Origin of the sequence: Citrobacter freundii complex sp. 2024EL-00216 (genome assembly GCF_043945515.1) — a bacterium.
Lineage (GTDB): Bacteria > Pseudomonadota > Gammaproteobacteria > Enterobacterales > Enterobacteriaceae > Citrobacter > Citrobacter portucalensis.
The window spans coordinates 397,652-455,322 of sequence record NZ_JBIMRA010000001.1 but is presented as its reverse complement, the minus strand read 5'-3'; the positions used below and the strand labels follow the sequence as shown (position 1 = coordinate 455,322).

Annotated in this window: 55 protein-coding genes (2 of these 55 running past the window's edge); 23 read left to right on the top strand and 32 right to left on the bottom strand. The window is 52.1% G+C overall.

Features of this window, described 5'->3' with window-relative positions; genetic code table 11:
* The 3 genes in view from fepC to fepD are tightly spaced (each overlapping or abutting the next) and all read right to left on the bottom strand, a layout consistent with a single transcriptional unit that may run on beyond the window.
* A protein-coding gene (gene fepC / locus ACHHZ7_RS02300) for an iron-enterobactin ABC transporter ATP-binding protein (protein ID WP_060682601.1) crosses the window boundary here: on the bottom strand, positions 1–374 show its 5' end (the start). Its footprint begins 424 nt before the window's first position; the window shows 374 of its 798 coding nt (coding positions 1–374); the start codon lies at positions 372–374; its stop codon lies beyond the left edge, outside the window.
* Positions 371–1,363, bottom strand: a complete 993-nt coding sequence (gene fepG / locus ACHHZ7_RS02295) for an iron-enterobactin ABC transporter permease (protein ID WP_008784056.1) — start codon at positions 1,361–1,363, stop codon at positions 371–373. The genes fepC and fepG overlap by 4 nt, the downstream gene beginning before the upstream one ends.
* Entirely contained in the window at positions 1,360–2,367 is a 1,008-nt protein-coding gene (fepD, locus tag ACHHZ7_RS02290; protein WP_003831192.1) for a Fe(3+)-siderophore ABC transporter permease, read from the bottom strand. The genes fepG and fepD overlap by 4 nt, the downstream gene beginning before the upstream one ends.
* Before the next feature lie 109 nt (positions 2,368–2,476).
* Here fepD and entS point away from each other — a divergent pair, with 109 nt between their 5' ends.
* Positions 2,477–3,712 carry an enterobactin transporter EntS gene (gene entS, locus ACHHZ7_RS02285; protein WP_003831193.1) on the top strand — a complete coding sequence of 412 codons (1,236 nt, stop codon included), beginning with the start codon at positions 2,477–2,479 and terminating at the stop codon, positions 3,710–3,712.
* 60 nt (positions 3,713–3,772) lie between these two features.
* Here the strand turns inward: entS and fepB are convergent, their stop codons facing one another.
* Positions 3,773–4,729 (bottom strand): Fe2+-enterobactin ABC transporter substrate-binding protein, encoded by a 957-nt coding sequence (gene fepB / locus ACHHZ7_RS02280; protein WP_032942658.1) that lies wholly within the window; start codon positions 4,727–4,729, stop codon positions 3,773–3,775.
* A gap of 187 nt (positions 4,730–4,916) precedes the next feature.
* Between fepB and entC the strand changes: the two genes are divergently transcribed.
* From entC to entH, 5 genes are read left to right on the top strand one after another with little or no spacing between them, the layout of a single operon-like run.
* On the top strand, positions 4,917–6,092 hold the full coding sequence (gene entC / locus ACHHZ7_RS02275; protein WP_060682600.1) for an isochorismate synthase EntC: 1,176 nt from the start codon (positions 4,917–4,919) through the stop codon (positions 6,090–6,092).
* Between the two features lie 31 nt (positions 6,093–6,123).
* Positions 6,124–7,734 carry a (2,3-dihydroxybenzoyl)adenylate synthase EntE gene (gene entE / locus ACHHZ7_RS02270; protein ID WP_395148557.1) on the top strand — a complete coding sequence of 537 codons (1,611 nt, stop codon included), beginning with the start codon at positions 6,124–6,126 and terminating at the stop codon, positions 7,732–7,734.
* 13 nt (positions 7,735–7,747) lie between these two features.
* Positions 7,748–8,605, top strand: a complete 858-nt coding sequence (locus ACHHZ7_RS02265; RefSeq protein WP_060682598.1) for an isochorismatase — start codon at positions 7,748–7,750, stop codon at positions 8,603–8,605.
* Positions 8,605–9,360: a 2,3-dihydro-2,3-dihydroxybenzoate dehydrogenase EntA gene (gene entA / locus ACHHZ7_RS02260; RefSeq protein WP_060682597.1), complete on the top strand. Its 756-nt coding sequence runs from the start codon at positions 8,605–8,607 to the stop codon at positions 9,358–9,360. Before ACHHZ7_RS02265 ends, entA begins: the two co-directional genes overlap by 1 nt.
* Before the next feature lie 2 nt (positions 9,361–9,362).
* Positions 9,363–9,776, top strand: coding sequence for a proofreading thioesterase EntH (gene entH, locus ACHHZ7_RS02255; protein ID WP_060682596.1), 414 nt, complete (start codon positions 9,363–9,365; stop codon positions 9,774–9,776).
* Positions 9,777–9,814: 38 nt separating this feature from the next.
* On the opposite strand, the gene ACHHZ7_RS02250 is transcribed toward entH, so the two are convergent.
* Positions 9,815–14,260, bottom strand: a complete 4,446-nt coding sequence (locus tag ACHHZ7_RS02250) for an autotransporter outer membrane beta-barrel domain-containing protein (protein WP_284300440.1) — start codon at positions 14,258–14,260, stop codon at positions 9,815–9,817.
* A gap of 498 nt (positions 14,261–14,758) precedes the next feature.
* Here ACHHZ7_RS02250 and cstA point away from each other — a divergent pair, with 498 nt between their 5' ends.
* Complete coding sequence (gene cstA, locus ACHHZ7_RS02245; protein ID WP_008784063.1) at positions 14,759–16,864, top strand: pyruvate/proton symporter CstA; 2,106 nt, start codon at positions 14,759–14,761, stop codon at positions 16,862–16,864.
* 63 nt (positions 16,865–16,927) lie between these two features.
* Positions 16,928–17,125 (top strand): YbdD/YjiX family protein, encoded by a 198-nt coding sequence (locus tag ACHHZ7_RS02240; RefSeq protein ID WP_003022064.1) that lies wholly within the window; start codon positions 16,928–16,930, stop codon positions 17,123–17,125.
* A 98-nt stretch (positions 17,126–17,223) separates the two neighbouring features.
* Here ACHHZ7_RS02240 and ACHHZ7_RS02235 read toward each other — a convergent pair whose 3' ends face one another.
* Positions 17,224–18,312, bottom strand: a complete 1,089-nt coding sequence (locus ACHHZ7_RS02235; protein WP_060682594.1) for an oxidoreductase — start codon at positions 18,310–18,312, stop codon at positions 17,224–17,226.
* Between the two features lie 132 nt (positions 18,313–18,444).
* Here ACHHZ7_RS02235 and ACHHZ7_RS02230 point away from each other — a divergent pair, with 132 nt between their 5' ends.
* Positions 18,445–19,605, top strand: a complete 1,161-nt coding sequence (locus ACHHZ7_RS02230; protein ID WP_060682593.1) for a pyridoxal phosphate-dependent aminotransferase — start codon at positions 18,445–18,447, stop codon at positions 19,603–19,605.
* Here ACHHZ7_RS02230 and ACHHZ7_RS02225 read toward each other — a convergent pair whose 3' ends face one another.
* The 4 genes from ACHHZ7_RS02225 to dsbG form a co-directional block, all read right to left on the bottom strand.
* Positions 19,606–20,223 (bottom strand): ParB/RepB/Spo0J family partition protein, encoded by a 618-nt coding sequence (locus ACHHZ7_RS02225; RefSeq protein ID WP_032942666.1) that lies wholly within the window; start codon positions 20,221–20,223, stop codon positions 19,606–19,608.
* Positions 20,208–21,431, bottom strand: a complete 1,224-nt coding sequence (locus tag ACHHZ7_RS02220) for a phosphoadenosine phosphosulfate reductase (RefSeq protein WP_060682592.1) — start codon at positions 21,429–21,431, stop codon at positions 20,208–20,210. The genes ACHHZ7_RS02225 and ACHHZ7_RS02220 overlap by 16 nt, the downstream gene beginning before the upstream one ends.
* A 165-nt stretch (positions 21,432–21,596) precedes the next feature.
* Positions 21,597–22,499, bottom strand: a complete 903-nt coding sequence (locus ACHHZ7_RS02215; RefSeq protein ID WP_060682591.1) for a LysR family transcriptional regulator — start codon at positions 22,497–22,499, stop codon at positions 21,597–21,599.
* A 203-nt stretch (positions 22,500–22,702) separates the two neighbouring features.
* Positions 22,703–23,449 carry a thiol:disulfide interchange protein DsbG gene (dsbG, locus tag ACHHZ7_RS02210; protein WP_060682590.1) on the bottom strand — a complete coding sequence of 249 codons (747 nt, stop codon included), beginning with the start codon at positions 23,447–23,449 and terminating at the stop codon, positions 22,703–22,705.
* Between the two features lie 374 nt (positions 23,450–23,823).
* On the opposite strand from dsbG, the gene ahpC reads away from it, so the two are divergent.
* The 6 genes from ahpC to ACHHZ7_RS02180 all read left to right on the top strand — a co-directional run bounded on the left by ahpC (position 23,824) and on the right by ACHHZ7_RS02180 (position 30,473).
* Positions 23,824–24,387, top strand: a complete 564-nt coding sequence (gene ahpC, locus ACHHZ7_RS02205; protein ID WP_002894394.1) for an alkyl hydroperoxide reductase subunit C — start codon at positions 23,824–23,826, stop codon at positions 24,385–24,387.
* A 154-nt stretch (positions 24,388–24,541) separates the two neighbouring features.
* Complete coding sequence (ahpF, locus tag ACHHZ7_RS02200) at positions 24,542–26,107, top strand: alkyl hydroperoxide reductase subunit F (protein WP_020996553.1); 1,566 nt, start codon at positions 24,542–24,544, stop codon at positions 26,105–26,107.
* 223 nt (positions 26,108–26,330) lie between these two features.
* Positions 26,331–26,885 (top strand): molecular chaperone, encoded by a 555-nt coding sequence (locus ACHHZ7_RS02195; RefSeq protein WP_008784072.1) that lies wholly within the window; start codon positions 26,331–26,333, stop codon positions 26,883–26,885.
* Positions 26,882–29,152 carry a molybdopterin-dependent oxidoreductase gene (locus ACHHZ7_RS02190; RefSeq protein ID WP_060682589.1) on the top strand — a complete coding sequence of 757 codons (2,271 nt, stop codon included), beginning with the start codon at positions 26,882–26,884 and terminating at the stop codon, positions 29,150–29,152. The genes ACHHZ7_RS02195 and ACHHZ7_RS02190 overlap by 4 nt, the downstream gene beginning before the upstream one ends.
* Positions 29,149–29,706, top strand: coding sequence for a 4Fe-4S dicluster domain-containing protein (locus ACHHZ7_RS02185; RefSeq protein WP_008784074.1), 558 nt, complete (start codon positions 29,149–29,151; stop codon positions 29,704–29,706). The genes ACHHZ7_RS02190 and ACHHZ7_RS02185 overlap by 4 nt, the downstream gene beginning before the upstream one ends.
* Positions 29,706–30,473, top strand: coding sequence for a DmsC/YnfH family molybdoenzyme membrane anchor subunit (locus ACHHZ7_RS02180; protein ID WP_060682587.1), 768 nt, complete (start codon positions 29,706–29,708; stop codon positions 30,471–30,473). The genes ACHHZ7_RS02185 and ACHHZ7_RS02180 overlap by 1 nt, the downstream gene beginning before the upstream one ends.
* 69 nt (positions 30,474–30,542) lie before the next feature.
* Here the strand turns inward: ACHHZ7_RS02180 and uspG are convergent, their stop codons facing one another.
* Together uspG and rnk are read right to left on the bottom strand one after the other, a co-directional pair.
* Positions 30,543–30,971, bottom strand: coding sequence for a universal stress protein UspG (gene uspG, locus ACHHZ7_RS02175; RefSeq protein ID WP_003022101.1), 429 nt, complete (start codon positions 30,969–30,971; stop codon positions 30,543–30,545).
* A gap of 183 nt (positions 30,972–31,154) precedes the next feature.
* A complete protein-coding gene (gene rnk / locus ACHHZ7_RS02170; protein ID WP_003831264.1) occupies positions 31,155–31,565 on the bottom strand; it encodes a nucleoside diphosphate kinase regulator in 411 nt (136 codons plus the stop codon).
* A 275-nt stretch (positions 31,566–31,840) separates the two neighbouring features.
* Between rnk and ACHHZ7_RS02165 the strand changes: the two genes are divergently transcribed.
* On the top strand, positions 31,841–32,671 hold the full coding sequence (locus ACHHZ7_RS02165; RefSeq protein ID WP_048235896.1) for an alpha/beta fold hydrolase: 831 nt from the start codon (positions 31,841–31,843) through the stop codon (positions 32,669–32,671).
* Between the two features lie 96 nt (positions 32,672–32,767).
* Positions 32,768–33,391, top strand: coding sequence for a flavin reductase family protein (locus ACHHZ7_RS02160; protein WP_060682586.1), 624 nt, complete (start codon positions 32,768–32,770; stop codon positions 33,389–33,391).
* Positions 33,392–33,432: 41 nt separating this feature from the next.
* On the opposite strand, the gene rna is transcribed toward ACHHZ7_RS02160, so the two are convergent.
* From rna to citC, 8 genes are all read right to left on the bottom strand, one after another.
* A complete protein-coding gene (gene rna / locus ACHHZ7_RS02155; RefSeq protein ID WP_048236469.1) occupies positions 33,433–34,239 on the bottom strand; it encodes a ribonuclease I in 807 nt (268 codons plus the stop codon).
* A 110-nt stretch (positions 34,240–34,349) separates the two neighbouring features.
* Positions 34,350–35,813, bottom strand: a complete 1,464-nt coding sequence (citT, locus tag ACHHZ7_RS02150) for a citrate/succinate antiporter CitT (RefSeq protein ID WP_003831271.1) — start codon at positions 35,811–35,813, stop codon at positions 34,350–34,352.
* Positions 35,814–35,838: 25 nt separating this feature from the next.
* A complete protein-coding gene (gene citG, locus ACHHZ7_RS02145) occupies positions 35,839–36,744 on the bottom strand; it encodes a triphosphoribosyl-dephospho-CoA synthase CitG (RefSeq protein WP_003831272.1) in 906 nt (301 codons plus the stop codon).
* Positions 36,713–37,267, bottom strand: coding sequence for a citrate lyase holo-[acyl-carrier protein] synthase (citX, locus tag ACHHZ7_RS02140; RefSeq protein WP_395148549.1), 555 nt, complete (start codon positions 37,265–37,267; stop codon positions 36,713–36,715). The genes citG and citX overlap by 32 nt, the downstream gene beginning before the upstream one ends.
* Before the next feature lie 3 nt (positions 37,268–37,270).
* Positions 37,271–38,803 carry a citrate lyase subunit alpha gene (citF, locus tag ACHHZ7_RS02135; RefSeq protein ID WP_060682585.1) on the bottom strand — a complete coding sequence of 511 codons (1,533 nt, stop codon included), beginning with the start codon at positions 38,801–38,803 and terminating at the stop codon, positions 37,271–37,273.
* A 9-nt stretch (positions 38,804–38,812) separates the two neighbouring features.
* Complete coding sequence (locus ACHHZ7_RS02130) at positions 38,813–39,721, bottom strand: aldolase/citrate lyase family protein (RefSeq protein ID WP_003831275.1); 909 nt, start codon at positions 39,719–39,721, stop codon at positions 38,813–38,815.
* On the bottom strand, positions 39,718–40,014 hold the full coding sequence (gene citD / locus ACHHZ7_RS02125; protein WP_003022125.1) for a citrate lyase acyl carrier protein: 297 nt from the start codon (positions 40,012–40,014) through the stop codon (positions 39,718–39,720). Before citD ends, ACHHZ7_RS02130 begins: the two co-directional genes overlap by 4 nt.
* Positions 40,011–41,087, bottom strand: a complete 1,077-nt coding sequence (gene citC / locus ACHHZ7_RS02120; protein WP_003831277.1) for a [citrate (pro-3S)-lyase] ligase — start codon at positions 41,085–41,087, stop codon at positions 40,011–40,013. The genes citD and citC overlap by 4 nt, the downstream gene beginning before the upstream one ends.
* Before the next feature lie 392 nt (positions 41,088–41,479).
* On the opposite strand from citC, the gene dpiB reads away from it, so the two are divergent.
* Together dpiB and dpiA are read left to right on the top strand one after the other, a co-directional pair.
* The gene (dpiB, locus tag ACHHZ7_RS02115) at positions 41,480–43,141 is read left to right on the top strand and encodes a sensor histidine kinase DpiB (RefSeq protein ID WP_060682584.1); all 1,662 of its coding nucleotides are present in this window, start codon (positions 41,480–41,482) and stop codon (positions 43,139–43,141) included.
* Positions 43,110–43,790: a two-component response regulator DpiA gene (gene dpiA, locus ACHHZ7_RS02110; RefSeq protein WP_003831279.1), complete on the top strand. Its 681-nt coding sequence runs from the start codon at positions 43,110–43,112 to the stop codon at positions 43,788–43,790. The genes dpiB and dpiA overlap by 32 nt, the downstream gene beginning before the upstream one ends.
* A gap of 116 nt (positions 43,791–43,906) precedes the next feature.
* Here the strand turns inward: dpiA and dcuC are convergent, their stop codons facing one another.
* Positions 43,907–45,292, bottom strand: a complete 1,386-nt coding sequence (gene dcuC / locus ACHHZ7_RS02105; protein ID WP_003022136.1) for an anaerobic C4-dicarboxylate transporter DcuC — start codon at positions 45,290–45,292, stop codon at positions 43,907–43,909.
* Between the two features lie 462 nt (positions 45,293–45,754).
* Between dcuC and pagP the strand changes: the two genes are divergently transcribed.
* Complete coding sequence (gene pagP / locus ACHHZ7_RS02100; protein WP_003831280.1) at positions 45,755–46,318, top strand: lipid IV(A) palmitoyltransferase PagP; 564 nt, start codon at positions 45,755–45,757, stop codon at positions 46,316–46,318.
* A 189-nt stretch (positions 46,319–46,507) separates the two neighbouring features.
* On the top strand, positions 46,508–46,717 hold the full coding sequence (cspE, locus tag ACHHZ7_RS02095; protein WP_000034825.1) for a transcription antiterminator/RNA stability regulator CspE: 210 nt from the start codon (positions 46,508–46,510) through the stop codon (positions 46,715–46,717).
* 52 nt (positions 46,718–46,769) lie between these two features.
* Here cspE and crcB read toward each other — a convergent pair whose 3' ends face one another.
* Positions 46,770–47,153, bottom strand: a complete 384-nt coding sequence (gene crcB, locus ACHHZ7_RS02090; RefSeq protein ID WP_003831281.1) for a fluoride efflux transporter CrcB — start codon at positions 47,151–47,153, stop codon at positions 46,770–46,772.
* A 90-nt stretch (positions 47,154–47,243) separates the two neighbouring features.
* Between crcB and ACHHZ7_RS02085 the strand changes: the two genes are divergently transcribed.
* Together ACHHZ7_RS02085 and tatE are read left to right on the top strand one after the other, a co-directional pair.
* Positions 47,244–48,032 carry a deaminated glutathione amidase gene (locus ACHHZ7_RS02085; RefSeq protein WP_060682583.1) on the top strand — a complete coding sequence of 263 codons (789 nt, stop codon included), beginning with the start codon at positions 47,244–47,246 and terminating at the stop codon, positions 48,030–48,032.
* A 128-nt stretch (positions 48,033–48,160) separates the two neighbouring features.
* Positions 48,161–48,364 (top strand): twin-arginine translocase subunit TatE, encoded by a 204-nt coding sequence (gene tatE, locus ACHHZ7_RS02080; protein WP_003022699.1) that lies wholly within the window; start codon positions 48,161–48,163, stop codon positions 48,362–48,364.
* Between the two features lie 98 nt (positions 48,365–48,462).
* Here the strand turns inward: tatE and lipA are convergent, their stop codons facing one another.
* The 10 genes from lipA to ACHHZ7_RS02030 all read right to left on the bottom strand — a co-directional run.
* Positions 48,463–49,428, bottom strand: coding sequence for a lipoyl synthase (lipA, locus tag ACHHZ7_RS02075; protein WP_060682582.1), 966 nt, complete (start codon positions 49,426–49,428; stop codon positions 48,463–48,465).
* 206 nt (positions 49,429–49,634) lie between these two features.
* Entirely contained in the window at positions 49,635–50,276 is a 642-nt protein-coding gene (lipB, locus tag ACHHZ7_RS02070; RefSeq protein WP_003831286.1) for a lipoyl(octanoyl) transferase LipB, read from the bottom strand.
* A gap of 114 nt (positions 50,277–50,390) precedes the next feature.
* A complete protein-coding gene (gene ybeD, locus ACHHZ7_RS02065) occupies positions 50,391–50,654 on the bottom strand; it encodes a DUF493 family protein YbeD (RefSeq protein WP_003022706.1) in 264 nt (87 codons plus the stop codon).
* 106 nt (positions 50,655–50,760) lie between these two features.
* Positions 50,761–51,972: a D-alanyl-D-alanine carboxypeptidase DacA gene (dacA, locus tag ACHHZ7_RS02060; protein ID WP_003022711.1), complete on the bottom strand. Its 1,212-nt coding sequence runs from the start codon at positions 51,970–51,972 to the stop codon at positions 50,761–50,763.
* A 142-nt stretch (positions 51,973–52,114) separates the two neighbouring features.
* On the bottom strand, positions 52,115–53,224 hold the full coding sequence (rlpA, locus tag ACHHZ7_RS02055; RefSeq protein WP_032942683.1) for an endolytic peptidoglycan transglycosylase RlpA: 1,110 nt from the start codon (positions 53,222–53,224) through the stop codon (positions 52,115–52,117).
* A 10-nt stretch (positions 53,225–53,234) separates the two neighbouring features.
* Entirely contained in the window at positions 53,235–54,347 is a 1,113-nt protein-coding gene (gene mrdB, locus ACHHZ7_RS02050) for a peptidoglycan glycosyltransferase MrdB (protein WP_003022718.1), read from the bottom strand.
* A 2-nt stretch (positions 54,348–54,349) separates the two neighbouring features.
* Positions 54,350–56,251: a peptidoglycan DD-transpeptidase MrdA gene (gene mrdA / locus ACHHZ7_RS02045; RefSeq protein WP_003831292.1), complete on the bottom strand. Its 1,902-nt coding sequence runs from the start codon at positions 56,249–56,251 to the stop codon at positions 54,350–54,352.
* 30 nt (positions 56,252–56,281) lie between these two features.
* Positions 56,282–56,749, bottom strand: coding sequence for a 23S rRNA (pseudouridine(1915)-N(3))-methyltransferase RlmH (gene rlmH / locus ACHHZ7_RS02040; protein ID WP_003022725.1), 468 nt, complete (start codon positions 56,747–56,749; stop codon positions 56,282–56,284).
* Between the two features lie 3 nt (positions 56,750–56,752).
* Complete coding sequence (gene rsfS, locus ACHHZ7_RS02035; protein ID WP_003022728.1) at positions 56,753–57,070, bottom strand: ribosome silencing factor; 318 nt, start codon at positions 57,068–57,070, stop codon at positions 56,753–56,755.
* Between the two features lie 254 nt (positions 57,071–57,324).
* Positions 57,325–57,671 carry the 3' portion of an adenosylcobalamin/alpha-ribazole phosphatase gene (locus tag ACHHZ7_RS02030; RefSeq protein ID WP_060682581.1) on the bottom strand. It continues 265 nt past the right edge of the window, so the window shows 347 of its 612 coding nt (coding positions 266–612); its start codon lies off the right edge, out of view — the gene reads right to left on this strand; its stop codon occupies positions 57,325–57,327.

Sequence of the window (57,671 nt, the reverse complement as noted above, 5' to 3'; positions counted from 1 at the left end):
GAGACCGCAATTTCATCCTCTTGCCGCCAGCGGGTAAACAGCGGCTGGTGTGGGTAGCGTCCGCGGGCAACCAGCTCCTGTACCGTAATATCTCCCGGCGTGGTGGCGTTTTGCGCCAGCAAACCTATTCTGCGGGCGACTTCTTTGCTGGCATAGTGCTGAATATGCTCGCCATCAAGCCAGACCTTGCCGTGCGCGGGCGTCATCAGACGACTCAGCGTGCGCAGTAGCGTTGATTTCCCGCAGCCGTTTGGCCCGATAATCGCGGTGAAATGGCCGTCGGGAATCGATACATTGAGGTTTTCCGCCACGGTAAACTTGCCATAACCCAGCGTTAACTGGTCGCCACGCAAACGGGCTACTGATTCGATCATTTTTTGCGGGACTCCTGAATTAACAAGACGATAAGATAAATACCGCCGAGGCTTACGGTGACAACGCCCACCGGAAGCTGATAAGGCATAAACAGCTGTTGGGCGCATAAATCCGCCATCAGCAACAGCAACGCGCCGCACAGCGCCGACAGGGTTAATCCCCAGCGCGATGTACCGCTTATACGTCGCGCGATATGCGGCGCGACTAGAGCAATAAACGAGATAGGACCGGCCAGCGCGGTGGCGGCAGCGGTCAGTACTACCGCAACCAGCATCATCATTAGACGTGAACGCTCAACGCTGACGCCAAGCGCACAGGCGCTGTCATCACCCATTTCCAGTAAACGCATCCGGCGTACCAGCAGCGCGGCGCACACCAGCATGATGATAATCAGCGGGGCAGAAGGCCAGGTTTTGGCCCAGGTCAGGCCATTGAGCGATCCGGCGTTCCACAGCCCGGCCGTCAGCGCGGTTTCTAATGATGCTTTCAGCAGCAGCCAGGTGTTGAACGCCACCAGCATGGCGCGAATGCCTATACCAATAATAATCAGCCGGAAGGTGTCGATCCCATTGCGCCAGGCGAGCGCCCAGACCACCAGAGAGGTCAGGATCCCACCCAGCATGGCCGCCAGCGCGATAGCGGTGAGATGCTGTCCGAACAGCACCATTGCCACCAGCACACCGCTCCAGGCTCCGGTATTGAAACCCATCACATCCGGGCTACCCAGCGGGTTACGCATCAGTGACTGAAATATTGCGCCGCTCACACCGAGAGCCGCGCCAATCAATAGCGCCATGAGCACGCGTGGCAAACGCCATTCGGTTACCACCAGCGTAATACTGCGCGGCGCATCGCCGAGCAAGGCGGCAATAATTTGCTGGGTTTCCAGCGTAACAACGCCGCTACGCAGGCTCCACAAACCAATGACGAGACAACCTGCAACCAGCAGCAGGCTGCTGATTATCAGGCGGCGGGAGAGGTGCATCATGCGCCACCTCCGCGCGATTTACGGCGTACCAGAAAGATAAGCACCGGTGCACCGATAAACGCACTGACTACCGACACGCGCAGCTCGCCGGGGACAATCAGGCGACCGATTATATCGGCAATCAGTAACAGAGAAGGCGTTGCCAGTAGGGTTACGGGCAGTGACCAGCGGTGATCCGCCCCCACCAGCCAGCGCGCCATGTGCGGCATCATCAGGCCGATAAAGGCGATAGGACCAACAATCGCGGTCGCACTGCCGCACAGTACGGTAATAACCAGCAGGCCAATAAATTGCGTGCGAGCGACTTTACTGCCAAGCGCGGTAGCGGTGTCGCTGCCGAGACTCAGGCTATTCAGAGCGCGACTGAGGAACAGTGCGACAGCCGCGGCAATCAGTACTGGTACCAGCACAACTTTCAGCGTTTGCAGGCTGCGGATATCCAGTGAGCCGGCTTGCCAGAAACGCAGCTGATCGTAAACGTCCGGGTTGAGCAGGGCGATGCCGGTGGATAATCCTTCCAGCACCGCGCCCAGCGCGACGCCCGCCAGGGTCAGACGTACCGGGCTTAACTGCCCGCCGCCCTGACTACCGGTAAAAGCTACGATCAGCGATGCAGCCAGCGCACCGCAAAAGGCCATCAGCAGCTGTTCTTGCGCAGAGGAAAAGCCGAACAGCGCGGCCCCCAGCACAATAGCGAAGCTGGCGCCGGAGTTGACACCCAGAATGCCGGGATCGGCGAGAGGGTTACGCGTGAGCGTTTGCATTAGTGCGCCAGCCAGGCCCAGCGCACCACCGGCGAGCAGCCCCGCCAGAGTGCGCGGCAAGCGCGCGTCCAGCACGATGGTGCAATCAGCACTTTGACAACTGCCGGTGAGCGCATCCAGCACCACGGAGGCAGGTAGCGACTTGGCGCCAATAACCAGACTTAATACCGTGGTGAGAACAAGTAATAACAATAGTCCGGGCACGGCGAAGGCGCGTGTCGCGGAAACAGAGCATGACATATCAACTTCCCTGATAATGATAGTAATTATCGTTATCGATCTTATTTGGATATGTTAGCATGTGCAGCCATCGAATGGATATTGAAAAAGTACCTGGTAAGGCTCTGTAATGAATCGACAATCCTGGCTGCTCAATCTCAGCCTGTTAAAGACCCACCCAGCATTTCGCGCTGTCTTCCTCGCCCGTTTTATTTCCATTGTCTCTCTGGGGCTACTCGGCGTGGCGGTTCCGGTACAGATCCAGATGATGACCCAGTCGACCTGGCAGGTGGGTTTGTCGGTGACGTTGACCGGTAGCGCAATGTTTATTGGCCTGATGGTGGGCGGAGTGCTGGCCGACCGCTATGAGCGTAAAAAAGTGATCCTGCTGGCGCGTGGAACCTGTGGTATTGGCTTTATTGGCCTGTGTCTGAATGCGCTGCTGCCCGAACCGTCGTTGCTGGCGATTTATCTGCTTGGCTTATGGGATGGTTTCTTTGCCTCTCTGGGCGTGACCGCATTGCTGGCTGCGACGCCAGCGCTGGTTGGGCGCGAGAATTTGATGCAGGCCGGGGCGATTACCATGCTGACGGTGCGTCTGGGATCGGTAATTTCACCGATGCTTGGCGGGGTGCTGCTCGCGACTGGCGGCGTGGCCTGGAACTACGGACTGGCGGCGGCGGGAACCTTCATTACCTTACTACCGCTGCTGAGCCTTCCTGCGTTGCCGCCTCCGCCGCAGCCGCGCGAGCATCCGCTGAAATCGCTGCTGGCAGCATTTCGCTTTCTGCTTGCCAGCCCGCTGATTGGCGGCATTGCGCTGCTCGGTGGTCTGTTAACCATGGCGAGCGCCGTGCGTGTGCTATATCCGGCATTGGCGATTAACTGGCACATGTCGAGTGCGCAAATTGGCCTGCTGTATGCGGCTATTCCGCTGGGGGCAGCCGTGGGCGCATTGACCAGCGGACAACTGGCGCACAGCGTTCGTCCGGGACTGATTATGCTGGCATCGACCGTGGCTTCATTTCTGGCTATCGGCCTGTTTGGCTTGATGCCCGTCTGGCAGCTTGGTGTGGTTTGTCTGGCGCTGTTTGGCTGGTTGAGTGCGGTCAGCTCTTTGTTGCAGTACACCCTGTTACAGACGCAGACGCCGGAAGCGATGCTCGGACGAATTAACGGTTTGTGGACGGCGCAAAACGTCACCGGCGATGCGATTGGCGCGGCGTTGTTAGGTGGTCTGGGCGCGATGATGACGCCGGTTGCTTCGGCAAGCGTGAGTGGATTTGGACTGGTGATTGTCGGTCTGTTACTGCTGCTGCTGTTGGGAGAAGTGCGCCGATTCCGGCAGGTCCCCGTGAATGTCTGATCGCGTTGTGCTCTACGGTTGTAGGCCGGATAAGGCGTTAGCCGCATCCGGCGCTGAACATTAAAACAGAGCCGACAGACGTTGCAGCAGCAGCGTGGCGCTGTAGTAGTCGAGACGGAAGGTTTCCGTACCCAGGGCGTAAACGCGTTTATTCTGCACGGCTGGCAGATGCGCCAGAAGCGGATTGGCGTAAATAGCGTCGGCATCTTTGCTGTCGCCTGCAAACAGGAACAGCGCTTCGCCGTTCAGGCCTGCCGCCAGGTTCTCACCGCCAAGCTGGATGATATCGTGGCGTTTGCCCTGACTCTGGCTGGTGTGCAAGTTGGCAGGCAGCGTTGCCAGCGTGAACCCTAACTGCTCCATCAGCTTGCCTTGCGCTGACTCAGGCGTCCACAGGTTGGCGCTGTGCGCCGCGGCGGTATATACCAGCGCGCTGACCGGCTGTGGTGGCAGGGTAATATGTTGCTTAACCGCCTGAAGTTGCTTATCAAACTCGGCAATTCGCGCAGTTGCCTGTTGCTCCTGACCGGTAATTTCACCTAACTGGGTCAGCAGCGACTGCCAGCTTTTATCGTCGTAATTAATGATGAGCGTTGGCGCAATGGTGGACAGCTGATCGTATAGCGCGAGGGCAGAATCTCCCCCGGTGGCGCTTACCAGAATCAGATCCGGCATTTGAGCTGCAACGGCTTCGGCGCTCGGTTCGCCGATATACAGGCGGCTCAGTTTGCGTTCTTTTGCTACTTCGCTCCACTGACGTAAAAAGCCCTGCGCATCGCCGATGCGATTGTTCGGCGTAGTGGCACCGCTGGCAATGACTGGGGCATCAATCGCCAGCAGCGAGCCGGTGAGGGTCACGCTGGTGGAGACAATTCGCTGCGGCTTATGCTCAAGCGTATGCGTACCGCGGCTGTCAGTAACCTGACGCGGCCAGTCGGCGGCGTGACCTGAAGAAATTCCTGAAAGAGATAAACCTGCCAGTAAGAGCACGGTGCGGCAAAAAGAGGGGAGACTCACGAATCGGCTTCCTGTTATCAGTATGAGTAATGCTTCTCATTTTCATTGTTAGCGAGCAAGGATGCAAGCCAAAGTCGCACATTGTGCTACCACAAGAGTTGACATACCGCCGCTTTACTTTTAGGTTAGCGACCGAAAATATAAATGATAATCATTATTAGAGCCTTTATCATTTTTGGAGGATGATATGGATACGTCACTGGCCGAGGAAAAAACGCAGACTATGCCGACGCTCGCTCCCGACAGTTTTTTCTTTATGTCGCCGTACCGTAGTTTTACGACGTCAGGATGCTTCGCCCGCTATGCGGAACCGGCAATTGATGGCGATTCGCCAGACAGCCCTTTCCAACAGAAAATGAACGCACTGTTTGCTGATGCCAAATCGCAGGGCATCGCGAACCCTGTCATGGTCGGGGCGATTCCCTTTGATACCCGCCAGCCATCATCGCTGTTTATTCCCCAATCATGGCAGAGCTTCTCTCGTACGGCGAAGCAGCAATCATCACGTTACTTTACCGCGCATCAGTCGCTGAACGTCGTTGAACGTAAATCGATCCCGGAACAGGACTTTTTTGAAGATATGGTCGCCCGGGCGGCTGCGCTGACGTCCACTCCGGAAGTCGACAAAGTGGTGTTGTCACGCCTGATCGATATCACCGCCGATGCCAACATTGACAGCGGTGCGCTGCTGGAGCGTCTGGTGGCGCAAAATCCAGCGAGCTACAACTTCCATGTACCGATTGAAGACGGCGGCGTATTGATTGGTGCCAGTCCGGAACTGCTACTGCGCAAAGAAGGCGATCGTTTCAGTTCTCTGCCGCTGGCGGGCTCTGCACGTCGCCAGCCTGATGATGTGCTGGATCGCGAAGCAGGGATCCGCCTGCTGGCGTCTGAGAAGGACCGCCATGAGCACGAACTGGTGACGCAGGCGATGAAAACGGTATTGCGCGATCGCAGCCGTGAACTGCAACTGCCTTCTTCTCCGCAGCTGGTTACCACGCCGACGCTCTGGCACCTCGGCACACCGTTTGAAGGTAAAGCCAACCCGCAGGAAAACGCCCTGACGCTGGCGTGCCTGCTGCATCCGACGCCTGCGCTAAGCGGCTTCCCACATCAGGTTGCGCGCAAGCTTATCGCCAAGCTGGAGCCGTTCGATCGCGAATTGTTCGGCGGTATTGTCGGCTGGTGTGATGCCGAAGGTAACGGTGAGTGGGTGGTGACGATCCGCTGTGCGAAGCTGCTGCGCAATCAGGTACGTTTCTTTGCCGGAGCAGGAATTGTTCCAGCCTCTTCCCCGGTTGCGGAATGGCGTGAAACGGGGGCCAAGCTCTCCACGATGTTGAATGTTTTTGGACTGCATTAAGAGCCTTGTGGACTGGCTTTAAGGAGCAATAATGAGTATTCCTTTCACCCGCTGGCCGGAAGAGTTTGCCCGCAGGTATCGTGAAAAAGGTTACTGGCAGGATTTGCCGCTGACCGACATTCTGACCCGTCACGCCGACAGCGACCATACGGAGATTATTGATGGTGAATGCCATCTGAGCTATCGCCAGCTGAATCAGGCCGCTGACAATCTTGCCTGCAGTTTGCGTCGCCAGGGGATCAAACCTGGCGAAACCGCGCTGGTACAACTGGGCAATGTGGCTGAGCTGTACATCACCTTCTTTGCGCTGCTCAAGCTGGGCGTGGCTCCAGTGCTGGCGCTGTTCAGCCATCAGCGTAACGAACTCAACGCCTATGCCAAACAGATTGAGCCGGCACTGCTGATTGCCGATCGCCAGCATACGCTGTTTAGCGGCGACGATTTTCTTAACGCTTTTGTGGCCGAACACAATTCAGTGCGCGTGGTGTTACTGCGTAACGATGAAGGTGAACACAATCTGCAAACGGCGATAAACCAGCCTGCGACAGATTTTTCCGCCACGCCATCGCCTGCTGATGAGGTGGCGTACTTCCAGCTTTCTGGCGGGACGACCGGGACGCCAAAGCTGATTCCTCGCACTCATAACGATTACTACTACAGCGTGCGTCGCAGCAATGAGATTTGCCGCTTCACCGGGGAAACGCGTTATTTATGCGCAATCCCGGCGGCGCATAACTACGCCATGAGTTCGCCAGGCGCGCTGGGCGTATTCCTGGCTGGCGGCACCGTGGTGCTGGCGGCTGACCCGAGTGCCACTCTGTGTTTCCCGCTGATTGAACAGCATCAGGTTAACGTCACGGCGCTGGTGCCACCTGCGGTGAGCCTGTGGTTGCAGGCGATTGCGGAGTGGGGCAGTAATGCGCAACTGGCTTCGCTGAAACTGCTTCAGGTCGGTGGCGCGAGACTTTCCGCCACGCTTGCGGCACGTATTCCGGCCGAAATTGGCTGCCAGTTGCAGCAGGTCTTCGGCATGGCGGAAGGGCTGGTGAACTATACCCGTCTGGACGACAGTCCTGAGCGCATCATCAATACCCAGGGGCGCCCGATGTGTCCCGATGATGAAGTCTGGGTAGCAGACGCTGACGGTAACCCTTTAGCCCAGGGAGAGACCGGACGCCTGATGACGCGTGGTCCGTACACCTTCCGCGGTTATTTCAAAAGTCCTGAGCATAATGCCAGCGCCTTTGACGCCAACGGCTTTTACTGTTCCGGCGATCTGATCGCTATCGATCCGGATGGTTACATCACCGTTCAGGGGCGTGAAAAGGATCAGATCAATCGCGGCGGGGAGAAGATCGCCGCTGAAGAGATTGAAAACTTGCTGCTGCGCCATCCAATGGTGATCCATGCCGCGCTGGTCAGTATGGAAGACGAACTGATGGGTGAGAAAAGCTGTGCCTGGCTGGTGGTGAAAGAGCCGCTGCGCGCGGTGCAGGTGCGCCGTTTTCTACGCGAACAGGGCATAGCGGAATTCAAATTACCCGATCGTGTTGAGTGCGTTGAGTCATTACCGCTGACTCCAGTGGGGAAGGTAGATAAAAAACAATTACGTCAGTGGCTGGCATCACGTTCACTGGCCTGAAGGAGAAATAGAAATGGCAATTCCTAAACTGCAGGCTTATGCGCTACCAACGGCGCTTGATGTTCCGGTGAACAAAGTCGACTGGGCATTTGACCCTGAACGCGCCGCGCTGTTGATCCACGACATGCAGGATTATTTTATCGGCTTTTGGGGCGATAACTGCCCGATGATGGAGCAGGTCGTCGCGAACATCGCCGCGCTGCGCCAGTACTGCAAAGAGCATAACATTCCGGTGTATTACACCGCTCAGCCGAAAGAACAGAGTGATGAAGACCGCGCTCTGCTCAATGATATGTGGGGACCGGGCCTGACGCGTTCCCCGGAACAACAAAAGATCGTTGAGGCGCTGGCGCCGGATGAAGCGGATACCATTCTGGTGAAATGGCGTTATAGCGCATTTCATCGTTCCCCGCTGGAACAGATGCTCAAGGAAACCGGGCGTAATCAACTGATCATTACCGGGGTGTATGCGCATATCGGCTGTATGACCACCGCAACGGACGCCTTCATGCGTGACATCAAGCCGTTTATGGTTGCCGATGCGCTGGCGGACTTTAGCCGTGACGAACACCTGATGTCGCTGAAATACGTGGCGGGACGTTCCGGGCGTGTGGTTATGACCCAGGAATTATTGCCGACACCGGTCCCGACCAGTAAAGATGCGTTGCGCAGCGTTATTCTGCCGTTGCTGGATGAGTCTGAAGAGCCGATGGATGACGAAAACCTGATCGACTACGGGCTGGATTCCGTGCGCATGATGGCGCTGGCGGCGCGCTGGCGTAAGGTTCATGGTGACATTGATTTCGTGATGCTGGCGAAAAAACCGACCATTGACGTATGGTGGGCGCTGCTCTCCCGCGAGGTGAAGTAATGGCTGGATTTGATTTTGCCGGGAAAACCGTCTGGGTAACCGGCGCGGGTAAAGGGATTGGCTACACCACGGCGTTGGCATTTGCGAATGCTGGCGCTGAGGTGACAGGATTCGATCGCGAATTTCCTCAGGATAACTACCCGTTTGCGACCGAAGTGCTGGATGTGGCAAATGCCGGACAGGTAGCTGAGGTGTGCCAGCGCGTCCTCAAAGCGCGCGAGCGTTTGGATATTTTGGTCAATGCCGCAGGTATTTTGCGTATGGGGGCCACCGATGCGCTGAGCGCAGAGGAGTGGCAGCAGACGTTTGCGGTTAACGTTGGTGGGGCGTTCAATCTGTTTCAGCAGACGATGGCGCAGTTTCGTCGCCAGCAGGGCGGGGCGATCGTGACCGTCGCGTCGGATGCGGCGCACACGCCGCGTATCGGCATGAGTGCTTACGGCGCGTCAAAAGCCGCGTTGAAAAGTCTGGCGCTGACCGTCGGACTTGAACTGGCGGGCAGCGGTGTGCGCTGTAATGTGGTGTCGCCAGGCTCGACCGACACCGATATGCAGCGCACGCTGTGGGTTAGCGATGACGCGGAGCAACAGCGCATTCGTGGATTTGGCGAGCAGTTTAAACTCGGGATTCCGCTGGGGAAAATCGCCCGGCCGCAAGAGATCACCAACACTATTTTATTCCTCGCTTCCGATCTGGCCAGCCACATTACGTTACAGGATATCGTGGTGGACGGCGGTTCCACGCTGGGGGCATGACGATGATCTGGAAGCGTCATTTAACGCTGGATGAACTCAATGCCACCAGTCAGAACACGATGGTGGCGCATTTAGGCATAGTCTATACCCGGCTGGGTGATGATGTGCTGGAAGCCGAAATGCCGGTGGATAGCCGCACGCATCAGCCATTTGGCCTGCTGCACGGCGGCGCATCCGCGGCCCTGGCGGAAACGCTGGGTTCAATGGCGGGTTATCTGATGACCCGCGACGGGCAGTGCGTGGTAGGGACGGAACTCAACGCCACGCATCATCGGGCGGTATCGCAAGGGAAAGTGCGCGGTGTCTGCCAGCCGCTGCACCTCGGGCGTCAGAGCCAAAGCTGGGAAATCGTTATCTTTGATGAACAGGGACGACGCTGTTGCACCTGTCGTTTAGGCACTGCAGTGATGGGGTGAAGATAAGCGCGTCGTTTAGACGCGCTTCGTGACACCAGTTACCAGCTATAGCGCAGATTAAAACTCCCGTTGAGATCGCGGTAGTCGTTATTACCTTTCTGACCCGCCGCCTGGACGCTGACGTTCCACTGGCTATTGAGATTCGCCTGAATTCCCACTTTTAGCTCGCTGCGATCGGCAGGAAGATCCTGTTTTACCGTTGCGTTATCAAATGATACGGCCAGATCGTCGGTGGAGTGTAGCCAGTTAATCTCTGCGAATGGCCGGACGGTTGCATCGACGAATGAAAGCTGGCTATCAATTCGCAGACCAAGACGTGTGGTCCAGCTATCGCCATTTTGCCCGTCTATGCGTGTACCATTTGTCTCAACGCTATCTGCCTCGTAGCGTTGCCAGATAACCTGCGCCTGTGGCGTCAGGCTTACTGTGTTAGCGCTGCTCAAGTTAATGTTGTAGCGGTAACCGCTTTCCAGCGAAATCGCGTGAGCCAGGGAGTCGTAATGCGTTGAACCGGCATTGCCATTCTCGACGCTGTTATTGTAGAAGCCATACTGATACCACGTATCAACATACCAGCCGCGATGTTGCCGGGCATCAGAGAACCAGGTGGCATACGCGCCAAGATTGTAACCGTCGATATCGCCTGTGGCTGTAAACTGACTGCCATCCGCGCCGCGATTTCCGGTGCTGTCGGTACTGCCGTCAAGGTAACTGGCCATCAGGCCAAACGTGATGCTTTGTTGTTCATCGCGCCAGATAGCAATATCGCTGCCAAGCTGAAACTGGGTGTAATCGCTGTCCATGTCGATATTGCCATTTACAGCCGATGTGTCCGTTTTTCCGCCTCTAATTCGCGCCCAGACGCTTCCTTCGGCCGAGCGGTACTGGCTCCCTTCACGATCGAATAGCGTTTGCATCTGCAGGTTACGCGCCAGCCATTGGTTGCCCAAATAGGCGCCGATGTCGGCGCGATATTGTGGATTCGATGGGGTTACGTCGCTGCCGCTGTCGTCAGGGTCGACAGGTGTCACGTCGCTGCCGCCGTCATCAGGATCAACCGGTGTCACGTCGCTGCCGCCGTCATCAGGATCAACCGGTGTCACGTCGCTGCCGCCATCGTCAGGATCAACTGGCGTCACGTCGCTGCCGCCGTCGTCAGGGTCGACAGGTGTCACGTCGCTGCCGCCGTCATCAGGATCAACTGGCGTCACGTCGCTGTCGTCAGGATCGATCGGAGTGACGTCATCATCCGGGTCGTCGGGTGTTTCTGCTTTGGAACGCAAATACCAGCTTTCGTTATCTTCATACAGACGATACTCATACAGGCCGATTTGAATCTGATTGCCAAGAGAAAATGCGTCATCCGATGATATCCCTCCGACGTCGACAATCTCGATACCTTGATCGGTATATGCACCCACGCCATCCACATTATTGATGTAGAGCGTGGTGCTGCCGTTAACATTACCCGAGACAATGAGCTGGTCGGTTGGTGAATTATCATCGCCTAAACTGGCGTTAAGTGAGAGCTGACCGCCGTTGCCCGTGTAGTCGCCGTTGATGATTAACGCATTCCCGGGAGTCGTGCTACTGCTGCGGATTACACCTTGATTGGTTACGTTACCATTAACGATAAACTGGCTATCTGGCGTTGTACGATCACCAAAGCTTAGCAGGCCGACGGTGTTCACAGCACCGTTGATTACCCCGTTACCGCCGAGAGTGGCTCCAGCTTCAACATCGATGCTCTGCTTGCTCCCTTCAGAGCCAATAGCGCCAGAACTAGTCAACCACAGCGTTCCCTGCTGAATGTCTGTGATTCCGCTCCAGGTATTCTTTGCGGTAAGGGTGAGCGTGCCGTCTCCTTTTTTGGTCAGACTTTTACCGTCCCATCCCGTGGTGGCGTTGGGTGAGGTATCTGCAAGCAACCCATTGACGGTAAATGTCTGGCCCGCGTTCAGGGTGAACGTACCGTGTGCAGGCGTAGAGACCGCGGCGGAGTCTCCGGCGTACCAACTGAGCCCCACGCCCAATTCATATTGGGTATTATCAAGGGCATTAACCTGACCAGAAATCGCGATATAGTCGGGCAGGGTATCCGGATCGGTTGAGATCGAAGCGAAATCGCTCACGATTGCGGAGTTGGCATCAATTAGCGTAACCGTGTCGATGTCTGCCAGTTGATTGTCTGAGGTCAGCGCGTTGAGATCCAGCGCATTACCCGAATTGCTGATGTGTAGATCGCCGCCAGGATTAACCTGTCCGCCGGTAATTAGCGGGTTAGCGGACTGACTGGCCAGCGCCGCGGCGCTTAAATCGACGCTGAGAATACTGCTTTCTTTCAGCGTGACCTCATCAGCATGCACAGTGCTGTAAGTTCCGGCTGTGTGGTCTGCCGCCAGCTCAAGGGTTCCTGCGTTGGTCAGCGTCGTGAGCGTGGAATCATCGGTAACCCGCCACTGGCTCTGCTCGGCAAGGTTAAGATTGAGGATTGAATCAATCCCCTGAGCGTTGAAGCTTTCATTAACCGAGGTTGCTCCGGCGAAATAAGAACCCGCGTCCATATTGAGGTTGATATATCCCCAGCCGCTGTTAACGATGTCGCCGGTTATGGTCATTTTTCCTGAGCCACTTACCGTCCCGCCAGGTAGAACATTCCCGCCCGAGGAAACTTTCGGGTTCCAGATGGCAACGCCGCCGTCGGCGATGATGGTGGTATCGCCCGTCAGATTCACGATACCGCCTTCTTGCACCACCACGCCGTAACCACTGCCGTTAGCGCCGGTCATATCAATGGTCAGATTCTCACCATTGATGATGCCTGCATGGGTAAAATCCCCATCGCCGATGGCCCAAAGACCGTAAGGATTTTTACCGCTCATGATGATATCCGTATTGGATATATTGATCGTCGCGCCACTGTATTGGGCTGATGCGCCATAGCCGTTAACCGCGTAGATAGTGTTTCGCTGCTCTGCGGAACCGTTGAAATTTATGGTTGTCGGTGCGCTGTAAGGGGTGTTGGCCACAATACCGTTGGTCGTGTGGCCTGTGGAATTTCTTCCATCAATGCTGCTGCCTTCACCAATGTTGGCGACGGCGGCATGCATGCTGCTCATTAGTGTAAGAGCGGTGGACTGCGCGGTCGTGACGGTCAGATTTCTGGCATTGAATTCACTGTATCCTCGGCCGGTCAGGTAAATTGTTGATGCAGTCCCGTTTGCGCTAATGGCGCTGTCTGACCCTAAATCAACCACGCCGCCTTCTATTCGAAGCCCTTCCGTCTTCTGGCCGGTGACGTCAATGGTGAGGTGGTTGGCCTTTACTGTTCCGATGGCATCATCTTTACTGGTTGCCGAATAATCCTCAACAATCATCCCGTATCCTTCGGAGAAACCGTGCACGGTGATGGTGGAATCATTGCCAAAATCCACGTTGCCGCTGATGTCCGCGCCTGTACCGTTTGCGCGCTCGTTAGAGGTTGTGGAAAGGGTGATATCAAGGTTATCTGCCGTAAAATAACTTTGTGAACCAGAAACAAGTCCATATGCCGTACCTCCAGGCGTTGAGAGCGTAATTGCGCTGTTCTTGCCCAGATTAATTTGGCTGTATTGCCCCTCCTGGATACCATAAATCGTGGTGCCTGTTCCTGTCTCTGATACGGTGAAATCAATGTTCAGCCCGTTCGCGTTAACCTGGGTGTTTTTTCCAAGATAGAGCGCGCTGCCGCCGGCTGTGCCGCTGGTTAATTCTATGCGGCTGTCATCCCCAAAATTGAGCGTGGTACCATTTGCCCAGTATGTGTCGATACCTACAGCCTTACCGGTTGCATCGGTGTTAACCTGGATTAATCCAGCGTTCATGGTTAACGTATTATTGTCGTCATAGAAATAGACACCCGTCGCATTACCATTTTGGGATTCGGTGATAATTTTACTCTTGTTGCCGAAGTTCAGCGTGGTGTTTTCTGTATGAACGTTAATTCCGTAAGCATCTTTTTTACTGATGGTGTTAATTGATATATTCTCGGCGTCTATATTTGTGCCTGGACTGGTGTTGTTAATATAAAGACCTGTGGTTGATGCTGCTTTCGCCGTTCCTGTGTCTGTAACGTTAATCTGTGTACCGGTACCTAAATTATTATTGGCGCTGTTATCAAGTTTTACCCCAATAGAACCACTATCACCGGTAACGTTAATGGTGGTTTTACCATTAATCTGTACGCCTTGCCCCCCTGAGGACAGACTTTCGATACCCGTGGTTCCATCGACAGATGTCACGGTATCGCCATCATTTAAGTTGATAGTTTCACCGCTAAGCGGGCCGTAGTCGCTGGCATGAACGCAGTTTGCCATTAATCCAACTGCCGATAACACCAGGCCTGCGACGGTTGCGCGAACCCGTTGATCGCCCTGCGAGAGTTCTGACGTCACCACAAACATATTTCTCGCGATATTCCAGACGATGCGATAGCATTTATTCATAATTTATATCCTTATACGGCCATCCTGAACAACCTGGCGCTGAAAATTCTGCTGAATTAATTTTATTTTTTTTATATGGGGTATTTTGTCATTAAAACTGGTGCTGCAGGTATATTCTTTGTTTTGAAATTGGTGATTAAGGTGAAATAAAGCACTTACTGCATACAAAATCAGGATGGTCTGAATCTCTAAGAGCCATAACCGTTAAGCTGAGAAAGTTAGGTTAATATTGTTAATTAATATCCTTATTAATAATAAAAATATTAAGTGGCACGCTCAGCATCATGCTGAGAGGAGAATTGGATAAAACATAGAGGTGTTGACACATACTGCGCAATTTTTTCAGTTGTCTCTGCGTTGATAGTGATCAAGTTAACAATACAATGTAAAAAATCAGTGATATATCTGCTTTGCATGGTTGTCAGGTTGTTAAATTCAGAAAAGATGTTATAGAAACAAAATGTAACATCTCTCTGGATCGGACAACGGATAACAACTATGAACAAATCAGGGAAGTACCTCGTCTGGACAGTGCTCTCCGTTATGGGAGCATTTGCCCTCGGCTATATCGCATTAAATCGTGGTGAACAGATCAACGCGTTGTGGATAGTCGTGGCGTCGGTCTGTGTCTACCTTATCGCTTACCGTTTCTACGGCCTGTACATCGCGAAAAATGTACTGGCGCTTGACCCGACGCGTATGACGCCAGCCGTGCGCCATAACGACGGTCTGGATTATGTTCCCACCGATAAAAAAGTGCTGTTTGGTCACCATTTTGCGGCAATTGCCGGAGCGGGTCCGTTAGTTGGACCGGTGCTGGCGGCGCAAATGGGCTATCTGCCGGGGATGATCTGGCTGCTCGCCGGGGTGGTACTGGCGGGTGCGGTGCAGGACTTCATGGTGCTGTTTGTTTCTACCCGTCGCGATGGTCGTTCCCTTGGCGAACTGGTGAAAGAAGAGATGGGCCCAACGGCGGGCGTTATTGCGCTGGTGGCCTGTTTTATGATCATGGTGATTATTCTCGCAGTACTGGCGATGATCGTCGTGAAAGCGCTGACCCACAGTCCGTGGGGAACCTACACCGTAGCGTTCACCATCCCGCTGGCGATCTTCATGGGGATTTACCTGCGCTATCTGCGCCCGGGCCGCATTGGCGAAGTGTCGGTCATCGGTCTGGTGTTCCTGGTGTTTGCCATTATTTCCGGCGGCTGGGTGGCTGAAAGCCCGACCTGGGCACCGTACTTTGACTTTACCGGCGTACAGCTGACGTGGATGCTGGTGGGCTACGGTTTTGTTGCCGCCGTCCTGCCTGTGTGGCTGCTGCTGGCCCCGCGTGATTACCTCTCTACCTTCCTGAAAATCGGCACCATTGTTGGTCTGGCGGTAGGGATTCTGATCATGCGTCCGACGCTGACCATGCCTGCGCTGACCAAGTTTGTTGACGGTACTGGCCCGGTCTGGACCGGTAACTTGTTCCCGTTCCTGTTTATTACCATTGCCTGTGGTGCGGTTTCTGGCTTCCATGCGCTGATCTCCTCCGGCACCACGCCGAAGATGCTGGCAAATGAAGGGCAGGCCTGCTTTATCGGCTACGGCGGAATGCTGATGGAATCCTTTGTCGCCATTATGGCGCTGGTTTCCGCGTGCATCATCGATCCGGGCGTGTACTTTGCAATGAACAGCCCGATGGCGGTGCTGGCTCCTGCGGGCACGGTTGACGTAGTGGCTTCTGCGGCACAGGTAGTCAGCAGTTGGGGCTTTGCCATTACGCCAGACACCCTGCATCAAATCGCCAATGAAGTGGGTGAGCAATCCATCATCTCCCGCGCAGGTGGTGCGCCGACGCTGGCCGTCGGGATGGCGTACATTCTGCACGGCGCGCTGGGTGGCATGATGGATGTGGCGTTCTGGTATCACTTCGCCATTCTGTTTGAAGCATTGTTTATTCTGACGGCGGTAGATGCCGGTACACGCGCCGCGCGCTTTATGCTGCAGGACTTGCTGGGCGTGGTATCACCGAGCCTGAAACGTACCGATTCGCTGCCTGCAAACCTGCTGGCTACAGCGCTGTGCGTGCTGGCCTGGGGTTACTTCTTACACCAGGGCGTGGTGGATCCTCTGGGTGGTATCAATACCCTGTGGCCGCTGTTTGGTATCGCTAACCAGATGCTGGCCGGTATGGCGTTGATGCTCTGTGCTGTGGTGCTGTTCAAGATGAAACGCCAGCGCTACGCGTGGGTGGCACTGGTCCCAACCGCCTGGCTGCTGATTTGTACCCTGACCGCTGGCTGGCAGAAAGCGTTTAGCCCGGATGCGAAAATCGGCTTCCTGGCTATCGCCAACAAGTTCCAGGCGATGATCGACAGCGGTAACATTCCGGCGCAGTACACCCAGTCGCAGCTGACGCAACTGGTGTTTAACAACCGCCTGGATGCGGGTCTTACCATCTTCTTCATGGTCGTCGTTGTGGTGCTGGGTCTGTTCTCCATCAAAACTGCGCTGGCAGCATTGAAAGAGGACAAACCAACTTCGAAAGAGACACCGTACGAGCCGATGCCTGAGAATGTCGAAGAGATCGTGGCGCAGGCGAAAGGCGCGCACTAATATTCTCTTAACCAACGAGCCCTCTCCTGAACGGGGAGGGCGTTTGTACGACAGGGAAACACTATGTTTGAAACACTCGCCAAAGCCGGGAAGTATTTAGGTCAAACCGCCCGATTAATGATAGGTGTGCCGGATTACGACAACTATGTTGAACATATGCGCGTCACGCATCCGGACCAGACGCCAATGACCTACGAAGAATTTTTCCGTGAGCGCCAGGATGCACGATATGGCGGGAAAGGTGGCGCGAAGTGCTGTTGATTTTTTGCCGGATGGCGTTGATGCTTATCCGGCCTACCACAATGCTCTGACCGTAGGCCTGATAAGGCGAAGCCACCATCAGGCAACCCGCACCATAATCACACCGTAAACGACTCTACCTTTTCGAATGCTGCGCGCAGTGTCTCCGGCGTTAACGTTACCGGCAGGGCGTGAATGGACTCCACCGGGCGCAGAGTGTGCGCAATCACTTTGTCGATTTCGGCGCGGTTATTGATGTTCACTTCCAGTTGAGCTAATCGGGTTGGCAGGTTGAATCGCTGATAAGCGGTAATTAACTGCGCCAGCACGTCATCTTGTCCCAGCAGCGCGCTCTGCACCAGGATGCCGTACGCCACTTTGGTGCCATGTAAAAACTTCTCGGTTTGTGGGAGGACGGTCAGGCCATTGTGAACAGAATGCGCCGCCGCCACGCGGGTGTAGCGCTCACCCAGACCACCAACCATGCCGCCTCCGGCAATAATCGCATCCACCACATCGCAAAAAGTGCGGCTTAGCGTGCCTTGTTGTTTGTCTGCCAGCGCCTGCTCGCTGCTTTCCAGCAGGACGTCGCGGATTGTCTGCGCGGCTTGAATACCCAGACGTACTGTCAATGGCAGTGTTTCCGGCTGAGGTGCGAGCACGACGGCTTCATACCACTTTGCCAGCGTGTCGCCGATCCCCGCCAGTAAGTATTCTTCTGGCGCATTGAGAACGATCCCGGGTTCGACCAGCACGAGGAAGTTCGCGTCAGGGAAAATTTCGAAATGTAGTGCCTGGCCCGCATCGTTATACCAGACAGAGAGCGGTGTCCAGGCAGCGCAGGTCGCCGCGATAGTAGGAATACCGACAAACGGCAGATCCAGACGACGGGCCAATGCTTTAGCGGTGTCGAGTAATGTACCGCCACCCACGCCAATCACCACACTGCGATCCTCTCCCGACTCTTTTGCCAGTTGAGCAACATCGGTTTCGCTGCAATGTCCCGTAAACAGCAGGCGTTTAGCTTCGGCAAGATGAAAAGCCTCTGGCAGGTAAGGGCTGGCCGCATCGATGGCGCGTTCACCATAAACCCACACGGCGCTTGAAAGTTGGTCGGCAGAAAAAAAATCGTTCAGTCTCGACAGGCTGCCAGGATGGGAAAAATAGTTGGCTGGGCCGGTGACGACGCGAATTTCGGTATTACTCATGATGTGTTGTCCTTTTGGCTGTCCTGTCCAGGCAGGTTATTTTTATATAGACGTCTGAACGTCTTGATTGCCAAATACTAGCATCGTGCTATAGTGGCTTCAACCACAACATCACACGCTGGGATAACAATAATGAGTAATAACCCGCTGATTCCGCAAAGCAAACTGCCTAATCTGGGCACCACTATCTTCACGCAAATGAGTGCGCTGGCGCAGCAGCATCAGGCCATTAACCTCTCGCAGGGGTTTCCTGATTTTGACGGTCCACTCTTTTTGCAAGAGCGTCTGGCGTATCACGTCGCGCATGGCGCAAACCAGTATGCGCCGATGACCGGCGTGCAGCCGCTGCGCGAAGCCATCGCGGATAAAACGGCAGACCTGTACGGCTATAAACCTGACGCGAATAGTGAAGTGACCATCACGGCGGGGGCCACAGAAGCATTATATGCCGCGATCACTGCGCTGGTGCGCCCTGGTGATGAGGTGATTTGTTTCGACCCGAGCTACGACAGCTATGCGCCCGCGGTTGAATTATCCGGCGGTGTGGTTAAACGTATCGCCCTGCAACCACCGTCTTTTCGCGTCGACTGGCAGGCGTTTGGTGCCTTACTCAGCGACCGTACCCGATTGGTTATCCTGAACACGCCACATAATCCTTCTGCCACCGTGTGGCATCACGCCGATTTTGACGCGCTGTGGCAGGCGATTAAAGAACGCGAGATCTTTGTCATCAGCGACGAAGTTTATGAGCATATCTGTTTCGCCAAACAGGGGCATGCCAGCGTGCTGGCACATTCAGAGCTGCGGGAACGCGCTGTTGCCGTTTCATCGTTTGGTAAGACCTACCATATGACCGGCTGGAAGGTCGGATACTGCGTTGCGCCAGCCGCCATTAGCGCTGAGCTACGAAAAGTGCACCAGTATCTGACGTTTTCCGTCAACACGCCGGCTCAGCTCGCACTGGCGGATATGCTACGAGAAGATCCGGCACACTATCGCGAACTGCCCGCGTTTTATCAGAAAAAACGCGACGTGTTAGTGAACGCGCTGCGTGACAGCCGACTGGAAATTCTGCCGTGTGAAGGCACATACTTTTTACTGGTCGATTACCGCGCCGTTTCCTCGCTTAACGACGTGGAGTTTTGCCAGTGGCTGACCACTGAAGTGGGCGTTGCGGCAATTCCGCTGTCGGTGTTCTGCGCCGATCCTTTCCCGCATAAACTGATTCGCCTCTGTTTTGCCAAGCAAGAATCGACGCTGTTAGCGGCAGCCGAGCATCTGGTTTCGTTGTAGCTATTTCACAGTCCAGGCTTTGGAGAATCGACGGTCAGCAAACAACGCTTGCAGGCCGTTGATTTGCTTCAGGCGTAACACCTCGTCGCTGTCCATACCAAGATCCTTGCCAATTCTTTCTTCACTCCAGCCCAGTTGCGATAGCTCGCGGACAATCTCGGACATGGCGTGGATTTGATGACGCCCGCGGGCGCGGTTGTGGCGAATGGTTGCCGCCATACGCTCATGGCGTTCGCGTTCTAAACAGGCAACCGGCAGATATCCTTTCAGCCTGGGCCTCAGTGAGGCTTTGGCTTTACCTAACTCGTGGCGGTGGAAACCGTCGACAATTTCGTACTCTTCAGCCGTTGAGTGAACCACTACAATGGGCTGCGTAAACCCGTCAGCTTCGAGGGACTTCAGCAGCAGCTTTTTCTCCGGTGGCGCAACGTTATTGGGGTTGTAGTCATTGGGTGAAATATGATCATTTTTAACCCAAAGTACGCAATCTACGGGCTCCTCGCGAAAGGGACTGACGCTGTGTATTGCCTTTCTGAATTCATTTATGGCTTCAATTCTCTCTGGTTCTGATAAACCAGAAAGAAAGCCGAGGAGTTCCTGAGTTAATCGCTGTTGCATAAGAGTCCCCATTCCTGGCGTTTTGTTTTCATGCGCTCATTGTAGCGTTGATAGTTTTTGGGTTTCGTTGGACTAAATGAGAGAGCCCGGCACCAATAGTCGTTATTCAGCAGGACCTTACAGATACGCCGCCACGACGGAATATCCACTGAACCAATATCTCTTTCCTGGGTTTGTGGGATATTCTCCATGCCTTTTTTCTTATACCACTGTAAATAGACGGCGATTTTATTGCGGTAATGTTCAGCGGTCGTTTCCGGCATACTCTTCAATAACAGCATGGCGTATTCCTGCCAGCTTAAATGTTCGGGTTTTAATATTTTGCGGTGACCGTAAAAATGGTTGTCCTGACCAGCATATATCCCGCCACTTTTTACCCCGCTGACGCGGGAGCACATCATTGCCCAGCGTTCAGGTTCAATAACATGGTAAAGCCACAGCCCCTGGCGTTGTTCTGGTCCAAAGGGTTCGCAGATACGCATGTATCGCGTGGGAACCCCCGCCTGATACATCAGGTTGTACAGGGGATTACACGGGAGCATTGACTTCGCAAACCACGTCCAGATGTCAGCAGTTTTCCAGTCATAAATCGGATAAATATACCAGGTATGCCCGCCGGGGGCGCTGGTGGTCCAGGGTTTGTCATCGGCAAAACGCTGTTTTTTCGAGTTCGCAATGGCGACAAAACGATTATATGACTCATCAGCGCGGATCCCGACCATCATGGCGGCTGGTCGTTTCTGCGAAAACCATTCAGCGAACTCACGAACAAATTGCTCGAAAGTCATACCGGGTTGATAGAAAGAGAAAAACTCAGGATCGGTAATGGCATCTGCGGGCGGTTGGCGCACCCATTGAGTATCCGGTTCCCAGCATTGCCATTCAGGCTGAAATTGTGACAGTGAATTTTGCGTCGTCAGCGGCAATGCAACCCAATAAAATTCTTCGATGACATCGGAATAATTCTCGCGTAGCGCCTGGACATAGTCGATAGTGCAGGAAAACTGAGCCTCCCAGTCGATAAATAAGACGTTTATTTTTTTCTGTAACTGGCGGGCAATGGCGGCAGTCAGATGTAACATCAACCCCGAATCTTTACCCCCAGAGAAAGAAACGCAGACACGCGGTAGAGTTTCAAGCGTCCAGGTAATGCGTTCCTGTGCTGCTTGCAGAACATTTTTATCCAACGGTATTTTATAAACAGACATATCAAATCCATATCGAATTTTTATTATTTGCAGCCATAATAAATGTCCGTAATAGGATAAGCTTTTTCTTGCGGCATGCAATATTTAAATATATTCATTATTTGCATGCCACATTGTCATTGTATGTTTTATGTGAATTATGATGTGCTTTTAATCATGTTACCATTAACTATCTAAGGATAGTTTGTTTATGTATTCTGCGAAGGCTTTATGATTCAATGATGCGCGGTTATACATTATGAATAATTTTATTTTTGGTAATTCAAAATCGGTTTTAATTTCTTTAAATTTCAATGCTGGTTGATAAAGTTCATAAATTTGTTTGGGGAGAAAACCAATAATATCCGTACTGGCGATAACGTTAGCAATCGAGAGTAAGGAATCGCTACTAAAACCTACTTTATGGAATGCCATCGATTCGCTTGCACGGGAACGATAATCTTTAATACCCTGATCTTCAGAGGAAAAATATGTAAATTGCTCTTGTTGGATTTGTTCGAGTGTGCTCGTTTCATTTATTCTGGGATGGTTGCCACTGCACACTAAAACACAGTCAATAGTCTTGAAATGAGTACATACAATAGAACGATTGTGAACTGGCGTTGTTGTAATCACCAGATCGGCTTTACGATAGGCAAGGATGTTTTCGGCCGTTTCTGCTGACATTAATATATCATGATGCTCAATTTCAATATCTGAATTTTCTCTGAGGCTATTAATTAAAGATGTCACATTCAGGTTGGTTGTAATTTGTGGGCTGTAGATGACGAATTTATTTTTCAGGCTGGAACCGTGCATGATATTGATGGTTTGTTCCAGATTATTGAGATTTTTTTCAAGGTGAAGATGAAGGTTTACCCCTGTGACCGTAGGCGTAATGCCTTTGCCTGAGCGAATAAACAAGGGGTCGTTAAACTGTGTACGCAGTCGCTGTAATGACTGGCTGACGGCTGAAGGGGTGATATACAGTGTTGCCGCAGCTTTACTGATGCTCAAATGTTGATAAATACATTCAAAAATTACCAACAGGTTAAGATCGAATTTTTTGAGGTCATAGAGGTTAGCCATGCATACCTTCCTGTGATGGTAATGTATAGGATAATTCAATTGTTGAATAATTTAAATTCTAATCATTCTTAGAGTTTATGTTTATGGCTTAATGAATAATTAACTTAAACTAAAATAACACAGATTGCTTGATGGTTACGATAAAAATACATTTTAAAGAGTGATTGAAATGAGAACCATAACAATCACTCATTCTGTTACCTTTATTTATTTCCCATAATAATATTTAATTTATCTTTATCGGGTAATCCCACTTCCTGTTGTAACGTATCGTCTTTGCTCATGTAGTAGATCGCGGGCGTCACATTAGCACCTAAATCATCCATGAGTTTTTGGTTGATATTCAGTACTTTCATCTGTTCTGGATGGACAGACTTGGGGATTTCCAGCTTCATTTTCCCGCCGGATGCTTCATAGTCATGCCAGGTTTTGGCCGGATCTTTGGATGCCAGGATTGCAGCAGCGGTTGCCGGGCTTTCGGGCTTGATCACGCCAACCAGCAGCGTACGCAGCTGAACTTTACCGGAATCTACCCATGGGCGCGCCTGCTGCCAGAACTGTTTGCAATAAGGACAGAAGGGATCGGCAAACACGTAAACGATGACCGGGGCTTCTTTTTTCCCGTCCAGAATCCACGACGCTTTTTCCATTCGCTGCCACATCTCACGTCCGGCAGGGGCATAGATCTCTTTTTCTATGAGCGCATTACTGAGGTTTTCTCCTTTTTCATTATACATGTAGCCGGAGATGGCATGTTTACCGTCAGGCGTGACATAGATAGTGACCCCCATGTCCTGGTATTTTCCCAGATAGCCTTTCATTCCACCCGGTGCGTCGAAGGGCTTCAGGATCGTAATTCCCTGTTTCTCAATGGCTTTAACAGGGGCAGGGAGCTCCTCTGCGTGCACGATAGCGGGGAGAAGAGTTAAGAGTAAGGTGCGTTTAAACATTGATTTTCCTTATAAAATCAGCAGGAAAGTGGGCTTAATTGCAAAACCTATCACAGCCATAGGTAAGATCGACGGTCTGTCGATTGCCCTTTCTTTAGTTGGGTGATGTAATCCCCATCGCTGTTACGACCTTTGTTAAGGTAATGTAGAGCGCAACACATAGCCAGCCCTGCTGGCACTGACGTTACCTGCGGGTAGCTCGGGTAATGAGGCTCCCTGCAAAGGGGGCCTTTTTTACTTTTATCTTTAGGTTCACAACATGAGTTTGAGTGGGTTGTTAGTTAACGCTTATTGATTTGATAAAGGAAACGCATTAGCCCTGCGAAGAGATTTTCGTTAACTTATCTCTCAACGAAAACACGGAGGAAGTACAGATGTCTTTGATTAATACCAAAATTAAACCTTTCAAAAACCAGGCGTTCAAAAACGGTGAGTTCATCGAAGTAACCGAGAAAGATACCGAAGGTCGCTGGAGCGTCTTCTTCTTCTACCCGGCTGACTTTACTTTCGTATGCCCGACCGAGCTGGGTGACGTTGCAGACCATTACGAAGAACTGCAGAAACTGGGCGTAGATGTGTATTCCGTTTCTACCGACACCCACTTCACCCACAAAGCATGGCACAGCAGCTCTGAAACCATCGCGAAAATCAAATACGCGATGATCGGCGACCCGACTGGCGCCCTGACCCGTAACTTCGACAACATGCGTGAAGATGAAGGTCTGGCTGACCGCGCAACCTTCGTTGTTGACCCGCAGGGTATCATCCAGGCAATCGAAGTTACTGCTGAAGGTATCGGCCGTGATGCGTCTGACCTGCTGCGTAAAATCAAAGCCGCACAGTACGTCGCCTCCCACCCAGGTGAAGTTTGCCCGGCGAAATGGAAAGAAGGTGAAGCAACCTTAGCGCCATCTCTGGACCTGGTTGGTAAAATCTAAGTCGCGTAGTTTGTAGGCCGGATAAACGTAGTGCATCCGGCATTCCACAGGCGCAAATTTGCGCCTGTTTCATTCCAGCACCATGACGCAAGTTGCATTAATGCAGTCCCGCAAAATCGGCTTGCATGATGATGTTTTCAGAGAGGGAAGAAGAATGCTCGACACAAATATGAAAACCCAGCTCAGGGCTTACCTTGAGAAACTGACCAAACCTGTTGAGCTGATTGCGACGCTGGACGACAGCGCTAAATCGGCAGAAATCAAGGAACTGCTGACTGAAATTGCTGAACTGTCAGAAAAAGTCACCTTCAAAGAAGACAATACTCTGGCGGTGCGTAAGCCATCGTTCCTGATTACCAATCCCGGTTCTCACCAGGGACCGCGTTTTGCCGGTTCTCCGCTGGGTCATGAGTTTACCTCTCTGGTGCTGGCGCTGTTGTGGACCGGTGGTCATCCGTCAAAAGAGGCGCAGACGTTGCTGGAGCAGATCCGCGATCTCGACGGTGATTTTGAGTTTGAAACCTATTATTCACTTTCCTGCCATAACTGCCCGGACGTGGTGCAGGCGCTGAACCTGATGGCGGTGCTGAACCCACGTATCAAACATACGGCGATTGACGGCGGTACTTTCCAGAACGAAATCACCGATCGTAACGTGATGGGCGTTCCGGCGGTATTTATGAACGGCAAAGAGTTCGGTCAGGGGCGTATGACGCTGACTGAGATCGTAGCGAAAGTGGATACAGGCGCAGAAAAACGTGCGGCTGAAGAGCTGAATAAGCGCGATGCTTATGACGTGCTGATTGTCGGTTCTGGTCCTGCAGGTGCGGCGGCAGCGGTGTACTCCGCACGTAAAGGCATTCGCACCGGTCTGATGGGCGAACGTTTTGGCGGCCAGGTTCTTGATACTGTTGATATTGAAAACTATATCTCAGTACCGAAAACTGAAGGTCAGAAACTGGCAGGCGCGCTGAAAGCACACGTTGATGATTATGATGTCGATGTGATTGACAGCCAGAGCGCGAGCAAACTCATTCCAGCAGCGCAGGAAGGCGGTTTGCATCAGATTGAAACGGCCTCCGGCGCGGTGCTGAAAGCACGTAGCATTATCATCGCCACCGGCGCGAAATGGCGCAACATGAACGTTCCGGGTGAAGATCAGTATCGCACCAAAGGCGTAACCTACTGCCCGCACTGTGATGGCCCGCTGTTTAAAGGCAAGCGTGTTGCGGTGATTGGCGGCGGTAACTCCGGCGTTGAAGCGGCTATCGACCTGGCAGGTATTGTTGAACATGTGACGTTGCTGGAGTTTGCCCCTGAAATGAAGGCCGACCAGGTGCTGCAAAATAAGCTTCGCAGTCTGAAAAACGTCGACATCATTCTGAATGCGCAAACGACAGAAGTGAAAGGCGATGGCAGCAAAGTTACTGGCCTGGAGTATCGTGACCGTGTGAGCGGCGATGTTCACAATGTGGAACTGGCAGGTATCTTTGTTCAGATTGGTCTGCTGCCGAACACCAACTGGCTGGAAGGCGCCGTTGAACGTAACCGTATGGGTGAAATCATCATCGATGCCAAGTGCGAAACCAGCGTGAAAGGCGTTTTCGCTGCCGGTGACTGCACCACCGTACCGTATAAGCAGATTATCATCGCGACCGGTGAAGGTGCGAAGGCCTCGTTAAGTTCGTTTGATTATCTGATTCGCACGACAGTAGCATAAAAAAAGTAAGACTCACCTGCAATGCCAAAACCGCCAGTCATCCGCTGGCGGTTTTTTATTTCCATACACTTAAATTGTCAATTCTTGAAACAATAAACCGTTTAAAACATTCACTTAATTAGCCTGATCATTATTTTCATCAAAGAAAGAGAGGGCGTTATCTTTATTATATTAACCTGCATTATTTTTTTATTTGTTGTGTGAATAAATGGTTGGTTAATTCATGGGTGAAATATATGAAACCCTGACGATCTTTGAATCGACAGGGTTATTGTTACGTGATTTTTTTATCTCTCACGATAGTTACACGCTGAAAGCGGCTTATTCAGCTTTAGATACAAATGCCTCAACGCTAACAGAGCAGGAGTGGTTGGAGGCGGAGTACGACTTCAATGCACTATTTGTTGGGCCGCAGACGCTAAAAGCCCCGCCGTTCGCTTCGGTATACCTTGAAGAAGATGCCCTCGTAATGGGTAAATCAACCTTAAGCATTCGGGAATTCATGGCAAATATAGGTCTATCTATAAACCATGTAAATAATATCCCAGATGATCATATTTCCTGCGTATTGGAATTAGCAGTTTTATTATCGGCAAATGCCAGGATATCAGCAGAATACCAGATCGTTATGACTCGATATGTAATTGAGTATATAGCGATGTGGATGCCCGCGTATATAGAAAAAATACATATAAATGCACAAACCGTTACGTTGAAAAACGTCGCGGAAAGGTTGTCTTTTTGGCTTGATGAATTAAACACGAGAGTATCAATATGAGTAATGAACCGGGAGTTCTGAACAGACGTTCATTTTTGAAAGGGTTGATTGCCCTTGGAACGGTGACTGCCCTGCCAGGGGGATTGCTGACTTCACGCTGTGCATTGGCGCAACCGCCAATTCCGTTTAATCCCAAAACCTACAAAATCTATCGTAACGCCTGTCCACGTAACTGCTATGACACTTGTAGCCTGAAAACCTGGGTGAAGGATGACGTCATCACCTTTGTGGAAGGCGCGCCTGAATCAACGTTTACGCATGGAACTCCGTGTGTGAAGGGATTGAGCTATCCACGTAGGGTATACAGCCCGGACCGCATTAAATATCCGATGGTTCAGGATGTTCGCGGCAGCGGTAACTGGCGTCGTATCTCCTGGGATGAAGCAATGCAGCGCATTGCGACCAAGATGCTGGAGATTAAAAAGAAAGATGGTTCAATGTTGGGTCTGGCGCTGACCAAGTACTCAGGCAAATTTGGTGTATTGAACTATGCCGTTGAAGGGATGATGTCTTCACTGGGTTACACCACCCGTTTTGCCGGAACACCTTGCTGGCCAGCCGGTATCGACGCGCAAAACTACGACATGGGCGACATGTGGTGTAACGACCCGGAAGATATGGTGAAAGCCAAATACATTATTATCTGGGGCGCTAACCCGGCTTGGTGCTCTATGCACACCATGAAGTACATCTATCAGGCGCGGGAAAAAGGCGCAAAAGTGGTCGTTATCGATCCACTGTTAACCCAAACCGCTGCGAAAGCCGATCTCTATTTACGTGTTCGGCCAGGATCAGATGGCGCTCTGGCGCTGGGCATGGCACGCCACCTGGTGGACAAAGGATTGGTTGATCAGGATTTCGTTAACAACTATTCCCATGGTTATGCTGAATTTGAAGAGTATTTGCGTAATAACGTTACCGTAGAGTGGGCATCTGAGATTTGCGGGCTGTCGGCGGATGTTATTCGCCAGTTGGCGGAAGAATTTACCGCGGTTAACCCTGCTACCGTGTGGATTGGCTACGGCATGCAGCGCCATGTCAACGGCGGCGCTAACGTACGGGCGATCGATGCCTTTGTGGCAATGACCGGCAATATTGGCATTGAGGGTGGTGGCGCTCGCTACGGTCATTTGCATACCTGGGGCTTTAACTACAATGCCATGTTGCAGAAGCCACCGGTAGGCTCTATCGGGATGCCGGAGGCGGCGGGCACAACCAGCGAGTTTGGTTCTGCGGGGGAAGTCGCACAGTATTCCGATCGCTCGTTGAATATCAACCAGACCGCAAAGGGAATTCTGGAAGCCAATGAGCCGCCTGTCCGAATGCTTTGGGTTGCCTGTAAGAACCCGTTTGCTCAGGATTTTGATCGCAGCAAGATGGAAAAAGCATTCGAAAAACTGGAAATGGTGGTGTGCGCCGACCAATTCTTTAACGAGACCGTCCAGCATGCCGATATCGTTTTGCCTGTCACCACAGCCTTTGAAGAGTGGAACGTAGACGCCTCATATTGGCACTACTGGCTCTCAATCAACCAGCCTGCAATTAAGCCAATGTATGAGGCAAAATGCGATCTGGAAATCGCCGTTTTACTTTCCCGCACAATCAACAAGCTGGAGCCGGGTTCTTGCACATTCCCGCAGGAGTTCGATCATAAGCGCTGGCTGGACCAGGAGTTCAATGACGGAATGGCCAAAATGTTTGGTATCTCCTCCTGGGATGATTTACTGGAAGGGCCGAAAAAAGCCATTCTGCCAAGTTCTGCGGCCTGGTATGACCGTAAGTTTAAAACGCCCTCTGGAAAGTTTGAGTTCAAATCTGAGCTGTGTGAGAAAAATGGTCATACGGCGCTGCCGGAATACAAACCGGAGGCAAAAAGCACGTTGCCATTCCACCTGTTTACGCCGCATGTCCAGTTCGGTATCCATTCCCAATTCATCAACCTTGACTGGATGCAGGTCTTCTATCCTGAACCGTTTGTTTATATGCACCCGGTTTCCGCCGGGAAAAGAGGCATCGCTGAAAATGACCTGGTGAAAGTGTTTAACACCACAGGTGAGGTGGAGTTACGTGCGAAGGTAACCGCTAACGTTCCGGAGGATTTCCTGGTGATGTACGAGGCTTGGTTCCCGAAACGGAAATACAACGTTCAAAACGTAGTGGCGGATACTCCAGCCGATATGGGCTTGATGAAAACTGGTGCGCCAGGTGCGGCCATCCATAGTCAGTTTGCGGACATCATTTTGATCGATAAAGGAGCAGCGGCATGAGGCGCGCGTTTTTAGTTAATAGCGATAAGTGTATCGGCTGCCGTGGCTGTGCGATGGCGTGTAAGAGTTTTAACCAGCTGGAGCCAGAACGTTTCTGGCGCTACGTCTACCCGCTGGATAAAGAAATTTATCCGCATGAAGAGCGAGCGTTCTACTCGCTGGCCTGTAACCACTGCGAAAATCCGGCCTGCCTGGCGGCTTGTCCGGTAGAGGCGTACACCAAACGTGAGGATGGCGTTGTAGTGCATAACCCGGAACGTTGTATCGGATGCAAAAACTGTATTCGCAACTGTCCATACGGTGCGCCGCGCTTTAATGAAGAGACGAAAAAAGCGGAAAAATGCAGCATGTGCTATGAGCGTCTTGATGTTGGCATGCAGCCGGCGTGCGTGAATGCCTGTCCGGTAGGTGCGCTGACGCTTATCGATCTGGATGCCGATCCTATACCTGATAATGCGGTGCAGTATCCGCCGGGATTCCCGCGTATGCCGCAGCTTAATCCTGGCACGCGTTTTATCCTTGCGCGTCAACCAAAGCAGCCGGAGGCCAAGTAATGGAAAAGTATGAACTTCCTCTGGTCATTTTTACCGTATTAAGCCAAATGTCGGTTGGGATCACGCTCATTCTGACGCTGCGTGTGCTGCAAGGAAAACTGGAGAGCAAGCGCCTGTACTGGCTGGTAAGTGGACTGGTTCTGGCGGCGGCGTCCGTGGCGGCGATATTACACCTTGCGCATCCGGATCGCGCCTACGATGCCTTGATCAACCTGCAGCACGCCTGGCTGAGCCGAGAGATTCTGGGCGCCACTTTATACGGTGCAGCTGTCGGGGTGACGTTTTTGGCAAAAGGGCACAAAGCACCAGCTGTTCTGGCCTCTGTTCTCGGTATCGCACTGGTGGCGGTACAGGGGATGACCTATGCCGCCCCGGCAATGGTGGCGATCGCCAACGGTCTGACAATGCTGTTGTTCTTCATCACGGTGTGGGTGATGGGGTGTGTTGCGATTCCACTGCTTAACCTCGCACCTGCCGTTGCTGCATTGCGCCAGGGGATTGTCGTGTGTATGGCAGTCATGATCGCCGCACCCATTATCTGGCTAAGCGGTGGCACCATCATGCAGATGACGGCGCATGCCTGGCTGACGTCGCCACTTTATCTGGCGAGTCTGGTGTGTCTGGCGGTGGCCTTTGTGCTTAGCCGTCAGGGCGAGCATCGCGCAAAAGCGCTTTTCGTCCTGTTGTTTGTTGGCATATTCCTGAGCCGTCTGACGTTTTTTGGCGATACGATCAGCTCCATCGTGAATATCGGCCATTTGTATTAATCGTGAGGTAATAAAAACCCCTGTCAGGCGTTAACCTGGCAGGGGTTTTCTTTAGCAAATCAGTGGCTGTTAACGAACAACCAGCACTGGCAAAGTCGCGTGACGGACAACGCTGGAAGCGTTAGAGCCGAGCAGATGGGTGCTGATTGATGGGTTACGCGACCCAATGACAACGACATCCGCATTCAACTCTTCACCCAATTCGTTGACCACGTCACGTACGCTGCCAAAGCGGACGTGTTGCTTAATACGGGAAGGATCGATGCTGAAGTGACCGACCATCGTTTGCAGACGGGTTTCCGCTTCGTGTTGCAGATGCTCTTCAAAACGACGGACATCGGCTGCAAAGCGGTGCAGGCTTAAGCTCGCTGAGCCTGGCAGCACATGCAGTAGATGGATAACCCCTTTATCCTGGGCCAGAAATTCTGCATGGCGAATAGCCTTGTCGCTCAGTTCCATTTCGAATACATCAACTGGCATTATGATTGTGTTGTACATAAACATTCTCCTTGTCATTACATGAACACATAACAGCATAGTATTAAAAATGATTCTGTCAGTCACGACACAGATTTATGTTTTGCGAACAGGAAAGAAAGCGAGGAGCAGGGAGATCTAACCGGAAAGAGGATGCGGATGCATCCCCTGTAAGATAAAGCGAGTGGCTTTGATAAGACAGAGTTAGCGCAGGTAGTCGCCTGCAGCTTCAGGCTGGTACTCAAGCTCGATAACTTCGAGGTGTGTTGAGGTCCCGCCTGGCAGTTCCCAGTGAATGGTATCACCAACGCGCAGCCCCAGAAGTGCAGCGCCGACAGGTGCCATTACCGAAAGCTGTGTGTTGCTGTCAGTCATAGTAGCCGGATACACCAGGGTACGCACACGGACTTCGCCATCACTCAGATTGCGGAATTTCACGCGGCTGTTCATGGTCACGACATCGTGCGGCATGGTTTCTGGAGAACACATTTGGGCACGATCCAGCTCGGCGTTAAGGGCGTCGGCAATCGGTAAACCAGCAAACGCAGGTTGCTCCAACAGGCGGTCAATGCGTTCCGCATCGAGGTCGTTAATGATGATAGTTGGTCTGGACATTTATTACTCCATGTCGTCGATACTGCGGGTGCGCAGGTAAATAATCCCAAAAGAAAACCCTCACCGTCAGGCGGCAAGGGTTTAGCTTTTATGATGATACTGAGACTTACCCCATGTTTGAAGTGATTTAGTTCACATTCAGGTAAATCATCAACATTGTCGCATATGGTGTGATTTTAGCCGAAAAACGTGATCGTTCTCCAATTTGCATTATGCTTTTTAAGCGCTCGCTGCGGGCGCGTCAAACAACTCAGTGTTCCGCGACAGGAGATCTCATGAGCCAGTACGACAAACTTACCTTGAAAGACGGCAGCTATTTGCATTTTAAAGACTGGGGAAGTGGACAACCTATTGTGTTTAGTCACGGTTGGCCGCTGACGGCAGATGCGTTTGAAGATCAAATGCTGTTCCTTGGATCGAAAGGATTTCGTGTGATCGCCCATGACAGGCGCGGACATGGGCGTTCGGCCCAACCCTGGGATGGACATCATATGGATCAGTATGCTGACGACCTGGCTGAACTTACCGCGCATCTCAATCTTAAAGATGCCGTACATGTTGGGCACTCTACCGGCGGTGGGGAAGTGGCTCGTTATATTGGCCGGCATGGGACGCAGCGGGTGGCAAAAGCGGTGTTAATTGGCGCGGTGACGCCCATTATGATCAAGACTGACTTTAACCCAAATGGCGTGCCGAAAGAGGTATTCGATGGCATCCGTGAGGGGGTTGTGAACGATCGCGCCGCCTTTTTCTATGAGCTGACCGCTGCATTCTATGGCTACAATCGTCCTGGCGCAAAAGAGTCGAAAGCCGTCAGGGAAAGTTTTGTTGAACAAGGTTTACAGGGTTCCATCAAAGCGTTGTACGACTGCATTCATGCGTTTTCGGAAACAGATCTGCGTGAAGACCTCAAAAAGATGACCATCCCGACGCTGGTGATCCACGGTGATGACGATCAGATTGTCCCGTTTGAAACCTGCGGAAAGGTCGCGGCGGAAATGCTGCCGGACTCGCAGTTGAAGGTATATGTCGGCGGCTCGCATGGCATTTGCACCACCCATAAGCAACAGATCAACGGTGACCTGCTCAACTTTATTCAGTCGTAATCGTTGGCAGATTGTTCTACGCTGATCTTCTTTTTCCAGGGGGATGAGCGAAGCATAATTTGTGCTGCGCCGACGTTAACTTCAACAGGGAACGCTATGTATTTCTATCAACCGTCACAGGGACACGGCTTACCGCATGATCCGCTAAATGCCATTATTGGACCGCGCCCGATTGGCTGGATTGCGTCGCGTGACGGCAACGGCCGGCACAATCTGGCACCATACAGTTTCTTTAACTGTTTTAACTATCATCCGCCGATTATCGGTTTCGCCAGCAGCGGCTGGAAAGACAGCGTGCAGAATATTATCGAAACTGGTGAATTTGTCTGGAACCTGACGACTCTTGAGCTGGCCACTGCGATGAACGAAACGTCAGCCAGCTTGCCGCACGGCGAGGACGAGTTTTTTGCCGCCGGGCTTAGCAAGGCAAATAGCCGGATAGTCAACGTGCCGCGCGTGGCGCAAAGCCCGGTCAATTTTGAGTGTCGCTTATCGCAAAGCCTGCAACTGACTACCGCTGATGGCTCACCGGTTGATACCTGGCTGGTGTTGGGGGAAGTGGTAGGCATTCACATAGATGAAACGCTCCTGGAAGACGGCATCTATCAGACGGCGAAAGCGAAACCGGTACTGCGTGCAGGTGGGCCAACGGCGTATTATTCGATCAGTGAAACACATCGTTTTGATTTAGTTCGCCCGGACGCCCGTGCAAAACGCTAAGTTTACGGACCGACGCCAGCTCGCAGCGTCGGTCGCAAGTTTCAGTATCCCACTTTGTCGATAATAAACTGTTTACCGCAGCTACCCGGATGCGGTTGCGGTAAGAATGACTGGGCAGATAACGTCTGGTTGATGTTGTCGGCTTTCAGGGATAACTGGATCTCAGTGAGATACGCTGGATTGCCGTGGCAGCTTAGCTTCACAGCTTTGACGTTTTCTTTGCCCCAGCTTTTGGCAACGGCGGCGTCAAATGCGTTACGGCTGACGGTTTTGCCGTAGTTTTCAGCCAGGAATTTGCCCACCTCGCTGTCCTTAACCTCATTATTCAGCCGCACCATCGTGCCGAAGTACGCGTCGGGATCAAAACCGAAACACGCGCCATGTTTGGCATACTCGTAACGTTCCAGACAGGATCTTCCTCCAGCGCCGGGCATTACGGCGCTGAGTTTTGCCGCGCTTTCCAGCGACAGCCCGGTTTCGGGGGCCGCGCATTTACGGCTGGCGCGGGCTTCAGGCAGGTTGGGAATAGGGCGAGTCGCGCAGCCAAAACGCATCCAACGGCGATTGTCTACTCCACGGGCAGCAATGGATTTAGGCAGGCTGGGCCATAAACCGTGAACGGTCAGGAAATCAGCTTTGTCTGCGCTCTCTTTTTGCAAACGACATTCGTCAGGCTCCTGACGATTACGCTCGTGTTGGCTCTGACAAAATCCGGTTTGCCAGGAGAGAGCCAGCACGTAGCTGTCAAAATCAGCGTACTGTTTTGCCTGAAGTTCATCGGCCTGAGCTGCAGAAACTGGTAGCAGGAGTGCTGCCAGCAACGAAGAATAACGCCATGTTGATGTCATGATGATTTCGGACACTTATATAAATTCTGAATATCATCTATTTAATCATAAAAAATGCCAGTCAGGTTTAGCTGACTGGCATCATTTTCATCAAGCGTGAACGGGAATGATTAGCTCCACATTGCCAGAATCGGCCAGCCGACCAGCAGAAGCATAGCGATGTAGATAACGCCGAAGATAGCACCCAGACGCCAGTAGTCTTTGGACTTCACATAACCACAGCCGTAGATGATAACGCCTGGGCCTGTTGCATATGGAGTCAGACAGCCCATGATACCGATGGACAGTACCAGCAGGATACACAGGTGTTCCATCGGCACGCCCGGGATACCTTTACCGACGGCCAGAATAACCGGCAGCATGGTGGCGGTGTGAGCGGAAAGGCTGGCAAACAGGTAGTGAGCAAAGTAGAACACCAGCACCAGAACGATCACGGTCGCGTTAGGCGAGAAGCCTTCCAGGTGCGTGCTCATAGTGTTGGCGAACCAGTCGATGAAGCCTGAACGGGTTAATCCATTCGCCATAACGACCAGCGTGGCGAGGTTAACCAGAGTGTTCCATGCGCTGTTATAACGGGTAATGTCTTTCCACGGTACAACGTGCAGCGCCAGCATCAGGGAGACAGCCAGCAGGCCCACTGCGGTTGCATCAATCAGTTTACCACCGAAGACCCACAGGCCCAGGCTGAGCAGTACCAGACCGATCAGCGTTATCTCTTTACGGGTAAGTTTACCCATGCCTTTCAGTTCATCACCGGCCCAAGCGGCAACTTCAGCACTGTGAGTAACTTCTGGTTTGTACAGAACGTATGACAGCCACGGGGCAACGATCAGCAAAATAATACCGACCGGCAGGAAGCTGAGGAACCACTGCAACCAGCTGATTTGAATACCGGCAATTTTGTTGACGAATTCCAGACCCAGCACGTTAGGCGCAGCGCCGGTCACGAACATCGAGGAACTCAGGCTGGTACTGATGACCATCATCCACATCAAATATCCACCGATACGGCGCGCGGAAGGATCGTTCGGGAATGATTTAAACAGCGGCGGCAGGTTTTTGATAACCGGGAATACGGTGCCACCGGTACGCGCGGTGTTAGATGGAGTAAACGGTGCCAGCAGAATGTCGATGATAACAATCGCATAGCCCAGCGTCAGGGTACGTTTACCCATGAATTTTACCAGGAACAGCGCGATACGACGACCCAGACCGGTGACTTCATAACCCAGTGCGAAGATAAACGCACCAAACACCAACCACACGGTGGTGCTGGAGAAGCCAGCCAGACCCCATTTCAGCGCTTGCTTACCCGCTTTAAACGCCGGGTCGGCCAGTTCTGAAGCATCAAACAGCAGATAGTTGCTGCCGATAACGCAGATCGTTACGGCGATAAAGCTGATCGCTGTTGCCGGAATTGGCTCCAGGATCATGCCGACGATCATCGCCACAAACACGGCAAAGTAGTGCCAGGCCTGTGGAGGCATTCCATCAGGGACGGGGATTAGAAACATGACACCCATGACGACCAGGGGGGCCAATAACTTCCATATTTTATCTTTTGCTAAAGACATGTGTGTGATTCTCCGGAAAGGATCTTTAATTGTGATAATGATGAACTTGTGAAATCTGAGCTAAGAACCAGGTGACGATCAGCAGATCGGCGCAGCCTCCGGGACTGAGGTTGCGTTCAATGCACTGTTGGTCGAACTGGTGTAGATATTCGAGATCGGCAGGGGTACGAATCCCCCCTTGCTGCATCAGGGCGGTGGCCTGCTGCTGTAGCCAACGCAGACCTTCTGCGCCGCCACGTGAAGCCACGTTGGTGTCGCCGTTGATAGACATCAGCAGCAATAATGTGTCGAGTAACGCCAGTTCAGGGTCGCGGCCCTGAGTCAGCAGTGCGCGGTAGTGCGGCAGGGCATGCTGGATGACAAGCGGATATCCCGCTTCGGCTTCGCCCCGTGCGCCGGTTAATCCCAATTGCTGATAAAGACGTTGGCCAGCCGTGAGTTGTTGATTGTTCTGGCGCAGTTCGCGCTCGGTCAGGCCACGGCAAAATGTTGCTGCCGTAGAGCAAATGGTTTCAGCGGTAACAGTGAGTTGGAGCTGGTGCAGGCGGCCAATGGCGGCGCACAGCAGTCCCAGTGAAAAGATGCTCCCTTTATGGGTGTTCACCCCGGCGGTGGCGCGGAACATATCGGCTTCGCAGGCCATGCCCAGCGGGCGCAGTCCTTTCAATACATCTTCAGGCGACAGCTGTGCGCTAAACGCCCCATATTCAATAAAACGTGGCAGCCATGACTGAATCGCTTCAGCGCTGCGATGAAAATCTTCCAGCGCCATATCTTTATGCGCGCCGTTGTTAATACGATCTACCAGACCGGGTTTGGGCGACAGGTTGACTTCAGTCAACATGGCGCGCCACGCAAGCGTTGCGTAAGCATCAGGCAGATCCAGAGGGAGGACTGCGTTATTGGTTGATGTTGCGGGAATCGGCATCATGCAGCAGTGCCTCCATCTGAGTGAGTAAGTCGGAAAGCGCGTGGGTTTTACCCCGCGCACAGTCGGCAGCACTTTGCTCGCACAGCAGACAGCGGCGGGCAGGGAGTGCGAAATGACACCGGGACAGAATTTCCCCTTCAGGGGTCAGGACATCGATATCCCATAGCCGTCCCAGCGGGTGTGAATGCTCAAGTTCAATTGTGGCGAGCTTGAGGTCGTGGGCCGGAGCCTCAATAGACAAAAGACCTTCTGGACCGCTGGCAGAAACCAGCGCTGTTTGCTCCCTGACAATCCAGGTGGATTGTTTCGCCAACGCGAGCAAGGCGGTTACGCCATGATTAAAGATGTGACGAGTTAATTCGCTGTCTTTAATCGGACCCGGTGCGACGACGGTAAACGAGACCAGCGGCGCAGAGTGGCGTGTCAGCCACTCCTGTTGCCTTGCCTGTCTCTCATCGCGGCTGGCTAGCAGCTCGGGAATGGAAACCTCGTGTCGGGTGGCGTATTCAGGGAGCAGGTGCATGGTTTATTCCTTCACCTGATGCACAACGTCAATCACTGAACCATCGCGGTAACGCACAACGGCAATCACGCGGTCAGTGAATTCGATAGCGCATGGCTGACCGGTGAGCTGCTGTGCACGTTCGCGCAGCCATTCAATGGACACCACTTTCATACCGGCTTCTTTCAGACGTTCTGCCAGTTCCGGACGTGCAGGGTTGACGGCGATACCGTGGTCAGTGACCAGAATGTCAACGCTGGAGCCTGGGGTTACGCAGGTCAGCACGTTATCAACCAGGGTCGGGATGCGTCCGCGAACCAGCGGCGCGACGATGATAGACAGCGCAGCGGCAACCGCGGTATCGCAGTGACCGCCGGATGCGCCGCGCAGTACGCCGTCAGAACCGGTCAGTACGTTAACGTTGAAGCTGGTATCAACTTCCAGCGCGCTGAGCACCACGACGTCCAGACGATCGACGGATGCGCCTTTTGAGCCCCAGTTGGCATACTGGTTGGCACTGATCTCAATGTGGTTTGGATTGCGGGCCAGCGATTCCGCGGCGTTACGGTCAAAACTCTGAACGTCCAGCAATTTGCGAATCAGGCCTTTTTCGTGCAGGTCAACGATGGTAGCGGTAATGCCGCCCAGCGCGAAGTCGGCACGGATATCGCGGCTGCGCATTTTGTCTTCCAGGAAACGCGTAACGGCCAGAGAAGCGCCGCCGGTTCCTGTCTGCAGTGAGAAGCCTTCGTTGAAGTAGCCGGAATTAGCAATGACCTCAGCCGCGCTACGGGCGATTAACAGTTCACGCGGGTTGGTGGTCATGCGGGTCGCATCGGCACCAATTTTGTCCGCATCGCCGACCTGATCGATCTGCACGATCAGATCTACCTGGTCCTGCGTAATGCTGGCCGGGTTATGCGGATAGGTCAGCAGCTGTTCAGTCAGCAGGACAACCTGTTTCGCGTTTTCGGCATCTACGCGGGCATAGCCCAGTGAGCCGCAGCACGCTTTACCGGTATAACCGTTGGCGTTGCCAAACTGGTCGCAGGACGGCACGCCGAGGAACGCCACATCAATGCTGAGCTCGCCACTTTGCACCAGGTGCACACGGCCACCGTGGGAGTGAATTTGTACCGGTTCGGCCAACAGGCCACGTGAGATTTCTTCCGCCAGCGGACCACGCAGACCGGAGGTATAAATGCGGCTAACCACGCCCTGACGGATGTGCTCAACCAGCGGAGCATGGCAGTCGCTCAGAGAGCTGGAGGCCAGCGTCAGATTTTTAAAGCCCATATTGGCGATGGCGTCCATCACCAGGTTAATCGTCAGATCGCCACCGCGAAAAGCGTGATGGAAAGAGATGGTCATACCATCCTGTAAACCAGAACGACGAATGGCGTCTTCCAGGTTAGTGCACAGCTTTTTGTCGCGCGGTTTTTGCGCCTGCAATTCTACTTTTGCGGTGCTCTGATAAGCGGAAAGCTCACTTTCTGCATGACGGCTCCAGGTCGCCACGCGATCCTGGCGTTGAGACTGTTCGATTTTCTGCGTCATTTTTTTGCCTTATTCTTCGCGAATGCCGGAAAGTTCTGCACGGGAGATAACCAGAAGGGCGCGCTCGATAACCGGGCTGTCGACCATTTTGCCGTTCAGGGAAACTACGCCACGACCTTCGCGAGCAGCGGCTTCAGCGGCTTCCACAACCAGACGGGCGTGAGCCAGCTCTTTGCGCGTTGGGGCGTACAGGTTATGCAGGAGTTCGATCTGGCGCGGGTTGATGAGCGATTTGCCGTCAAAACCCAACTGCTTGATGTGTGCGGCTTCGTGCAGGAAACCCGCTTCGTTGTTGGCATCGGAATACACGGTGTCGAACGCCTGAATACCGGCAGAACGTGCAGCCTGCAAAATAGAGCAGCGGGCAAACAGCAGTTCAGTACCTTCCGGGGAGCGCTCAGTGCGCAGGTTACGTACATAGTCTTCCGCACCCAGGGCAATACCGATCAGACGTTCGGAAGCATGGGCAATTTCTACCGCGCGAGTAATGCCTAACGGCGATTCGATGGCGGCTAACAGACCGGTGCTGCCGGGTTCACGGCCACAGGCGTTTTCGATGCGCAGAATTTCGCTTTCGATGTCGATGACATCCTGCGCGGTATCGGTCTTCGGTAAACGTACGATGTCAGCACCGCCACGTACCACGGCTTCAAGGTCGTTGATGCCCCATTCGGAGTCGAGGGCGTTTACACGCACGATGGTTTCAACGTCGTGATACAGCGGATGCTGCAGCGCGTGGTACACCATGCGGCGAGCGGTATCTTTTTCACGCAACGCGACGGAGTCTTCCAGGTCGAACATCAGCGCATCTGCCGGGTAGATGAACGAGTTGCTGACCATGGCGGCATTGGCGCCCGGTACGAACAACATGCTGCGGCGAGTACGGGTTTTACGTTGTTGCAAAGATTCGGAAATCACTGGCAATCCTCCCATGGCAGTGCCGGAATACCGCCAGCGCGGGCCAGTAGTGCTTCCAGTCGCGCACGTAAAATGCAGTCCAGTGCGCCTTTATCATCAACATTCAATTGCACGCCGCGTACGTTGTAGCGGGACAGAACGTCCAGAATGGTGGTCCGGATGGCATCACCGAACTGCTTTTCGACGCTACTGTTAACCTGCAGGTCAATATCCTGCGAATCGAGTGGGGCGATGCGAATCATCACATCACCGGACTCGAGTGTGCCTGCGACGGCTGCCTGGTTTATTTTCATTTTTCACCTGTTGCTAATGCGGGGGTATTTTGGCGGACTGCCGCACCCGATGAGGCTCGCTCAACCATGCTTTGCAGATACTGCAGCGTGGCGTCAGGGACCAGGGATGCGATAGCCGTGAGATCTTTTTTAACCAGCAGCTTGCGCACCCAGGAGGCGGAAATCGGCATCTCCTGGAAGCACAGCCGCTCAATTTCCACCAGTTCAATCGGCGGGGCGGGAAGCGTTGGGGTCTCCAGCCAGTAACGCATGTCGTTGTTATACTGGGAGGTGACGGTGCAATACGGCTCAGTACCGACGAAGCGGTGCGTGACGCCGAGAGCCGGAGCCAGATACTGGCGGAAGATTTTCAGGTCTATTTCGGTGTAGCAGTGGTTAATAACGCTCTGCTCTTTGATGAAGTAACACGGGAACGTGGCGCGGGAAATGATGTACTCCGAACCGCGATGCACGGTTAAACGTGGAATGTCTTTTGTTCCTTTAAGCACCAGATCCAGGCGGTCTTCATACGGAAAACGTGAGGTATCTTCTTTCACCAAAAACAGATGCAGCCAGTCACATTGCGCGGCCGCCTGTTGGATCAGAAAACGGTGTCCGTTGGTGAAGGGGTTGGCGTTCATGACGATACAGCCAATTTTTTTCCCATCATGACGCTGTTTTGCCAGTGACTCGGCGTAGCGTTTCAGACGTGTGGTGCTGTTTTCCATCAATACCATAATGCCGGGAACGCTGGTGAGCGTAGAAAAACCGCACTGTTTAAACAGCGATTCGTACTCGGTTTTGGTATAGATGAAGAGGTGCGTACAATGGCGTTCATAGGCAAGGTTGATTAACTCAGTCGCCAGCGTTAGCGCTAAGCCCTCGCCACGGACAGATTCACAGATTGCGACACACTTAATAATATTCCCAGCGATACCACCGCAGGCAATCAGACGGTCGTCACGGGTGACGGTGATAAATACTTCGACGGTCGTATCTACGCTCAAATCATTCTCTTTCAGAAATTGCGCGATAGCCGCCATCTTTTTATTTTCTGAGCGTTTAACTTGCGTGAATATATTATTACCGAACATAGTGAATAGAGCCCCGATGCTATATTTGTTACTGGGTTTCTGTTTTTGTTGCTCTGTTTAGCAACCTGATAACGTTTTGTTTGCAATTGAAGGGAATGGTTTTTTATTACGGAGTATTTCTTTTTTTCCCCTGATGCATACATCGTAAGGGGTATTTTGGAGGTAATTTTTGATTTATTTCACAATAAGTTAGAAGGTTTTAATGTGTTTTATGGTTTTAAGTTTTTTAATTAATTTAACCCTAAAATAAGGTGTGGTTTTAATTTGTTTAATTGATTTAAGGTGGGGAATCTGCAACGATCTTGTTTTATACCATAACGTGTAAATAGAACATTTTAATTACAACTACAATGAGAAATTAGTTTTAGTTAACGTCGGTGAGGAAAAATGTGATGGCAGAACAGAAAAATAAAACACGGTTTCCTTTTTTCCGCAGTCTGGCGTTTCCTTTACGTATCTTTCTGCTCATTCTGGTCGTTTCTGTTTTTATCATTGCCGCCCTGGCACAATACTTCACCGCCAGCTTTGAAGATTATCTGGCAACGCATGTCCGCGATATGGCAATGAATCAGGCCAAAATCATCGCCTCTAACGACAGTATCATCACGGCGGTTAAGCATCGTGATTACAAGCGATTGGCGACGATTGCCGACAAACTGCAGAGCGGAACTGACTTCGACTACGTGGTTATCGGGGATACCAACTCCATTCGTCTATATCATCCGAACCCGGAAAAGATTGGCTATCCGATGCAGTTCACCAAACCCGGTGCGCTGGAAAAAGGGGAGAGCTACTTTATTACCGGTAAAGGCTCCATTGGGATGGCAATGCGCGCTAAAACGCCCATCTTTGATGACGATGGCAAAATCATTGGCGTGGTCTCAATTGGTTATCTGATCAGCAAAATCGATAGCTGGCGATCGGACTTCTTACTTCCGATGGCCGGCGTGTTTATCCTCCTGTTGCTGGTACTTATGCTGCTCTCCTGGTTTTTCGCTGCCCATATTCGTCGGCAGATGTTGGGTATGGAACCGAAACAAATTGCGCGTGTGGTACGTCAGCAGGAAGCGTTGTTCAGCTCGGTATATGAAGGATTGATTGCCGTGGATCCTGATGGATATATCACCGCAATAAACCGCAGTGCGAGGAAAATGCTGGGGCTGTCTTCACCTGGGAGAAAGTGGCTTGGAAAACCGGTGAGTGAGGTGGTTCAGCCAGCGGACTTTTTCACCCAACAGATTGCGGAAAAACGACAGGACGCGATGGTCAACTTTAATGGACTGAGCGTTATCGCCAACCGTGAGGCGATTCGCTCCGGTGACGAACTGCTTGGGGCAATCATCAGTTTTCGTAGTAAAGATGAAATTGCTACTCTTAATGCGCAGTTAACGCAAATCAAACAGTATGTAGAGAGCCTGAGGACGCTGCGTCATGAGCACCTGAACTGGATGTCGACCATCAATGGTCTGCTGCAAATGAAAGAGTATGACAAGGTTCTGGCCATGGTGCAGGGAGAATCCCAGGCGCAACAGCAACTGATTGACAGCCTGCGCGGCGCGTTTGCCGATCGTCAGGTAGCCGGTCTGTTGTTTGGCAAGGTGCAGCGCGCGCGGGAACTGGGTCTCACCATGACTATTGTTCAGGGCAGCCAACTGCATCAACTCCCCGAGGGGCTGGATAGCACAGAGTTTGCAGCAATTGTTGGCAATCTGCTTGATAATGCATTTGAAGCGAGCTTGCGCACCCAGCAAGGCAACAAGGTCGTCGAACTCTATTTGAGCGATGAAGGGGATGACGTGATCATCGAAGTTGCCGATCAGGGATGCGGTGTGCCGGAAGCATTGCGTGAAAAAATATTTGAACAGGGTGTGAGCACCCGTACCGATGAACCAGGTGAACATGGCATCGGTTTGTATCTTATTGCTAGTTATGTGAGGCGCTGTGACGGGGTGATTACGCTCGAAGATAACTCCCCCTGCGGCACCTTATTTTCTTTATTTCTTCCGAAAGTGAAAAAAAACAATGACGGAACCATTAACGCTATTGATCGTTGAGGATGAAACGCTACTGGCGGAAATGCATGCTGAATATATCCGCCATATACCCGGCTTCAGCCAGATTTGGCTGGCGGGTAATCTTGCGCAGGCGAGGATGATGATTGAGCGTTTTAAGCCCGGTTTGATTCTGCTCGATAACTACTTGCCGGACGGCAAGGGAATTACCTTATTGCATGAGCTAACCCAGGCGCGTTATCCGGGCGGTGTGGTGTTTACCACGGCGGCCAGCGACATGGAAACAGTCTCCGAAGCTGTGCGCAGCGGCGCGTTTGATTACCTGGTCAAACCCATTGCCTACGAGCGGCTGGGGCAGACCCTGACGCGTTATCAACAGCGGCGACGCATGTTGGCGGGTAATGATAGCGCCAGTCAAAAGCAGATAGATGAGATGTTTAATGCCTACGCGCGGGGCGAGCCGAAAGGGGATTTACCGACTGGGATTGATGCCTTAACGCTGAATGCAGTGCTGAAATTATTTGCCGATCCGACGGTACACCATACAGCAGAAACGATCGCCCAAGCGCTCACTATCAGCCGAACGACTTCCAGACGTTACCTGGAGTACTGTGCCAGCCGACATTTGATTATTGCGGAGATTATTCACGGTAAGGTGGGTAGGCCGCAGCGTATCTATCACGGCGGCTAAATGCTGATTTCTGACGTAGGCCGGATAAGATGCTTTAGCATCGACATCCGGCAACGTTGCAGTCGAAATGCCGGATGCGGCGTGAATGCCTTATCCGGCCTATATTTCTCTGAGTATCAGCCGCCAACGACGGCTGAAGAAGAACCTGGTACCATCACTTCAGTTGCGATAATCACAACCAACAACCCAACCAGAACCGGAACCGAGGTACGTTTCACCACTTCGAACGGAGAAATCTTCGCCATACCAGCAACAGCAACCACCACGCCGGAGACCGGGGAGATTGTGCGTCCAAGGTTTGACGCCTGCAGCATCGGGATAACAAGGTAAGCTGGGTTAATGCCGGAGGAATGCGCCAGCTTAGGGATCATCTCAACGAAGGCATAGAACGGGGCGTTACCGGAACCCGTAGTCATTGCCGCCAGCATAGTCAGGATCACCAGCACCATCATCAGAATAATGCTCGCCGAACCAAACGAGGTGGCGATAGAAATCAGACTCTGAATAAACCCGATTGTGCTCAGGCCCTGGGCAAAAACACCCGCAGCGACTAACAACATCACCACGTTAGCAAAGGCATCCGCCATGCCACGGTAAGCGACTTCCAGACCAGAGAAAACCTTTTGGGTATTGAACCCACGTACGAACTCCAGAATAGCCGCGATGAGCATGCACAGTACCAGAATCGTAATGATATGCAGCTGTGGACCCCATTTACCATCAAAAATCAGGACGCCAACAATCGGGGTAAACGGCAGAATGGCGTAAAATGACGGAGCAGTCGTGGTGATTTCAGCCACATCTAACATTTCATGAGAAATGTTCTCTTTTTTATCCAGAAAACGCTGCCAGAAAAAGTGGGCAATCGCCATAGCAATGATGGCGGCAATGGAAATTGGCAGCGTGGTTTTAAAGGCGAAATCGATCAGCGGCATTTCCGCAGCTTTTGCCGCCAGCACCACATCACCGGATGTTGGTGAAAGAATAATTGCAGCAGGGGAGGCACAAATGGCCGCTGCGGCGCCACGGCTGATCCCAACGTTAACCATGACCGGGAACAGTGTTGCCATCAGCAATACGCCCAGACCGGTTGCTGACGAAACCGCCAGTGACATCAGGCAGGCGACAAAATAGGCGGCAATCATTAGCAGGTAAGGAGAGTTGATGTATTGCAGAGGCTTGGAGGCCAGCTTAACGACCATATCGTTCGCGCCAATGTGGGTCATATAAGCGGCAAAACCACACAGCATCATGATCATCATGCCGAGATCGCCACCACGGCTCATCAGCAAAATTTTAATATATTCAACAATGTCTGTTGCCGTATAGCCCGTTGATGCCGCGCTGGACGGCAAAACTTTATGCCCCATCAGCGCACTGATAATCAGCAAAACCAGACCACCAACAAACAGTACGCCTGTCGCGGAATAACCTTTAATGATGTAGCGCGCTACACCCACAATAACCACAACCCCAATAAGGAGTTCAATAAATGTCAACATCGTTTCCCCTGTCGCATTGCTGCCCAGAAAGTAAAAAAACTAAAAAAAGTAAAAAGTGGTGACAGAATGTGCCTAATAAACCGATAACTCTTGCTGATTAAAATCAATAAAAATACGGATTCAAGCGATGGTTAAGCCGTTTTTTCAGCATCGCGGTTTAAAAAAGAATCTCACAATAAGAAACTGTGAAGCGCAGCGCTGATGTGTGTGTTTTGTGGCGATGATGAATATTAATTGTTAATTTATTGTGGTGATATTTAACTTTTTTCGCAGGAAAGAACAATTTATTGGCAATAAAGAGAAAATAGTTCCTATTAGATGGCTCAATAAACTCATGGATAATTATCTTAAAAATTATAGGCTGAGGATTATTCTGATTTTTTAGCTGCGCATTTTTGTTAAGCTAACATTAAGGTTGGGTTTGCTACAATTAATAATAAATCCCAGGATGGTAATTAAGTTGTGATTGTCGCTAAACGATATTTTCTCATTTTTTCATTTCTTTTTATTCAGTTAGCTTTCATTCCCCAGGGCGCTGCTGAAGATAAAGGCTGGTTCGCTACTTTTAAAGACAACGTCAGTGAAACCTGGCAGCAGCCAGAACATTATGATCTGTACGTGCCGGCTATTACCTGGCATGCACGCTTTGCCTACGATAAAGAAAAAACGGATCGCTACAATGAACGCCCATGGGGGGCGGGCTTTGGTCAATCCCGTTGGGATGATAAAGGTAACTGGCACGGGCTTTATATAATGGCCTTTAAGGATTCCTACAATAAATGGGAACCCATTGGTGGTTATGGCTGGGAAAAAACTTGGCGACCGCTGGCAGATGAAAATTTTCATACAGGTCTCGGTTTTACCGCTGGTTTTACTGCGCGCGATAACTGGAATTACATTCCGGTTCCCGTGCTGTTACCGCTGGCATCGATAGGGTATGGTCCGGCAACGTTCCAGATGACATACATTCCGGGAACGTACAACAACGGTAACGTCTACTTTGCATGGATGCGTTTCCAGTTTTGATGGACTACCTGTATTGTCAGGTGGATTATTAAAAAGTCCTTTAAAAACAGTGCGATATTAACTTTAACTGAAAAATAACGCGACATTTATCACTTTTTGATAAAGTTCGACTGGACAAAGTCCACCACAATTGTTGTACTGATACCCGACACAGCATTTGTGTCTATTTTTCATGTAAAGGTAATTTTGATGTCTAAGATTAAAGGTAACGTTAAGTGGTTTAATGAGTCCAAAGGATTCGGTTTCATTACTCCGGAAGATGGCAGCAAAGACGTGTTCGTACACTTCTCTGCAATCCAGACCAATGGTTTTAAAACTCTGGCTGAAGGTCAGCGTGTAGAGTTCGAAATCACTAACGGTGCCAAAGGCCCTTCTGCTGCAAACGTAATCGCTCTGTAAGCATACGACAGCAAGCATTCAAAACCCGCTTAATTGCGGGTTTTTTTTCGCTTCAGTGCGCGGGAGAGGCCGAAACCAGCCAGAATGCCAGGGCGGTCATCGCAAATGATCCCAACAGATTAACCAGTACATTCACCATAGCCCAACCAAAACGTCCTTCCTGTAGCAAAAACACCACCTCAGCTGAGAAAGTGGAAAACGTTGTTAGTCCCCCGCAAAAGCCAGTGGTAATCAGCACCTTCCACATTGGATCAATGTTAGTCATGCGATTAAACCACGCCAGACCCATACCAATGATAAATGCGCCAAGTAAGTTTGCAGCCAGCGTACCGAATGGGATGGCCTGATGTAGCGGGTTAAACCTCATGCTCAACATCCATCTTGCTACACTACCTGTACCACCACCGATAAAAACCGCTAAAAGGAGTTGTAACACTGCATAATCCTGCTATTTGATTGTATATAGGATGAGTGTAACGCTGAATAATCGTGGTTGGCGAGCCTAACAACGTTTTCTGGAGGGAATATGTTCGTTGCAGCAGGGCAATTTGCCGTGGGACCTTCATGGGAAAAAAATGCAGAAACCTGCGTCTTTTTGATGTCACAGGCTGCAGGAGAGGGGGCGTCGCTGTTGGTATTACCGGAGGCGCTTCTGGCCCGTGACGATCTGGACCCAGACCTGTCAGTGAAATCAGCTCAACTGCTGGAGGGTGGATTTTTGACGCGCTTGCTGCGAGAAAGCGCGCAAAACGAGATGACGACAATCCTGACGATTCATGTTCCTTCTGTGCCAGGCCGGGCGTTTAACATGCTGGTGGCGCTACGGGCAGGTCAGGTCGTGGCCCATTACGCTAAATTACATCTCTATGATGCCTTTTCGATTCAGGAGTCACGAAATGTGGATGCAGGGGACGCCATAGCGCCGCTGCTGGACGTAGACGGGTTAAAAGTAGGGTTAATGACCTGTTATGATCTGCGCTTTCCTGAGTTGGCGCTGGCGCACGCATTGCAGGGAGCGGAAATTCTTGTCTTACCCGCAGCCTGGGTTCGGGGATCGCTTAAAGAACATCACTGGGCTACGCTTTTGGCGGCAAGAGCGTTAGATGCGACGTGTTACTTGATTGCGGCGGGAGAGTGCGGTAACAAGAATATCGGCCAAAGCAGGGTCATCGACCCCCTTGGTGTGACCATTGCTGCTGCGGCAGAAACGCCCGCGCTAATTATGGCCGAGGTTTCCGCCGAGCGGGTGAGGCAGGTTAGGGCACAACTCCCGGTGTTAAGTAACCGACGCTTTGCGCCACCGCAATTATTATGACGTTTTTTTAAACAAGGCTTGATTCACCTTGTTACAGATTGCTATTGTGTGCGCGCGTCGAAAGGCCGTTAATATTCTCAGGTTAATATGGCGCTTTATGCAGCCTGGTTTAAGTCAAGAAGGTATCTATGGGTGAGATTAGTATTACCAAACTGCTGGTGGTTGCCGCACTGGTTGTTCTGCTGTTTGGTACCAAGAAGTTACGTACACTGGGTGGAGACCTGGGAACGGCAATCAAAGGCTTCAAGAAAGCAATGAACGACGATAATGCCGATGCTAAGAAAGATGCTGATGGTAGCGTTCAGGCTGAGAAGCTTTCTCATAAAGAGTAATGTCAGGAGCATGATGCTCTTACTGCATACTCTGCATGAAAAAAAACCGGCAATTTGCCGGTTTTTTTATTGCTGATATGTAAGTGAGTATTACACGATTACTTCACTTCCAGCCCTTTGGCCTGCATGTCAGCATGGTATGAAGAGCGAACGAATGGACCGCAGGCTGCATGGGTAAAGCCCATTGCCATAGCTTCGGCTTTCATCTCATCGAACTCATCCGGGCTCACATAGCGTTGAACCGGCAGGTGATGGCGGCTTGGCTGTAAATACTGCCCCAGTGTCAGCATGGTGACACCATGGCTGCGCAGGTCACGCATGACCTCAATGATTTCCGCATTGGTTTCGCCCAGACCGACCATCAGACCTGATTTGGTCGGAATCTCCGGGTGCGCTTCCTTGAAACGTTCCAGAAGCTTCAGTGACCAGTTGTAGTCAGCACCTGGACGAACATTGCGATAAATACGTGGTACGTTTTCGAGGTTGTGGTTAAACACATCCGGCGGGATGGCCGTGAGGATATCCAGCGCACGATCCATACGACCACGGAAGTCAGGCACCAGCGTTTCGATTTTAATCGACGGGCTTTTCTCACGAATAGCGGTGATGCAGTCAGCAAAGTGCTGAGCGCCGCCGTCACGCAGATCGTCGCGGTCAACGGAGGTAATGACGACATAGCGCAGTGCCATGTCAGCAATCGTCTGAGCAAGTTTTAACGGCTCGTTAGCATCAGGAGCAACCGGACGGCCATGGGCAACGTCACAGAATGGGCAACGGCGGGTACAGATTGCGCCGAGGATCATAAAGGTTGCAGTTCCGTGATTGAAACATTCAGCCAGGTTAGGGCAGGAAGCTTCTTCGCAGACAGAGTGCAGGCCATTTTTGCGCATTGCCGCTTTGATGCCCTGGATGCGAGTGGAGTCCGCTGGCAGTTTTATTTTCATCCATTCCGGTTTACGCAGCAGGGCTTCACGCTCTGTTGCCACATTTTTTACCGGGATAAGAGCCATCTTATCGGCATCGCGGTATTTAACACCGCGTTCCATCACAATGGGTTTACTCATAGCTTGCGTGTTCCAGTTGCGAATTACGAAGGAAAGCGTTTCAATTCAAGGGAATGTTGCATTTATCAACTATTTTTGAATTAGTGATACGCAGTATATCATTGAAACGGGCCAGAAAGCAGCCTGACAGGCTGGCAAAATGTAAAATAGTTGTTGTTTTGTGCCATTTGCCACAACATATGCCGTGGCAAAGTATGCGCGTATTTTCAGTCCGCGATGTACTCGTGCGGTGGGTTACCCAACAGCGCCAGAATGTTGGCCAGCAGCCTTGGGCGAATGCTCTCGGTCGTGGCTGTGCTATCCCACTGCGATACCTTCGCCATTTCCATTCCGGCATAACCACAAGGATTGATACGCAGGAAAGGCGACAAGTCCATATCCACATTGAGCGCTAAGCCGTGAAATGAACAACCTTTACGAATACGTAACCCCAAAGAGCAGATTTTCTTCTCTCCAACGTATACGCCTGGTGCATCGGCTCGCGGGTGGGCGTCAATACCGATTTCCGCAAGGGTATTCACAACGGTTTGCTCCAGCAGCGTAACCAGTTCGCGAACGCCAAGTTTACGACGCTTCAGGTTCAACAGCACATACATGACCTGCTGGCCCGGCCCGTGATAAGTCACCTGACCGCCACGATCGCTCTGGATCACCGGAATATCTCCCGGCATCAGTACGTGCTCTGCTTTACCTGCCTGACCCTGGGTAAAAACAGGATAATGCTCTACCAGCCAGATTTCGTCATAACTGTTTTCATCGCGGGTATCGGTGAATTCGTGCATGGCCAGAGAAACTGGCTCGTAAGGTTGAAGACCGAGCTGGCGGACAAGAATTTTATCCTGATACAAAACGGCATCTCCGTAGATACTCACATAGAGTAGAGAATATAAAAGAGGGGGAAAAGTATATCACAGGGGGGAGGGGTTACCCGAGCGGGGATGCAGCGGGTAACCAACAGGTTTTTACAGTACCATGCGTACGATATCGATATTGCCTAATTCTTCGTACAGCGTTTCAACCTGCTCAATGTGTGTAGCAGTAATAGTGATTGAGACCGAGTGGTAGTTGCCTTTGCTGCTCGGTTTTACCGTCGGAGAGTAATCACCTGGCGCATGGCGCTGTACCACTTCAACCACCTGATCAACCAGCTCAGGCAACGCCTGCCCCATTACTTTGTAAGTAAATGGAGTAGGGAATTCAAGCAGTTCGTTAAGTTTGGTTTTCATGTCAGCTCCGGCGTTACATCAATAAATAATAACTCCCACAGCGCGTGGGAGTTATCTGGATACCTAGTATATGGGGACGTAAATCACACTTTCAAGTGTTCGATTTTTAGCCAAACCAGTGATGGAACATTAATTTAATGTAATCAATGATTTTCCCAAAGAAGTTGCCTTCAGGGATTTCCTGCAGGACTACCAGCGGGCGCTGCTCAATGGTTTTGCCATCCAGTTGGAAGTTGATGGTGCCGACAACCTGATTTTTCTGCAGCGGTGCGTGCAGTTCCGTGGTGTTCAGCACATAGCTTGCTTTCAGATCTTTCATGCGGCCGCGCGGAATAGTCAGGTAGACATCTTTATCTACGCCTAACGATGCACGATCGGTATTACCAAACCAGGCGGGCTCTGAAGCAAACTCTTTACCGACTTTCAGTGGGTTCACGGTTTCAAAGAAACGGAAGCCCCAGGTCAGCAATTTTTTACTTTCGGTTTCGCGACCTTTATAGGTGCGGCCACCCATGACGGCGGAGATCAGACGCATCTGACCTTCGGTTGCGGATGCAACGAGGTTATAGCCAGCCTTGTCGGTATGACCGGTTTTGATACCGTCGACATTCAGGCTGTTATCCCACAGCAGGCCGTTACGGTTTAACTGACGGATGCCGTTAAAGGTGAACTCTTTTTCTTTATAGATAGAGTATTCGTTAGGCACGTCGCGAATCAGCGCCTGACCAATCATCGCCATGTCGCGAGCCGAGCTGTATTGACCGTCAGCATCGAGACCATGAACGGTCTGGAAGTGGGTGTTTTTCAGGCCCAGCGCGTTCACATAGCTGTTCATCAGACCGACGAAAGCATCCTGGCTACCGGCTGCGAAGTCCGCCATTGCCACGCACGCGTCATTCCCGGATTGCAGGTTGATACCACGGATAAGCTGAGAAACAGGAACCTGCATTCCTGGCTTCAGGAACATCAACGATGAACCTTTAAAGACCGGGTTACCTGTAGCCCAGGCGTCATTGCCGACGGTGACCAGATCGGTTTCTTTGAATTTCCCGGCTTTCATCGCCTGGCCGATGACGTAGCTGGTCATCATTTTGGTCAGACTGGCGGGGTCGCGGCGAGTGTCGGCGTTCTGTTCTGCCAGAACTTTACCTGAATTGTAATCAATCAGGATATATGACTCCGCATCGATCTGCGGAACACCCGGGATCATGGTTTTAATATTCAGGTCATCGGCATGGGCAGCAGAGAGAGAAGCTGCGCAGAGAGCCGCGGTGAGCGCCATACGCTGCACGAAACGAGCGGAAAAAGTGGTCTTCATGGTCTGAACTACGACGTCCGTGATGAAATTAAAAAAAGTGCCCTACTATAGCAAATGCAAAACGGGCAGGCATCTGACTTTCCGCGTGACTTTGTTAATGTCATTTACAGAAACTGACAGTTCAGATACCTGATTTACGTTATTACACGCCGGTGATGAAGGACTGTAATTGCGCCTCGGCTTGAAGACGCTGCTGCAATGTGGAGGCTTCAGCTTTGCTGGCGAACGGCCCCATCTGGATACGCCAGACTGCGCCGTTTTGTACCACCCGACCTGGGACGCCAAATTGCTGGCTTAAACGTTTTTGATACTGCTGCGCACGCGACTGCTCGCTGACTGCGCCAACCTGAACCACGTAGCGTCCGTTGGCTACTGCCGCTGGCGCAGGTGCAGCGACGGCGGCTGGTGTTGCTGCTGGTGCGGTTGGCGTTACCGGTGCGGTGGTGGTCGGTTGCGGAGCCGGAGTCGGCTCGCTACCTTCCAGCACGCCTGCAGCGAGTGTGGTCGGCGCACCGAGGAATCCACTGCTGTTCACTGGCGCACCGGTTGTATCATCGCTTTTCAACGTGGAATTGCTGATCGGACGAATATCGCCTTGCGGCTGACCCGCATCCGATGGCGCAGGCATGCTGCCCATATTGCCACCGCCGCTTAAATCAGGACGCGCGGGCAGGGCATAGGTTTGTTTCGCTACCGTGGTACAAGCCATTCCCGGCCCGGACAAGGAACCATCCTGGGCGACGATGATCGGGTCGATACGTACTTTGGTATTGTTGGAGGTATTCAGACGGTCGGCTGCTGCACGTGAAAGTGAAATCACGCGATCGTTGCCATAAGGGCCGCGATCGTTAATGCGCACGACAATCATCCTGCCATTTGCCAGGTTAGTTATTCTGGCATAGCTTGGGACTGGCAGCGTCGGATGCGCTGCGGTTAACTGCATCGGGTCGAACGCTTCACCAGACGCGGTTAAGTTGCTTCCGGGTTCCGCATCATAGATAGCGGCAAGCCCTGCCTGGCTAAAGCGGGAAGGGTCCTGGACGATTTTGTAGCTCTTACCATCACGCTGATAGTCCTGATTCGCCGTTGGGTTCAGGGGTTCAAAGCGCGGATCGGCCCCGCTGATTTCAACAATCGGACCATTACACACCGCAGGCTGCGGCGCGACAGCACCCTGTTGCTGACCATCATCACTCGAACACGCCGCGAGCATTCCTGCTGCGATGCAGATACCAAGCCACTGCTTACGCATTGCGTACCCCTTACACGCTTTTCGACAACATTTTTCTATGGGTATGGATCGACATAACAATCCCGAACCCAGCCATCAGCACGATAAGTGCCGAGCCTCCGTAACTAACCAGTGGGAGAGGAACGCCAACCACGGGCAGAATACCGCTCACCATACCAATATTTACGAAGACATAAACGAATAATATCAACATTAAACCACCCGCCATGACGCGACCAAAGGTGGTTTGCGCGTGGGCAGCGATCCATAATCCGCGCATAATCAGCAAAATGTACAGCGCCAGCAGAATTAAGATCCCTACCAGACCCAGTTCTTCCGCTAATACGGCAAAGATAAAATCTGTATGACGTTCGGGTAAAAACTCAAGCTGCGACTGCGTACCGTGTAGCCAGCCCTTACCACGTAGACCGCCGGAGCCAATAGCAATTTTAGACTGAATGATGTGATAACCCGCACCCAGCGGATCGGTTTCCGGATCGAGTAACATCATGACGCGCTGACGTTGATAATCATGCATCAGGAAGAACCACAGTATCGGGATAAACGCCGCAACCAGGACTACCGCAACACCGATTAAACGCCAGCTCAAACCAGAAAGGAACAGAACAAACAGACCGGAAAGAGCGACCAGTATTGAAGTTCCGAGGTCTGGCTGGGCGGCCACCAGCAGGGTGGGCATAAATATCAACACCAACGCAATAGCGGTATTTTTTAGCGATGGCGGGCAAACATCACGGTTGATGAAGCGCGCGACCATCAGCGGCACGGCAATCTTGGCGATTTCGGAAGGCTGAAAACGCACAATCCCCAAATCCAGCCAGCGCTGCGCGCCTTTGGAGATAGCGCCGAAGGCATCTACTGCCACCAACAAAATGATGCAAAAGATGTAGAGATAGGGAGCCCAGCCTTCATAAACTCGGGGCGGGATTTGCGCCATCACCACCATGATGACCAGGCCCATCGCGATCTGGCCGACCTTGCGCTCCATCATGCCAATATCCTGGCCGCTGGCGCTCCAGATGACCAGCGAGCTGTAAACCAGCAGCGCCAGCAAAATAAGCAACATCGTGGGATCGATGTGGATTTTGTCCCAGAATGTTTTTTTGTTCGGATTATCCGTCACGATTATTGGTCCTCCGCTGCTGCAACCGCGGGGTTTTCTGCAGGCAGATTGGTGTTATTGTCGCCCAACATAATGTGGTCAAGGATCTGGCGCATAATGGTACCCACAGCCGGGCCCGCGCCACCGTTCTCAAGAATTATGGCGACAGCAACCTGGGGCTTATCATAGGGTGCGAAGGCCGTCATCAGCTTGTGGTCACGTAAGCGCTCGGCGATCTTATGTGCGTTATAGGTTTCATTGGCTTTCAGGCCAAAGACCTGTGCAGTACCGGATTTCGCCGCAATTTTGTAAGGTGCGCCAGCGAAATATTTGTGTGCAGTGCCGTTAGGACGGTTGGCTACACCGTACATGCCGTCTTTTGCGATTTCCCAATAACCGGAATGAATGTCACCAACGGGTGGTTCGTGTGGCTGAATCCACGGCACTTGCTTGCCGTTTTCTGCTGTGCTCATCAGCAGATGCGGGACTTTTACCAAACCGTCGTTGATAAGGATCATCAGCGCTTTACTCATCTGGATAGGGGTTGCCGTCCAGTAACCCTGACCGATGCCGACCGGAATGGTATCACCCTGGTACCATGGCTTTTTAAACCGTTTTTGCTTCCACTCGCGGGTTGGCATGTTTCCGGCGCGCTCTTCGGCAAGATCGATACCCGTATATTGACCGTAGCCAAACTTGCTCATCCATTCTGAAAGGCGGTCTATCCCCATATCATAGGCGATTTGATAGAAAAACGTATCCGCTGACTCTTCCAGAGAACGGGTGATGTTCAGATGGCCGTGCCCCCATTTTTTCCAGTCGCGGTAACGTTTTTCAGAGCCCGGTAATTGCCACCAACCCGGATCGAACAGACCAGTATTGCGGGTGATGACGCCTGCACTTAATGCAGAAACCGCGACGTAAGGTTTAACCGTCGAAGCAGGGGGGTAGACACCCTGAGTCGCGCGGTTAACCAATGGGGTATTCGGGTCATTGAGCAACCCGGAGTAATCTTTACTCGAGATACCATCGACAAACAGGTTCGGGTCGTAGCTCGGCATGGACACCAGTGCGAGAACGCCACCGGTACGCGGGTCGGTGACTACCACCGCGGCACGACTGCCCGCCAGCAGCGTTTCGATGTACTGCTGGAGTTTCAGGTCAAGGGTGAGATAGATATCGTGCCCGGCCTGCGGCGCCACTTCTTTCAGTTGGCGAATGACGCGGCCACGGTTGTTCACTTCAACTTCTTCATAACCAGTCTGGCCGTGAAGTACGTCTTCATAGTAGCGTTCAATACCCAATTTACCGATGTCGTGCGTCGCCGCGTAGTTGGCCAGCTTGCCGTCTTTGTCCAGGCGGTCCACGTCTTTATCGTTGATCTTCGATACGTAGCCAATGACGTGGGTTAGCGCAGAGCCGTAGGGGTAATAGCGGCGTTTATAGCCTTTAACTTCGACGCCGGGAAAGCGATATTGATTAACGGCGAACCGTGCCACCTGCACTTCACTGAGGTTAGTTTTTACCGGAATGGAGGTGAAGCGGTGTGAACGGGCGCGCTCTTTTTTAAAGGCGGCAATGTCGTCGTCCGTCAGGTCTACGACGTTACGCAGCGCGTCGAGGGTATCCTGAACGTTGTCGACCTTTTCCGGCATCATTTCTATCTGATAAATGGTGCGGTTAAGGGCGAGCGGAATTCCGTTACGGTCATAAATGATGCCGCGACTGGGGGCGATAGGCACCAGTTTGATGCGGTTTTCGTTCGAGCGAGTCTGATAATCAGTAAAGCGAACGATTTGCAGATTATAAAGGTTGGCGATCAGCACGCCGGTGAGCAGCAAAATCCCCAAAAAAGCGACCAGCGCCCGGCGCACAAACAGCGCGGACTCAGCCGAATAGTCGCGAAAAGAATTCTGTAGTTTCATCCGCTGCTTAATCTACTCAAGAATCAATGATCACTCACGGTGATAAGGATGGTTGGTGGTGATGCTCCACGCCCTGTACAGACTCTCCGCGACCAGAACCCGAACAAGAGGGTGAGGAAGGGTTAACGCAGAGAGTGACCAGCTTTGTTCCGCTGCCGCTTTACAGGCAGGAGAGAGACCTTCCGGCCCGCCAATCAACAGACTGACGTCACGACCGTCCAGTTTCCAGCGTTCCAGTTCAGTCGCCAGCTGCGGCGTGTCCCAGGGTTTACCAGGGATATCAAGGGTGACGATGCGGTTTTTGCCTGCGGCAGCCAGCATCTGCTCACCCTCTTTGTCGAGAATGCGTTTAATATCCGCGTTCTTGCCGCGTTTTCCTGCCGGGATTTCGATCAGCTCAAAGGGCATATCTTTCGGAAACCGACGGAGATACTCCGTAAACCCGGTTTGCACCCAGTCAGGCATCTTCGTACCCACAGCGACAAGTTGCAGCTTCACGCATTAACTCCAGAGTTTTTCCAGTTCATACAGGCGACGGCTTTCTTCCTGCATCACGTGGACAATCACATCACCGAGGTCAACGACGATCCAGTCTGCAACGTTCTCGCCTTCTACGCCGAGCGGCAGCAGACCAGCAGTGCGGGACTCCTGAACAACGTGGTCTGCGATAGACATTACATGACGGCTGGACGTGCCGGTGCAGATAATCATGCAATCAGTGATGCTGGATTTGCCCTGAACGTCTAAGGCGATGATGTCTTGACCTTTCAGGTCATCAATTTTGTCGATTACAAAATCCTGAAGTGCTTTACCCTGCAAGTGTTCCCCCTGGGTGAAAAGAGTTAAAAACGTCTGTTAGTATACCTGAACCAGAGGCGATATCGGGACAAATGTCTCCGAAAGCGCTTTTGAAGTGCGCTATCATCCCACCCCACGCCGCAGAATGCATCGCCATTTTTGTAAAACAATTTCTGCAAAGCTCTGAAGGGCGGGAAAAGTCAGGTTGCGGAGAATAACAGCCTGTCATGGGGTGTCAATGGGAGAGAAGCCCTTCGGCAGAAAAAACAGGGCGTTCACTCCCTGTCGTGCCATACAGCCCGGCTGTTGAGCACTTTAAGAACCGCAAAATCGTCGCAAAAATCAATTGCGCTCCAGCAACCTTGTTCGACGCGAAAATGCCACATTGCTGCAGCCGGCATGGACAGCAGACGGGCGATCAACACGCTCAGAACACCCTGATGGCTCACCACCAGCAGGTTTTGACACGTTTTGTAATCAGCGAGCTGAGCAATAAAGCGTTCCACGCGCTGGGAAAACGCCTGAAAGCCTTCACCATTGGTTGGCGTCGCATTCTGCCAGTCGTTACACCACACGGTGTAGTTTTCGGCGTCTTCTCGCGCCAGATCGCGATGATGGCGCA

Coding starts and splice junctions, on each gene's coding strand:
- fepG (WP_008784056.1), bottom strand. CDS start 1,363: ATGATGCACCTCTCCCGCCGCCTGATAATCAGCAGCCTGCTGCTGGTT.
- fepD (WP_003831192.1), bottom strand. CDS start 2,367: ATGTCATGCTCTGTTTCCGCGACACGCGCCTTCGCCGTGCCCGGACTA.
- entS (WP_003831193.1), top strand. CDS start 2,477: ATGAATCGACAATCCTGGCTGCTCAATCTCAGCCTGTTAAAGACCCAC.
- entC (WP_060682600.1), top strand. CDS start 4,917: ATGGATACGTCACTGGCCGAGGAAAAAACGCAGACTATGCCGACGCTC.
- entE (WP_395148557.1), top strand. CDS start 6,124: ATGAGTATTCCTTTCACCCGCTGGCCGGAAGAGTTTGCCCGCAGGTAT.
- ACHHZ7_RS02265 (WP_060682598.1), top strand. CDS start 7,748: ATGGCAATTCCTAAACTGCAGGCTTATGCGCTACCAACGGCGCTTGAT.
- entA (WP_060682597.1), top strand. CDS start 8,605: ATGGCTGGATTTGATTTTGCCGGGAAAACCGTCTGGGTAACCGGCGCG.
- entH (WP_060682596.1), top strand. CDS start 9,363: ATGATCTGGAAGCGTCATTTAACGCTGGATGAACTCAATGCCACCAGT.
- ACHHZ7_RS02250 (WP_284300440.1), bottom strand. CDS start 14,260: ATGAATAAATGCTATCGCATCGTCTGGAATATCGCGAGAAATATGTTT.
- cstA (WP_008784063.1), top strand. CDS start 14,759: ATGAACAAATCAGGGAAGTACCTCGTCTGGACAGTGCTCTCCGTTATG.
- ACHHZ7_RS02240 (WP_003022064.1), top strand. CDS start 16,928: ATGTTTGAAACACTCGCCAAAGCCGGGAAGTATTTAGGTCAAACCGCC.
- ACHHZ7_RS02235 (WP_060682594.1), bottom strand. CDS start 18,312: ATGAGTAATACCGAAATTCGCGTCGTCACCGGCCCAGCCAACTATTTT.
- ACHHZ7_RS02230 (WP_060682593.1), top strand. CDS start 18,445: ATGAGTAATAACCCGCTGATTCCGCAAAGCAAACTGCCTAATCTGGGC.
- ACHHZ7_RS02225 (WP_032942666.1), bottom strand. CDS start 20,223: ATGCAACAGCGATTAACTCAGGAACTCCTCGGCTTTCTTTCTGGTTTA.
- ACHHZ7_RS02220 (WP_060682592.1), bottom strand. CDS start 21,431: ATGTCTGTTTATAAAATACCGTTGGATAAAAATGTTCTGCAAGCAGCA.
- ACHHZ7_RS02215 (WP_060682591.1), bottom strand. CDS start 22,499: ATGGCTAACCTCTATGACCTCAAAAAATTCGATCTTAACCTGTTGGTA.
- dsbG (WP_060682590.1), bottom strand. CDS start 23,449: ATGTTTAAACGCACCTTACTCTTAACTCTTCTCCCCGCTATCGTGCAC.
- ahpC (WP_002894394.1), top strand. CDS start 23,824: ATGTCTTTGATTAATACCAAAATTAAACCTTTCAAAAACCAGGCGTTC.
- ahpF (WP_020996553.1), top strand. CDS start 24,542: ATGCTCGACACAAATATGAAAACCCAGCTCAGGGCTTACCTTGAGAAA.
- ACHHZ7_RS02195 (WP_008784072.1), top strand. CDS start 26,331: ATGGGTGAAATATATGAAACCCTGACGATCTTTGAATCGACAGGGTTA.
- ACHHZ7_RS02190 (WP_060682589.1), top strand. CDS start 26,882: ATGAGTAATGAACCGGGAGTTCTGAACAGACGTTCATTTTTGAAAGGG.
- ACHHZ7_RS02185 (WP_008784074.1), top strand. CDS start 29,149: ATGAGGCGCGCGTTTTTAGTTAATAGCGATAAGTGTATCGGCTGCCGT.
- ACHHZ7_RS02180 (WP_060682587.1), top strand. CDS start 29,706: ATGGAAAAGTATGAACTTCCTCTGGTCATTTTTACCGTATTAAGCCAA.
- uspG (WP_003022101.1), bottom strand. CDS start 30,971: ATGTACAACACAATCATAATGCCAGTTGATGTATTCGAAATGGAACTG.
- rnk (WP_003831264.1), bottom strand. CDS start 31,565: ATGTCCAGACCAACTATCATCATTAACGACCTCGATGCGGAACGCATT.
- ACHHZ7_RS02165 (WP_048235896.1), top strand. CDS start 31,841: ATGAGCCAGTACGACAAACTTACCTTGAAAGACGGCAGCTATTTGCAT.
- ACHHZ7_RS02160 (WP_060682586.1), top strand. CDS start 32,768: ATGTATTTCTATCAACCGTCACAGGGACACGGCTTACCGCATGATCCG.
- rna (WP_048236469.1), bottom strand. CDS start 34,239: ATGACATCAACATGGCGTTATTCTTCGTTGCTGGCAGCACTCCTGCTA.
- citT (WP_003831271.1), bottom strand. CDS start 35,813: ATGTCTTTAGCAAAAGATAAAATATGGAAGTTATTGGCCCCCCTGGTC.
- citG (WP_003831272.1), bottom strand. CDS start 36,744: ATGATGCCGATTCCCGCAACATCAACCAATAACGCAGTCCTCCCTCTG.
- citX (WP_395148549.1), bottom strand. CDS start 37,267: ATGCACCTGCTCCCTGAATACGCCACCCGACACGAGGTTTCCATTCCC.
- citF (WP_060682585.1), bottom strand. CDS start 38,803: ATGACGCAGAAAATCGAACAGTCTCAACGCCAGGATCGCGTGGCGACC.
- citD (WP_003022125.1), bottom strand. CDS start 40,014: ATGAAAATAAACCAGGCAGCCGTCGCAGGCACACTCGAGTCCGGTGAT.
- citC (WP_003831277.1), bottom strand. CDS start 41,087: ATGTTCGGTAATAATATATTCACGCAAGTTAAACGCTCAGAAAATAAA.
- dpiB (WP_060682584.1), top strand. CDS start 41,480: ATGGCAGAACAGAAAAATAAAACACGGTTTCCTTTTTTCCGCAGTCTG.
- dpiA (WP_003831279.1), top strand. CDS start 43,110: ATGACGGAACCATTAACGCTATTGATCGTTGAGGATGAAACGCTACTG.
- dcuC (WP_003022136.1), bottom strand. CDS start 45,292: ATGTTGACATTTATTGAACTCCTTATTGGGGTTGTGGTTATTGTGGGT.
- cspE (WP_000034825.1), top strand. CDS start 46,508: ATGTCTAAGATTAAAGGTAACGTTAAGTGGTTTAATGAGTCCAAAGGA.
- ACHHZ7_RS02085 (WP_060682583.1), top strand. CDS start 47,244: ATGTTCGTTGCAGCAGGGCAATTTGCCGTGGGACCTTCATGGGAAAAA.
- tatE (WP_003022699.1), top strand. CDS start 48,161: ATGGGTGAGATTAGTATTACCAAACTGCTGGTGGTTGCCGCACTGGTT.
- lipA (WP_060682582.1), bottom strand. CDS start 49,428: ATGAGTAAACCCATTGTGATGGAACGCGGTGTTAAATACCGCGATGCC.
- ybeD (WP_003022706.1), bottom strand. CDS start 50,654: ATGAAAACCAAACTTAACGAACTGCTTGAATTCCCTACTCCATTTACT.
- dacA (WP_003022711.1), bottom strand. CDS start 51,972: ATGAAGACCACTTTTTCCGCTCGTTTCGTGCAGCGTATGGCGCTCACC.
- rlpA (WP_032942683.1), bottom strand. CDS start 53,224: ATGCGTAAGCAGTGGCTTGGTATCTGCATCGCAGCAGGAATGCTCGCG.
- mrdA (WP_003831292.1), bottom strand. CDS start 56,251: ATGAAACTACAGAATTCTTTTCGCGACTATTCGGCTGAGTCCGCGCTG.